Here is a 57,671-nt window from a genome sequence, read left to right on the forward strand (position 1 = left end):
TTGTTCAATCAACGATTGAATCGTTGTTTATTGGAATTAACGTTGACATATTGTCATTCAGTTTTCAATGTTCATTTTATCGCGTTACGATAATTAATAGTATCATTAATTTATTGTTAAGTCAACAGCGAATTTTAAGTTAATTTTAAGAATTTGTTTGTGTTCTTAACTCAACATTTAATATTCTATAATAATCTTTACATATTAACAAGTGTCAAATTTACACTCTGTTAATAATGTGTTTTATAGATGCCGTCTCGTTTAAGCGACTTTTTTATAATACCAAGTATCTGTAGTTTCGTCAACATTTATCAACCCGATTTTTGATTTAAAATTACTCATATCATGTTGCTTTATCTCAAAGTTGTACATAACGTTAATGAAATGTAAATATGGGAAGAAACTTAGATTCATATTTTCATCTAAAATTAGTGAACTCGTCTCCCCTCCACTAATGCTGTAGTGATACTCAGTTACCAAAATGTGCTATGTAAAAAGGCTTACCTCCAAAAGAAGGCAAGCCTTTTATGTTTCTTCAATACATATGTCTATCTTAAATGATTAGTTGTTTTGTTTTTTCTCTTGGCATTCTTTACATATACCGTATACTTCCATACGGTGATGCGTAACATTAAATTCTGTTACATGCTGTGCGAGTTGTTCTACTTCATCTAATTGTGGGTAATGAAAATCAACTATTTTACCACACTCTTCACAGATGACATGATAGTGATTATGAGTGCTATAATCAAAGCGGCTAGATGAATCACCATATGTGAGTTCTTTGATGATACCTATGTCTTTGAACACACGTAAATTATTATATATCGTCGCCACACTGATATTTGGAAAATCAGGAGATAGTGCTTGATATATTTCATCAGCTGTGGGATGTGTATCTGTTGTAATCATAAATTTTAATATCGCTTGGCGTTGTGGCGTTATTCTAATACCTGCATTTCTCAAAGATGCGATAGAGTGTTCTAATTGATGTTCGACTGTTTCCATCTCTGCGCTCAATTTCCATCACTGTCTTTCTATTTGATAATAATTATTACTTAATATAAATATAACTTCTACAGGTATTTTCTGTCAAACATAACTTGATTTTCTGCTAATATCCTTGCTTCGGATTAACTTCATTCTCAATTAATTCATTCTTATTGAGAAAATGAGATAAATTGCGCTTAAACATATCAGTAGCTTCCTGGTTATTTTCTTTTCCATTGCCTGTAATATGCGCAGTAATCACTACGTTATCTAATTCATACAATGGACTATCTTCTGTCAAAGGCTCATTTTCAAAAACATCTAAGTAAGCCTGTCTGATTACTTTATTTTTCAATACTTCAACTAAGACATTTTCTTCGACGACCGTACCTCTACCTACATTAATGAATAATGCATCGTCTTTCATCACCTCAAAATGCTTTCTTTGAAGTAAATGAATCGTGTCTTCTGTTTCTGGTAAAGTGTTGATTACAATATCTGCTTGAGGTAAAACATCAGTGAGCGTATCCAGTTTATACGACTCGTCTATTTCTTCCGCTTCGTGACCACTCGTGTTAATGCCCAATACTTTAACACCAAATGCATGTAATAGATAGGCTGTTCGACGCGCAATTTCACCTGTACCTAAAATGAGCGCTGTTTTACCCATTACTCGCGTCCCAGTCATAGTAGAATCGTATACTTTATTTAACTGATTGATATGAGACGTTTTCATATTCTTATAATCGTCTAAAATGTACGCAATATTGAATTCTGCCATTTGTTTCGCATGGATACCTTTTCCATTCGTTAATCGGATATTGTGATTATTTATATAGTTTAAAGGAAGATTATTAACTCCAGTTGCAAACCATGCAATCCATTTTAATTGCGGACAAGACGCTAAAAAGGCTTCATCCAAATGTCCATCATAGCCAAAGAGGATATCTACCGATGCTTTATCCGCCTCATCAATTGAATCGACGCCGGAAGTAAATTTAAATTTTACATCGGGAAAAGCTGATATTAAATCTTGTTGTTGACTTTTTAAAGGTTTCAAACTGATTGCTTTCATACCCATCACCCCAAAATATCTTTTAATTGTGCCATTTGTTCTTTTACTTTCATTTTTTCACTCACATCGATAATTTGACCATTTTCATCAATAACAAACGTTGTTCTTACAATACCATAATTGGTTTTACCGAAATTTTTCTTTTGTTGATAGACACCAGTTTCTTTTGAAAGTTGATAATCTTCATCAACGAGTAGGTCAAAGTTCAAATCGAGTTTTTGTTTAAAGTTTTGGTGTTTACGTTGGGAATCACCACTAATACCGTATACGGCGACATCTAACTCATTGAATTGTTCGATATTATCCCTAAAATCACAAGCTTCTGTCGTACAAGTTGGTGTATTATCTCTAGGATAGAAATACAAAATCGCTTTTCTACCTTTTAGAGTTTCATTAGTAATGGTTTCGCCATCTTGATTGATTAATGAAAACGCTGGAAATTGCACTCCTTTTTGTAACATATCCTCACCTGTTTCTTCTTATTAATGTTTATTTTATGATACGATAATAGGCGAAGATAATAAATTAAAAGAGGTTGATAACTATGAATTTTAGTGAAAGTGAAAGACTTCAACAATATTCAGATGAATACATTCTAGGCGGCGTCAACTCACCGTCTCGTTCATATAAAGCTGTCGGTGGCGGTGCGCCCGTCGTCATGCGCGAAGGTAAAGGCGCTTATCTATACGATGTAGATGGAAATAAATACATTGATTATCTACAAGCTTACGGTCCAGTCATCACAGGTCAAGCACATCCACACATCACAAAAGCAATCCAAGAACAAGCTGCGAAAGGTGTATTATATGGTACACCGACAGAACTTGAAATTGATTTTGCTAAAAAATTACGTGAAGCCATTCCTTCACTCGAAAAAATCCGCTTCGTTAACTCAGGTACAGAAGCTGTCATGACAACCATCCGTGTTGCACGTGCATACACAAAACGCAACAAAATCATTAAATTTGCAGGTCAATATCACGGACATTCTGACTTAGTATTAGTTGCAGCTGGTAGTGGTCCTTCACAACTTGGCTCTCCAGACTCAGCAGGTGTGCCGCAAAGCGTCGCGCAAGAAGTGATTACTGTTCCTTATAATGATATCGACGCTTATAAAGAAGCGATTGACTATTGGGGTGACGATATTGCTTGTGTACTCGTCGAACCGATTGTAGGTAACTTCGGAATGGTTGAACCTAAACCTGGTTTCCTTGAAGCTATCAATGAAATTACACACGATAACGGAAGCCTCGTAATCTACGACGAAGTCATCACCGCGTTTAGATTCCATTACGGTGCCGCACAAGATTTATATCAAGTGTATCCTGACCTTACTGCATTCGGAAAAATTGTCGGCGGTGGTCTTCCAATTGGTGGTTACGGCGGTAAACAAGACATCATGGAACAAGTTGCACCACTTGGACCTGCATATCAAGCAGGCACAATGGCTGGTAACCCACTCTCTATGAAAGCGGGTATCGCCCTACTAGAAGTCCTTGAACAAGATGGTGTTTATGAAAAATTAGATCAACTCGGTAAACGATTAGAAGATGGTTTAAACGAACTCATTGATAAACACAATATCACAGCGACAATTAATCGCGTCTATGGTGCGATGACCCTATATTTTACAGATGAAAAAGTCACTAACTACGAACAAGCTGAAAACTCAGACGGCGATGCATTTGCACAATTCTTCAAACTCATGTTAAATCAAGGCATAAACCTAGCACCGTCTAAATTCGAAGCTTGGTTCTTAACAACTGAACATACAGAAGAAGATATTGATGAAACATTAAGAGCTGCGGATTACGCATTTAGTCAAATGAAATAAAGTTGATTTTTATACTCAATCGTTGTATAACAATAATGATATATAAATTAATAATATATGAGGAGCTATTGCTTTGAAGTTAGGCGCTAGAATACTGAAAACAGGTATCGCAATTATTCTTGCACTCTTTATTGCTTCTTTTTTACCTGATTCTGCTGGACTTAAGGCGATTGCAGGTGTCAGTGCGGTCGTAGCGATGCAACCGAGTGTGTATCGCTCTATCAAGACCGTTTCCGACCAAGCAATCGGTAACGTTATCGGCTTACTATTAGCAGTCGGTATGGTGACAGTTTTTGGTAACCATCTCGTCATTATGGGCGTCACAGTCATCTTGCTCATCGCAATCTTGTTTAGATTCAATCTTGCACATGTTGCGACGTTAGCCAGTGTGACAGCGCTCATTGTTATGGGACAAAATACCGGTAACTTCTATACGGCTGCTTTCTTTCGATTTGTGCTTGTTATGATTGGTGTCTTTAGTTCTTCTATCGTGAACTTTTTATTTTTACCACCCAAATTTGAATCTAAGTTATACAACAATTCACTGAATATCTGTTCAGATATCTTTGTGTGGTTTAAATTAGTACTAAATGACGCTTCAGAATATCAAAATATCAAAGAAGATAGAGGCTATATTAATGAGCGTATCAAAAAATTAGAGCAAATCTTAGGGTATTATGAAGAAGAACAACCACTATTAAAACGTAATGTATTTGCGCAAAATCGTAAAAAAGTGTTACTTAAAGAAGTTGTCTTAAGTACACGAAAAGCTTATGAAGTACTCAAACGGATGAATCGTTATCAAAATGATCTCCATAGTATAAACAATCATTTACTACTACAGATTAAACTTGAAATCGATAGCTTAACCAGCTTTCATGAACAGATTTTCCTTAGTTTATCTCGTAAAGCTAAATTCGATACACGACAATTGGAAAATCAAATTGAATATCCTCAAAAGAAAGACCTCATCGATGCTTTCTTTGCTGATATACAACGAGATCCTTACCAAACTGAGTATTCATACGCAAACATCATACAGATCATTGCTGCAATAGAAGAATATCGTTACACGTTAGAACATCTTGAACGTATTGAAATGAGTTTCTTCTCATATCACAATAAAGATGACGATATTGATATTCTTAAAGAAGACTTAGATCTTTAATCAATGATCATAAATGATGTCTGTATCATCTTTACTATTTGAAAAAGCGTAACCAAAAAGAAAAGCAGGTATGACACAACCATTTGAACGTTGTGTCGTACCTGCTTTTTTGTGTAATTTACAATCATAACTTACAAGTTTTGAATATTGAATAAATGTGCATATTGACCATTACGATCTAATAACTCTTGATGCGTACCAGTTTCCACGATTTGTCCGTTTTCCATCACTACAATTTTATCTGCGTGTGTGATTGTAGAAAGTCGGTGTGCAACGATTAATGTCGTACGATCTTCACTCAAGACGTTGAGTGCGTCCTGGATAATCGCTTCACTTTCAAGATCTAATGCACTTGTCGCTTCATCCAAAATAATAATCGGTGGATTATTAAGGAAAATACGTGCAATCGAAATACGTTGTTTTTGTCCACCTGACAATTTCACACCGTTTTCCCCTACTTCCGTTTCAAAGCCGTGTGGCAATTCTTGAATGAAATCGTAAGCATTAGCCATTTTTGCAGCTTGTACAATTTCTTCATCTGTAGCATCAGGCTTACCGAGTAAAATATTTTCGCGAATCGTATCGGAGAATAAGATATTATCTTGTTGCACTAAACCGATTTGACTACGTAAACTACCTGTTAAGAAATCTTTGATTGGATGTTGGTCTATTGTGATAGAACCTTTCGTCGTATCGTAAAAACGTGGAATCAAGTTAATGAGTGTTGATTTTCCGCCACCACTCATGCCGACAAAGGCAACTGTCTCACCTTGATGGACATCTAAGTTAATGTCTCGTAAGATCATATTCTCATCTTCATTATATTTGAAATAAACATGATCTAGACTGATATCACCTTGTTGAATCGCAATCGGTTGAGCGCCTTTTTTATTTTTAATGTCGTAATCTTCATCAAACAATTGGAACACACGGTCCATAGATGCGAAACTTTGTGTAAGTGTAGTAAATGAAGACACTAAGCGACGTAATGGACTAAATAATTGTTCTAGGTAACCAACAAAGGCTGCAAGTGTACCTACAGTGATAGAACCATTAATCGCAAGGAACCCACCAATACCAATGACAATCAGCGGTCCGATATCAGTGACTGTATTCACGGCCGCAAATGCATAAGCATTCCATCTCGTATGTTTGAAGGCACGATCCAAGAAATGTTGGTTATGTGCATCAAAGTTTTCCGCTTCATTTTCTTCAATCGCAAAGCTTTTAACGACAGACATACCTTGAACACGTTCTGTTAAGAATCCTTGAACTTCTGCTAAAGCTTGTGAACGTTTACGTGTTAATTTTCGCAAACGGCCAAAGAAGAAATAAACTGTAATGATATAGAATGGGAAGATAAACATCGCTGCCAACGTCAGTTTCACATCTAGGAAGAACATGATTGTAAGCGCGAGCACAATCGTTACGCAGTCCAGCCAGATGTTCATCAATCCGGTTAAAATGAAATCCTTCGTTTGTTCTACATCATTGATCACACGAGAAATGACTTGACCTGCTTGATTATTCGCATAAAATCGAGCACTTAATGCTTGTAAGTGGTTGTATAGATGTCGTCTTATATCGTAAAGGATCTTATTACTTGTCCACTGTGCTAAATATTGTCTGATGAACTCAATTGGTGGTCTAATAACAACGAAAATGAAGATCGCAATCCCTAATGCAATCGCGAGTCTGATCATTTTTTGTTGTGTGTCGATTTCACCATTATTAATCACGTCGTCAATAACGTATTTAATTAATAATGGGATTAACATTGGGATACCAAATTTGATAATACCTACGATAATCGTAATTATAATTCGCCATTTATAAGGTTTTACAAACCTTAAATATCGTCTAATCATAAATGACATTACCCCTCTTCGTGTTAGCAAATGAAACAGCCTAGCCTCGTGAATCATCACGAACTAGGCTGCAGTGAGCACGAGTTTCTGTTTATTTTTGCTGTGCTTACTCATTATATTGTGAGCATGAAACTGTTACTGTTCGACTCATATCATACCCAATATTTCCCATTAACACATGAGATATGCTCAATAACTTCTCACTTTTTTATAGCGTTCACGCCATACTTTGATAAAATCAGGTGCAAAAGGCCCTTTTTTCTGTTCTATCCACTGTTGTAATGTATCGACATTACGTCGTAAGATTAAGTCGATATCTTTAGGATAATTCATTTGTTTCATATGTTGTTCGTATTCATCTTCATCCAATAAATGATACTTGCCGTTTGGATATACTTTAATATCTAAATCATAGTCTATATATTTAAGTGCTTCTTCATCACATGCAAACGGTGAAGATAAATTACAATAGTAATAAATGCCATCATCTCTAAACATACAAATGACATTAAACCAATACTCTGAATGAAAATAGACGATTGCGGGTTCTCTTGTAATCCAAGTTCGACCATCACTCTCAGTTACTAATGTGTGGTCGTTGCCGCCTATAATCACATGATCCGTACCTTTTAATATTGTTGTTTCAGACCATACACGATGAATGTTCCCATCGTGTTTATAACTTTGTATTTTTATTGTCTGGCCTTCTTTAGGTATGGATTCTTTTACCATGCTCCACACCACCTTATCTTTTTAATTACCATCCAAATTATAACATACCTCAATATGATTTCCCGAATGAATCACTTGAACGAATGAATTGATAAATCTTAGACATGCTTACAGGTAAGTTATAATTTTCTTTATCATCGAGATCCATCCATGCCATATGTTCTGGGAGTTCTATTTGCGTACTATCAATAACGGGTGAAGTTTCGAACACCTCTATGTTCCACGTTAAATGTGTGAATTGATGTTTTAACTGGTAACTCGGTGCCTCACTGATATGTATCGGCTGGTGTAATAGTGTATCAAATGGGAGTTCCGCTCCCTTTTCAAACATAGGAAATTCCCACATACCATGCAATAACTTCTGCTGACGTCGTTCGATGAGCAATTCACCTTTCTCATTTTGAATCAAATACACACACTGGTTCACTGTTTTTTTCTTCACTTTAGTCGTTTTTACAGGTAACTCTGCTACTGTTCCTTCCGCAAAGGCTTCACAATTTTCTTGAACCGGGCAGAATAAGCATAAAGGCGATTTTGGTGTGCAAACCAATGCGCCGAGTTCCATCATTGCCTGATTAAACGTCCCAGCTTCTTCCTGCACATATGGCTCAAGTTCTTGTTCAAATGCTTTTCTTGTAGATTGTAGCTTTGTATCTCGAGCATCATTATTCAGCCGTGACCACACACGAAAAACATTGCCATCCACTGTCGCAAGTGGCTGATTAAATGCGATACTCATGACGGCAGCTTGAGTATAGGGCCCAACGCCTTTAAGTGATTTAAATTGTTCTGGATCACTAGGGACTTTGTCATTATAGGTTTCGTGGACTTCTTGCACTGCTGTGTGAAAGTTACGCGCGCGGCTATAATAGCCTAATCCTTCCCAATATTTTAAAACTTCATCTTCATCCGCTTCACTTAAATCTTTAATCGTTGGAAACCGTTCAATGAAACGATGATAATAGTCAATAACTGTCTTAACTTGTGTTTGTTGTAACATGACTTCACTCAGCCATATATAATAAGGATTAGATGTTTCTCTCCAAGGCATTTCACGCTGATTTTCTTTAAACCAATTTACGAGATTTGGTTTAAAACTCGCTTCATTATACATCTGTCGTTTGGCTCCTCCTCATATCTAAAAATTTCCCATATCTCCGTTTGCTATGTTATATTTTAACTATTCATAAACATAAACATCCACACGAAATGAGTGAACGCTATGGATACAGCTACGCATATCGTTATGGGTATTGGTCTTACTGCGCTCGCGACACAAGACCCAGCAATGTCTGGTTCATTTGCAGCGACAGCGACCACGTTAATCGCAGGATCGTTAATTCCTGATAGTGATACGGTATTGAAATTGAAAGATAATGCCACTTACATTGCGAACCATCGTGGTATCACACATTCAATTCCTTTCACTATTCTCTGGCCATTACTCATAAGCTTAGTTATCTTTACTTTCTTTAATAACGTAGTTATTACACATGTATGGATGTGGGCTCAATTGGCAGTCTTTCTCCATGTCTTTGTTGATATCTTTAATTCCTATGGTACACAGGCTTTACGGCCAATTACAAATAAGTGGATTCAGCTCAGTGTCATCAACACATTTGATCCTATCATTTTTATCTTATTGTGTATTGGCATTTTGCTTTGGGTACTGGGCGTCCATCCATTTCTCGCATTCTTCCCTATCATAGGTATACTCATCATTTATTATATTTTAAGATTCCGCATGCAAGCGATTATCAAGCGTAAGGCTGTGAAATTAATTCAAGCTGAACAACACCCAGTCAAAGTTTTCGTAGCACCAACGATGAAATTTATGGAATGGCGTGTAGGTATACAAACTGAAAAATACGATTATGTGGGTCGTAGTTATGGTGGCAATATCGTCTTTAGTGATAAGGTAGAACGCCAACCCTTCCCTAGTGATGATCTCATGCAATATGTACAGAATGATAAAAATATCAGAACGTTTTTAAACTTTTCTTCTGTATACCGTTGGCAAAAAACAGATCTTGATGACGGTACAACAGAAATCAGACTCATTGATTTACGCTACTTGAAAAATGGTCACTATTCCTTCGTAGCGATTGCCCATCTCGATGATGAAAACAATATTGATCACTCATACATCGGCTGGGTCTTCAGTGAGGAAAAATTACAACGTAAATTATACGCGCAATAATACGCATAATAAAAGCACTATAGGAGGTTGAGACAAGTTAAAAGTCTCAGCCTTTTATAGTGCTTTTTCATTACTTATTAATAGCTTAATCGCCTTTGACTCGATCACCTATATGAATCAGTTTTTGTTTTGATCATTGTGGTTCTCTTCAGTCGTTTGTGTAGTTGACTCTGTATGTGTTTCGTCTGCCTCTTTTGCTGTCGCTTCAGTTTGTTCAGTTTCTTTTGTAGAAACTTCATCAAATTTCGGTTCTACTTCATATTTTTTATACACAACATAACGTGTGAGACCGTAATTGATCACAAAGCCAATCGCTAGGATGAAAATAAAGTAAAGATGGTAAGGAATATTCGTTAAGCTCACTACACCTAATACAACAGATTGTGCCATGCCATCTACAAGATAAAATACAGGATTAATCATGAGTAGATGTGTCACGAGTGAATCATAAGATGTTGGTATATACCAAATCGGCAACAAGATAAAAATGACCACTGATAGGATAAAATAAATGATATCCACTTTGTTGCTTACTAACGTAAACTGTCCTAATAATGTAGAACATAAGATGATAAAGATCGCTGACATGAGCACAAAGAATAATACTGCAAGCACTGAACTTTCTATGTTCAATGGTGTCGCCACGATATATATGATTTCCATAATGCCTAACAACACACTATAAATCACAGCAACGAGTACATTGTGCACGACAGGCGTTAAACTCAATTGACGATTATACCAATAATCTTCTTCGAATAATTTATAGCCGCGATAAATGGCGAACCATATGAACATAAATGCGGTAAACGCACTTAATCTATAATACCAACGCGCTTGATTCAGATCAGGCGTCCCTTTCACATGAAAGCCTACCATTAGCGCAATCAATAATACAGCACTGATTAAAACTGGTAATATAAACCATTTCCACTCATGTTTCACCCGATGTATTGCATGATGCCATAGATGTGGTAAATGTTTATAAAAATCTACGATACTATCTATCATTTTTCACACCTACAATTCAATATAAATCCATTTTTTATTTTTCATATCTGCCATCAGATAACCGCTATCCGTTTTGACCATCCATGAATTACTGTTAATATCGTATTTTTTCTTGAGTTCATCTTTTTTCGTCATAGGATAGACAAACCCAGCCAAGTTATTTTTATCATTAAATAGCATATCGATCGGTTGTTGCGTAATCGGTACTACAAATCTTTGATCTTTATCGTTTTCTGGAACGAGCGTATCTGTAACCTCATTGTGTGATTTGTGTAACTGACTGTTGAAGTAATCTACGAAGTTGATATAGTTGTTCTTCATATAAGGTGCCAAGGTTTGCATTTGATGCTTTTCATATAGTCCAGCTGGATCAAAGTAACGGACGTTATTTTTAGCGATTTTGTAATCTTTACCATCGACTTGAACACGATAGTTCTTCGCATTTTCACCTGTAATCGTATACAATGCATACTTTTTAGATGATAACGTTTGATTAGAACCGATGCGCTGTAATTTTTCTTTGTTCAATGCAATGCCGTAAGCCAATGTTTCTTCAAAAGGATTTTGTTGTTGATTTTGGATTTTATTTTGATCAATATTCTGAGCTATATTTAATCTACCTGCATTGTTAAAGATTAGAACCAACATAAGGATAGCCCCAAGTACAAAGACAAGCAACAGACCCCAAAAACGATATAATATCGCTGGTGGTTTTTGATGTTGATAACGTTCGACACGTTTGAAATTATTTGCGAGCTCAGGAATACGGTTTCTACTTTGTTTCCAGTCTAAATCGAAATTTGCTTCATCTTCTTCAGTTTGAATGGATAAGCGATCTTTCTCATGCTCTCTGAACATCGGAAGTACTTCTTTTAATTGACCTTCCATGCGCAACTGACCATGAGAAATCCAAGCAATGTAGTTAGATACTTGCTCAATCCGATCTACATCGTCATCAATGAAGACGAGCGTTTGATTACTTTCTATGTATTGTTTCGCAAAAGGAATCATCGCTTCGAATTGCGTGTCTGTAAGATGCTGAATAATGTGATTAAATATGATAATGCTTGCTTCAGATAATTGTGCTAACACAAACGATAACTGTGCATACTGTTCATCTGACAATCGTTGCACTGGTGTGTCAGTTTCATCTGATAACTGTGATTGTTCAATAACCGATTGAACGATTTCAGCCGGGTCATCACTACGTGGGAACAATGAGACCACATTATTGATATAGTCATATACAGTATCGCGTTGATAGACTTTATCATCGATATCAGCGAAGAAAATATCTCTTTTACGTACGACGCGTCCTTTATCTGGTTTAATTTCTTCAGCCAGCAATCGCCCGATCAGTGATTTAGAAGAGTCGGGTTCACCTATAACACCGAGTGATTCGCCTTGGTAGATATGAAGTTGAATATGATTGAGCTCGATATTGTCAGCGTCATATCCATAAGGTGCGTACCACTTTCTGGCATTGTTATTTCTATAATATTGCGTTACATTTAGTAACTTTAAAATGATTGAACTGCCCATTTTTATTTCATCCTTCTATATATTTAATAATGCGAGTGGTAACCCTTCTTCAGGTTCTGTACTGTTGATTCTAAAGCCCCACGCGAAAATACCTTTCAGTCTTTCTACTTTAAAATAATCATCAGTACCATCATTGAGCTTGTAAATCTTAACTATTTCTACTTTATCACGATCCACGAGGTAACTTTCAGCAATTAAAATTTTGCGTTGATAGACACCATATTCGTTGATGATGCCATTCATTTCTGCCTTGCGCATCTTTTCAGTACATTGCTGAATCTCTGTTCGTAATTCTTGTTCGTTCATTTCACTCAAACGTTTCTGTTCCATCATCAAGACCGCTTTCCTCCAATTTAATTTTAATTTTATCATATTTATATCTTTTTCTCATAAGCGTTTCTATTGTCTTTTGTATAACTTGTCTACCTTCATACTTCTTGTCATATTTTCGATACGACTTTTCAAGATCTTGTTGTAGCATCTCATCAAGCGTATCTTCGCTTTGAGAAAAGTTAAGTTCTGACATCACTTCGTTAATCGTACCCATCGTAAAGCCCTTTTGCATCAATGATTGACTGACTTTCGATTTGATTTGCATCGGAGTACCTTTTTTCTGCTTAATTATCTTTTGTGCAATATGCAAAATCTGTTCAAAAGGTTGTTCAGATTCATACAAGTTTACATAGCGTTCAATCACATCGTTCTCTATACCCGCTTGAAACAATTTTTGACGATATGTTTCCGGACCTTTATCTGACGTACGTAACATCGTATTTTTTAAACTTTCAGCGTAGTCATCATGATCAATTAACTTTTGCTCATGACAATATTCAAGTACACGCGCAATGGTGGGTTCATCGATATCTGCTTTTGAAAGATGTTGTGCGACTTCTTTATCTGTCCGTTTGCGATATGAAATATAATTGATCGCGCGATTGATACCTTGACGATATTGCTCATATTGCTGAATCTCTGCCATCTCTGCGGGTTCGACTTGTTGATCCTTTTTCAAGTTAAAATAAACCAGCGTATTGATATCTACACCCATCTCGAAAACGCCATCGAGGTATAGATTAAATCGTTCACTGTTATTTTTTTGTACTTCTATTTTAGTTATCTTTGGCATCTTTTTCACTCCACTTATCTAGCATAACTTATTATGGTGTTTAAGGGAATTATAGCGACAGCGTGCGTTGTACTATTCACCTCAAAATCAAAAAATTCTTTTCACTATCTTAAAATAATGAAAAGAATCCTCCCTTTAAGTCACTTTATGAAGCGCCAAGTTGTGATATCGCTTCTTCGTATTCTTCATTCGAAATAAAATCTTGCTGCTTCATTTTTTCTAAGTTGACTTTAACTCGATTAATATAACGATCAGACATGTCGTTTAAATCGTATACACTCGGTGCATTAATCTTACTTGCGAGCATCGCACTTTGTAGTACTGAGATTTGTGGTAAATGTTTATTATTTTTGTCTGTCGTCGTACCAAAATAGTAATTTGCAGCACTTTCTACAGTGTATTGATCGTCACCGAAATAAATATTATTGACGTAAAAGCTTAAAATCTGATCTTTGTCATATACATTTTCAACACGATAGGCTACAAACAATTCTTTCATTTTACGAATAAATGAGCGTTCATTGCCATAAAAATAATTCTTTACAACTTCTTGTGTAATGGTACTACCACCTTGTACACTCTGTTCACTTACTGTTGAAAATAATGCTCTCGATGTCCCCTTGATATCAAAACCATGATGATGATAAAACCGCTCGTCTTCTATGGCGATAAATGCGCCCTTCGTGTAATCATTCATATCAGATACGGGCACGTACGAATTTTTCTCTTCGATAGAATGTAACGCTTCAACATTTGCAGATTTTGATAAAAAGTACATCAAGCCCATGAAAACAGTTAATACAATGGCTAATATGATTAATATAGTGAGAAACCAACGTTTGCCTTTTTTCTTTTTTGGTGGTCTTCCCACAGGCTGATAATAGGTATTATAATAAGGCCCTACATCGTCATAGGCTACTGCTTTTCGCTTTGATTTAGAATAACGTTCACTTCGCTTCATTCATCTTTAGCTATTAAAACCAAGAAAAAATGAGCTGGAGGTTCGTGCCCCACATTTTTACTCGGGTGTTACCTTTTAATAGCGTGCTCCTTTCTTTCAAAATTCCTCACGAACACGGATGATCATTTGATCGCTACTGAACTCCCCGCGCAAACATGTCTCTCTATGTAAGCGTTCTGAGTGTCATTTTACAATTTTAAATGTTGTGCACTGCTTAAATGACGTTAAAGCTATGCGCTCGTCTTACTTTCACTTTATTATAAATAAGTTTAACAAGTCTTAACGTTATAATCTACTGCATTTGGCAAAAATCAGTCCTAAGGTGTATCTCCATACACAATTAAAGATATCTGTTTCAGTTTATTTGAAAAGTAGCATGTTGAATGAAGGTATGTCATTTATATGTAATTGCTGATGAGCTTGTTCATTATGTTAAAAAGAAAACTCCAAAAGGCAGTACGTAACGTGCTGTCACGCTGCCTTTTGGAGTTGATTGTTCATGCGTTCTTACAAGAACAATGAATTAGTTTAATTGATTTACGATTTCTCTATTGAAATCATCTAAGTCGTCAGGTGTACGACTTGTTACGATGTTTTTATCTACAACTACTGATTCGTCTACAACATTTGCACCAGCGTTTGATAAGTCTTTACGTACGTTTAATACTGCTGTTAAAGTACGGCCATTTAAGTCGTCAGTATCAACTAAGATTTGTGGACCGTGGCAGATTGCAAATGTAGGTACGTCGTTTGTAGTGAAGTATTTAGCAAATGTGCCATATCTTCCTTCAGCGTCGCCTCTTAAGTGGTCAGGTGAGAAACCACCAGGGATAAGGATTGCATCGTAATCTTCTGCTTTAGCATCGCCAATGCTAACATCTACAGTAACTTTAGTGCCGTGTTTACCTGAAACTTCAGCGTTAGCTTCATCACCAATAATTACTGTTTCGTGTCCAGCTTCTTCAATAGCTTCTTTTGGACTAGTTAATTCAACATCTTCAAATTCGTCAGCAACAATAATTGCAACTTTTTTAGCCATTTATAATCACCTTTCTTTTATGAATTATGGTTATATATAGCCAAGTATAGAAAGGTTTAAACATTAAATTTTTACATATTTGTTTTTCACTATTTTTTGGAAACGGTTTTAACTTTTTCTTCTAATTGATCTAACAACCCTATCCATTCATCGATGTCTTCAACTTTGACATCGTCTGGATTAACTTGATCAATATCAGTAATAAATTTTTCTAGTCGTTGTTTGATTTGGTCTATTGTTTTTTGTTCGTTCATCATGCACACTCCTTCTTCAATATTACGTTCATTTTAACATGATTTAAAAATCTGTTGTGCCAGTTTCTTATAAATTGTATTTATCGTAGAAAGACAATTTTAATAAAAGAAGCGTTTTCAATTGCTTTAAATTTAAAAATAGCCTTCAACTTATTTCCTGAAACTGTTATCCTAGTCAAGGTTGTATCTTTATTTCGAAATCAAACATTATTCAAGATATTAAAATGTGTGTGAACAGGATCTTAAAAGTTCCTATCAGAGCAGTTCACATGCTATATTTGACTTTATGAATCATTTTAGAAAGAAGGCGTTTGGTATGCCAACTCAATCGATACCGACAAAAAAGCCCATCAGCATCAACAATGATCCATGGGAAGCGTACAACGATGTTGAGCAATACGGTGATTTAACACTGAGTAATATTGAATTTACGACAACGAACTTATGTAATATGCGTTGTAGTCACTGTGCTGTCGGTTATACATTACAAACGAAAGATCCAGAATCTTTACCGATGGATTTGATTTATCGTCGCTTAGATGAAATCCCTACATTAAAAACGATTTCAATAACAGGTGGCGAACCGATGTTTTCCAAAAAATCGATTAAACATGTCGTGAAGCCATTACTTAAATATGCGTATCATCGTGGTATCTATGTGCAGATGAATTCAAACTTAACACTACCGCAAGATCGCTATTTAGATATTGCGGAGTACATCGATGTTATGCATATTTCACATAACTGGGGTACCATTGATGAGTTTACTTCAGTCGGTTTTGGCGCGATGGAAAAACAACCTCCACTTAAAGCGAAACTCAAACTATATGAACAAATGATCGATAACGCAAGCACTTTATCTGATCAAGGTATGTTTGTCTCTGCAGAAACAATGTTGAATCAAAGTACATTGCCCCACCTAGAAAAAATACATAATGAAGTCGTACATGATATGAAATGCCGCAGACATGAAATTCATCCGATGTATCCAGCCGATTTCGCAAGTTCACTCAACGTGTTACCACTTAAAGAGATGAAACAAGCCATTCATTACTTACTCGACATTCGTGACTCAGAAACGTGGATGTTGTTCGGTACGCTACCCATCTATCCTTGTATCAATGATCCACAAGATCAAGCGTTACTCAATCGCTTACGTCAAACCGAAAATGTCACAATGCGTAACGATCCAGATGGTCGGAACCGTCTCAATGTCAATATGTTTACGGGTAACGTGATTGTCACAGACTTTGGTGATGAAAATGGTACTATTTCTAATATCAAAACCGATCGTTTAACTGACGTGTTCGAACAATGGCTAGCAACCCCTCTTGCTCAAGCACTCAACTGTCACTGTTCTAAATTTAATTGTTTAGGGCCTAACGTGTTGGTAAAAAATATGTACTATCCCAATACAGATTTCAGAGAAAAAGAACGTGAGATGCATCTCATGTACAACATGGACTAATGTGGAAGCTAGTCATCATCTAAAATAGTAAAAAGCGCTTATTGAGATCAACATCCTCAATAAGCGCTTTCTTTGTTATTATTTGATATTTAATTGATTGGATAGAAATTCAACGGTTTCTTGGCTTTCTTTTCTGCGTTCTTTACGTCTTTTCACACGTTTTTCTGCAGTTTCGTGGAACCATTTTTCTGTATCCGATTCTGGGTAAACTTTTGGAACTTCAACTGTATTGCCATCATCATCGATTGCTACAAAAGTTAAAAAACTTAATGCAGCAAGTTGTCTTTCATTGTTTAGAGGATCCTCAATAATGATTTGAACACCAATTTCCATAGACGATGTTCCTACGTAGGTTACTTTTGCTTCAAAGACGATGATATCGCCCGTCTTAATCGGTTTCAAAAAGTCTACAGAGTCCATTGAAGCTGTAACCACTTTGGAATTGGCATGTTTCATAGCACTGATTGCTGATATTTCATCAATATTTGACATCAATACGCCTCCAAATAGCGTATGATGATGATTGGTGTCAGTCGGAAAAATTTGTTTCACTTTTTCACATCTAGACTCTGACATCGCTTTACTTCTACGAGTTCCCATCCTTTTTACCTCACTTCATAGATACTTAAGTTAAACTAATCTGCCCAATTACCATTTTCGAAAACAAGTTCTTGTTGACCATCTTGAGTAATGCCATAAATTGTAAGATCTGCACTACCGATCATGAAATCTTCATGAACTAATGAATCGTTTAAGCCGCTTGCTACTTTTTCTTCAGTCGTCATTTCTGTACCGCCTTCTATGTTAAATCCATAAGCAGAGCCTAACGCGATATGGCAAGACGCATTTTCATCGAATAACGTATTGTAGAAAATGGTATTTCGATTTGAAATGGGTGAATCATCTGGAACTAAAGCGACTTCACCTAAACGGCGAGAACCTTCATCCGTGTTTAATAAATCTTTTAACACGGCTTCACCTTTCTCTGCTTTAAAGTCCACGACTTCTCCATCTTTAAATGTTAATGTAAAGCCGTCAATGATGTTACCGTTATAACTTAATGGTAATGTGTTTGATACATAGCCATTTACTTGATTGCGATCAGGCGCCGTGAATACTTCTTCAGTCGGGATATTTGCAACAAAGGCTTGTCCTTCACTTGAGTAGCTTGTTGCATCTTCCCATAAATGACCTTTAGGTAAACCAATTGTGAGGTCTGTACCTTTAGAAACATAGTGTAATGCTTTGTAATTTTTCTCTTGTAACTGTTTAGCACGAACGCTCAAGTTTTTTACGTGTTTTTCCCAATTTTCTACAGGATCATTACCATCGACGCGTGCAATGTCCAACACTTCATCTATGAATCGGTTTAATGCTTCATCTGGACCTAAATCAGGATAAACACGTTGTGCCCATTCTTTTGAAGGGTACGCGGCAACACACCATGGGAATTCGTTGTTTTGCATCATGGTCATAAATGTTTTATGAGCTTTACTGTATTCAGTTTGGAATGCGTTTAACTTAGCTGAGTCAATACCGTTTAATAAATCAGGATCCTCAGATAATATCGCTAAGTTTGCTGCGTTGCGTTTCGCATAGTCTAATCTTTTATCTACGTCGTATGTATTGACTGCGCGATTGCGTAAAAAGTCTTCAGATTCATATTCGTATCTTAAACGTGCTAAACGATCATCGCTAAATTCAACAGCGACATCGGATGCACCTCGACGATAAGCCGCTTCTGCTACATAACGTGTAAGCTCAATCGCATTGACATTAGATCGAATAAACACTGGTTGCCCTTCTTGCACATTCATACCTACTTCAACAAGTAAACGTGCATATTGTTGTAATTTGTCTTGAAATTCACTCATACTAACACCCCTTAATCTCTTAATTGTCCTAGCTCATTGGCAATGGCTGTGACTTCACTCGGCGTAAAAGACTGCTTTGACATAACAAATTGATAGATCGTTTCGATATCTTCATGGTTTGCTTCTGTAAATTTATCAGGATCAATCAAACCTTGATTGACTACGTTCAATTGCGATCTGATTTCCGTTATCATCTCTTTATTCGTTAATGCCATTCGTTTCACTCCTTTGTCAGTTTATTCTATCAAACATTACCCTATTATAAAACTTTTGTTGAATTTATCCTTTAGAAATGTTGAAAAAACATATAAAATAGTCGTAATAAGAAAATTGGGAGGTTAAAAAATGGTAACAGTCGCTTTTGTCTGTCTAGGTAATATTTGTCGATCTCCAATGGCTGAAGCAATCATGAGACAGCGCTTGAAAGACCGCAACGTTCAAGGTGTCGTTGTTAAATCACGTGGTACTGGCAGATGGAACTTAGGCGAAACGCCTCACGAAGGGACGCAAGATATTTTAAAACAACACGATATTCCATTTGACGGCATCATCAGTGAGTTATTCCAGCCAGGTGATGACTTTGATTATATCATTGCCATGGATCAAAGCAACGTAGACAATATCCGTCGTATTAATCCTAATATTCAAGGACAATTGTTTAAATTGCTAGAATTTAGTAACATGGAAGAAAGTGATGTGCCAGACCCTTACTATACAAATAATTTTGAAGGTGTTTATAAAATGGTACAATCATCATGTGATAATTTAATTGACTACATCGTCAAAGATGCAAATTTAAGAGAGGGGTAATCAACATGCAAAACAAATTAGTTCCTGGTATTTTACTTGGTGCTGCAGTTGGTGGCTTAATCACATTAGCTGACAAATCTACACGCCAATCTTTAAAACAAACCTTTACAGATATTAAAGAAGGTAACCGTTCTAATAAACCTTCTAAATTTAATGATATTAAAGACGAAGTCCTCTACTGGAAAGATGCGATCGAAGAAATAAGACGCAACAATCCACAATTAGAACAATCTTTAAAAGATGCTAAAGCAACGTTCATCGATCGTAAAAACAATCGTTTAAATCATTAATCCTTCTTAAAGGGACACAGTTTAATCTAAAAACCGCTTGAAATGTGACTTGATTCAAGCGGCTTTTTTATGTCTATGTCCTGATATAGCAGCTAACTTTCAAGGTCATATATCCACTAAGTTAGCTTGCGCAGTAACGATACATCGGGAATTCAATCACTTTCTATGTATAAATAGGCTGCTGGATTGTTTTATTTTACGTAAAAAGCGGTATAAGACCATAAGTATGTTACGAGTTTACCGTAACGTGTTTACCTTGGTTAGATTTTACAGTATATTTAAAAATGTACTAACATTTTATCGGTATGTAAGGAGTTTTATGATGTCGAAAAACAAGCATTCAAATTCTAATTTTCTTAACGAAATGAAGGATAAGCAAGAAAACAACACAGATAAACATATTGAGAAAGATCGTACATACATTCAACCTACCAAGTTCCAATCAAAGGAACCTAAGAAGGATGATCAGGCATTTTTCGTATCTCGTATTAATAAACCCGCAAAATATACGAAAAATCCTAACTTCTTTTCTTACTTAATTTACCGTATCAGTAAAGATGACGCTTCAGGGATGGCGGCACAACTGTCTTACTACTTCATGTTGTCGCTCTTCCCAATGTTGATCTTCTTACTATCTATCGTGCCTATGTTAGGGGCAGATCCGCACGATATTAGTGATATGATTATTGAACACGTACCTCAAGAGTACAGCGAACAAGTCCAAGGTGTCATCGAAGAAATCTTTAACGCCTCCAGTGGTGGTACATTATCAATCGGTTTAATTGTGGCGTTATGGTCCGCTTCAAACGGGATGACAGCGATTATGAACGCCTTTAACGTTGCTTACGATGTTGAGGATAAACGTAATTTTGTCGTTTCCAAATTGTCTAGTGTGCTCTTCACACTTGCAATGGTAATTGTTTTACCGATTGCACTCATCTTACCTACATTTGGCGGTGTGATTGGTGACTTTATCTTTGGACCGCTCGGCTTAGGTGATGAAGTAAAATGGCTATTCAACCTCATTAGAGTTATCTTGCCATTCCTTATCGTATTCGTGTCCTTCATTGTGCTATACACATTAGCACCTAATGTAAAAATTAAAATTATGTCTGTATTACCTGGTGCTGCCTTTTCAACCGTATTATTCTTAGTCGGTGCATTCTTATTTAGTTTCTACATTTCTAACTTTGCAAACTACAATAAAACGTATGGTAGCCTAGCTGGTATCATCATCCTCATGTTATGGCTTTACATCACTGGTTTCATCCTCATCATCGGTGCTGAAATCAACGCTATTTTACATCAACGTAAAATTGTCAGAGGCCGTACACCTGAGGAACAAGAATTCCACGAATTAGAACAAGAAGAAGCAAACGCTGAAGAAGAAAATCACGATGAAAATGCCGATGAGGATAACAACGATACAGCATCTACAGTAAACGCGGACACATCATCGACTAACGCTTCATCGGATCAACAACATCAAAATTAATTGACGTCATAATAAAGATGTCACTTTCATGAGGAGTAAGAGCGAAATCTAATTGGATACAAAGATTTCACCGTCTTACTCCTTTTTATATGAAACAATATAGGAGTGAAACAGATGTCATTATTAGAAAATATCTTAGATTTTAATCGCACGTTTGTCGAAGAACATATGTATGAACAATACGAGACGAGTAAACGCCCGGATAAAAAAGCAGTGCTCTTCACTTGTATGGATACACGTTTACAAGAACTCGCGACAAAAGCACTCGGATTTAACAATGGTGATTTAAAAATCGTAAAAAATGCAGGGGCGACCATTACCCACCCTTATGGTTCAACGATGCGTAGTTTGCTCATCGCCATTTATGCTTTAGGCGCAGAAGAGATTATTATTATGGGACATCGGGATTGTGGTATGGGTCAACTGAATGTCGATGAAGTGTTAGAACGTATGTCACAAAGAGGTGTCGATGATCATACACTTTCAATCCTATCTCATTCAGGATTAGATATTCGTAAATTCTTACAAGGCTTCACTGATGTATATGAAAATGTAAAAAACAACGTTGATCAAGTGATTAATCATCCATTATTTGATCAATCCGTACCCGTTCATGGTCTTATTATCGATCCACGTACGGGTGAACTCGAACTCGTTCATGATGGATACAAATACGCAGCTTCTCAAAATTAAAACAATACAAAAAGAGTAGGTTTAAACATCTCATCCACTTAATCAGATGTTGCACCTACTCTTTTTTATATTATCATTATTTAATTAATCAAATTGTGTTGGAACGCATAGATGACGGCTTGTGTACGGTCTTGTACTTCGAGCTTACTTAAAATATTGCTCACGTGCGTTTTAACCGTCTTAATCGTAATATGAGAAGCACTCGCAATTTCTTGGTTAGAGTAACCTTTTGCAATCAACAGTAGTATTTCCATTTCACGTTCGGTCAGCATTTCATATAATTCCGCACGTTGCTTCATACGGTTACGCATTTTAACTAACACTTCAGGTTCAAATACCGCTTCACCTTGATCAGTTTTACGAATCGCATCCGCAATACCGCTCGCACTTGTCGTTTTCAAAATATAGCTATCTACGCCTGCATCTAACGCACGATAAACTTCATTATCTTCAATATAGCTTGTCAGCATGACGACTTTAATGTGCGGCAAGTCCTTTTTAATTTGTGTTGTCGCTTCTACCCCGTCCATGTCTTCCATCACAAGGTCCATCAATATCAAATCGGGGTTGAGGTCATGTGCTTTAGCTATCGCATCCTTGCCTGATTCACCTTCTCCCACGACTGCAATATCTGTTTGGGTAGATAAGTAGCTCGATATACCGATTCGAACCATCTCGTGATCGTCCACAAACAATACTTTAATTGGCATCCGTCTCATCCTCCTTATTCAATGGCGCTTTCACTTCTATTCTTGTACCCGAGTCAGGTAATGAAACGATATGAAATGTCGCACCAATTTCTAATGCACGTTCTCTCATATTTTTTAAGCCGTAACTTTGTTTTACTTTTTCATCTACATTAAAGCCTTTCCCATCATCTTGGATACGTAATAAAAAATAATCGACTTTATTAAACAATTCGACCGTCACTTTTGTACCCTCTGAATGGCGTAATGTATTCGAAATGGCTTCTTGTGTAATTCGGAACAGATGGTCTTCTATTCCTTTAGGTACTTCAAAATCTTCAATTTCGTGTGCGACCTTCATCGGCACTTTACGCTGTAAATCTGTAACTAAATCTTTAATACCTTCACCGAGAGATTTATCTTTTAATCCTAGCGGTCTCAAGTGTAATAATAGCGCACGCATTTCGAGTTGTGAATCTTGAACCATTTTTTCAAGAGTTGGAATTTGTTGATCCAAAGGCGGTTCAAGTTTCGTTTCTTTAATTGCAGAGAGCATCATACTCGCCGCGAAAAGCTGTTGACTCACTGAATCATGGAGCTCTCTCGCTAAACGTTGACGTTCATCTTCAATGATTTTTTTTACTTTAACATCATTCATGTTGTACGATTCATTGGTCATATTTTGTGTTTTCATGCGGAGCCGATGTAGCTCTTGGTTAAGTGGTACCAATGTTTGGTACAAAGCAATCGTTTCGTTATAAAGTTCGATATTTTGATCATTGATTCCAACTGTTTCCCCTTCGATTGCGTGTTCAATTTGCGTTTGCAACCAATGATTTTGTTCATTTATTTTATAAGCTAGGATCGAACCGACAATGATACACAACAAGATGATAATCAAATTAAGAAATAAGATGACAGGTATTCCTAAGATTTGTGTGTAAAACATGCCTTGAAAATAAATAATATTAACAAAGAAGCGATCAATGAACAAAAACGTGATCAACACACTATAGACCAGTATCAACATTGAGCCAATGGTTCTGATATAGTGGTTCATCTATAAACCACCTCAACATCCCCAATTAATGTTGAAACGTAAATATTGACGGCGTAATTATCTTTTTTTGTTTCTTCAAGCACTTGTATGTGATTATTTTCAACGCGATACGTCTTATCATTAATGAATACTTTGCCGAACAATGCTGCAAAATGTAAGTTTACGTTATAATTAAACGGAACGAAAATTTGTATTTTTCCGATGAGATGACGTACCACAATCGTATTATTTTCTTTGATATTTGCTGCTTTCGTCATATCAAGATGCACTTCACCGATTGCGTGTTGAATCTGTACATCTTCCCATTTATAAACGTAGACTGGTGTACGTTGCTCACCTAACCACTTCTGCTTGATGAATTGAGGTGAGGTCACAGGTTCTTCAGTCGCGTTGACTTTAAGTGGCTTAAACTTATAAAATAAATATCTCACAATCACTACGAGTAAGAATAAAAATAAGATAATAATCGTATACTTATTCGATAGCAAGGTGAAAGCAATGAGTAGCATACCAATCCAGAACGCTAATAATCCTCTAATCTTATGAAAATATAAGTATCCGATATAGGTAAGAATGCACCCTAGTAGTAAGACGAGTAAAAAGCCAATTTTCTCAAAAAAGATGTAATAAAAATTGGCAATAATCATGAGCGCAGTAAAAATAATCAACATTTCTGTTGATATATATTTGTGAGTCATTGTTCGCCACCTTTCTATTAAGCGACTAAATAGATTTGTTCCATTAAATCACACTCAGTTTCGGCAGTCGCTTTCTCTTTCGTTTGTTGTGATATCGTTGCATCAATACGTGCAACATCCGCTTCCATTTGATTGAGCTTCTGTTTAATATCATTAATTTCAAGATTTTCTACTTCTTGCGCAAAATTAATCTTCATCGTTTCAATGAATTCAACATATTTATTTTCTAATGTAACGGTGAGCCTGTCAATCATCTCGTTAACGTGCTGTTTTTTTAAATTCAAATAGTTTATGTATTTTTCAATACTACTTAATTTGATATCTAAGTATTGACGATAATCTTGAATGCTCATATTTAATAAGTTTTTAGTCATTTTATTTAAGTATTTCACTAAAAAGTTCATAGAACCACCTCATTGTTGATTGGTTCCATTATAAAATGGTTCCGAAGCCAACAGAATAGGCTCCGGAACGATTTTAGTTTCCTACTTTAGACTTAGGCACGTTTTATGAATGATATACTTAAGTCGTTCGCTATTCACATGTGTTGCTAGGCCCATATTATGAGTCGATTTTAGTTGTAAGCACTGGTCCATCTTTCGTTACGATGACCGTGTGTTCGATTTGAGCAACATAGCTTTTATCTTGGGTTTCAAATGCCCATTCGTTCTTACCTTCTGTGACAAATGTCGCATTAGATGAAATGAATGGTTCAACCGCAATGACAGTACCTTCTTTAAGTAACGTTTTGTCTTTCGCATCAAAATAGTTAAGTACGTGGCTTGGTGCTTCATGTAATGATTTACCTACACCATGACCCGTTAAGTTTTTAATCACTTTGACATCATTACGGCGAGCAGTCGCATGTACGGCTTTACCAATTTGGCTTAATTTAGTACCCGCTTTCACTTTTTTCATCGCTGCTTCAAATGCTTCATTAGCGACATCGCAAACTTTTTGTTTCATTGGTTCATCTGTTTCACCTACAACGAAAGAGACACCTGTATCTGCATAGTAGCCATTTTTCAATGCTGAAACGTCGATATTAACTAAGTCGCCTTCGCGGATTTTACGTTTCCCTGGGATACCGTGTGCCACTTCTTCATTGACACTAATACATGTTTGACCAGGGAAATTTTCATCATGAATCGGTGCTGATGTGGCGCCATGTTCTTCAAACATACGTTTTGCGATATCATCTAATTCTTTTGTCGTGATACCTGGTTCAGTTGCTTTACGCATTTCATCACGAATGAGTGCGCATATATATCCAATTTCTTTTAATGCTTGTAGTTCTTCTTCTGTTTTAACAATCATTTTATCCCGTTCCTTTTTAAGTTTGTAATACACTTACGTATTATATCAAAAATTGCGTCATCCTTTTATAGTAAAGGTTCATTCTAGCTCGCTAAATTTGTCTATACCCTTTCAATCAGCGCTTTAAATAAAATGATTTTGTGCTAAAATAAATAAACAAAACGAGCGCATATTTTTAACAGAAAAATCAATATATGCATATGAACTTTTAATCTTAGATCAGCACGCAGGAGCTATGAAAATGGATAATAAATGGTACAAAAATATCATAGGTGCACGGACATTAAAAACGGGGTTAGCCACCTTATTAACCGCATTCTTTTGCTTATCACTAAATTTAAACCCTATATTTGCGATCTTAACGGCTATCGTCACAATTGAACCTACCGCTAAAGCGTCTCTCAAAAAAGGATATCAACGCTTGCCTGCAACGATCATCGGTTCGCTACTCGCAGTGATCTTCACTTATATTTTCGGTGACGATTCACCGCTTTCATATGCCTTGAGTGCCACCTTTACGATATTGTTATGTACCAAACTCAATCTACAAGCAGGTACGACAGTAGCTACACTGACTGCTATGGCTATGATTCCAGGTATCCATGAAGCTTATGTGTTTAATTTCCTTTCTCGCTTACTCACAGCGATTATCGGTCTCGTGACTGCAGGTTTGGTCAATTTCATCGTTTTACCACCGAAATATTATGATCAAGTGAATAAGTTGACCCAACAAACCGAAGAAAATCTATATCAACTTTACAATATGCGTATGCAACAACTTATTTTCGGCCAATTTCGTTCAGAAAAAGCCAATAAACGGTTGGAATCCTTGCAACTATTAAATAATAAAGTCGATACACTGTTGTCCTATCAGAAAGATGAATTAAACTATCATAAATCACGTGATAATGAATGGATTCAATTACGTCAACTTTCGACACGCGCACATACGAATCGGTTACTTATCGCACATTTATCTAACATTATTTATCTACCGAGAGATACACAAATTCAGTTTACTTCAGAGGAAAAAGTAGCGATTTTGAAAATTTCTAATCGCATCAATGAAATCATTTCTACCGGACACTTCGAACGTGAACGACAAGCCGCTTCTGTACTCAAACGCTCGGTGAAAGGGTTAGATGAATTCGATGACAACCAGCTTAAAAGCCACGTCATTTATGAAATACTGTTGATTTACCGTATTCTAGATTCTCGTTATGCATAAGACACACATTTTCATAAACTTCTATACAAAAAAGCCAGCTTTACCTCAACTTTAGGTAAAACTGGCTTTCTATTTTATCATTTACTTACGCGGTCTACGATCACTTTTTTAGCCGCTTCTTCCTCTGTATTATCTAGCTCTAGGGGCTCAAATGGAATCCCTTTTCTTTCACAAGCTGCTTTCAATAGATAATCCGTTAATTCATGGTTTTTCGGTAAAATAGGTCCATGAAGATACGTACCTAATAAGTTTTTATAATGGATACCTTCTTTCGCATCATGGTCATTATTCCCGTACCCATGCGTCACATGACCTAACGTATCAAAGTTGTGATAGGTTCTACCGCCGTGATTTTCAAAACCAACAATCGTACCAAATGTATCACTTTCGATCACGATATCCCCTGTTAAACGATCGGTTTGAGATTCTGTATAAAAATCTAAAATACCAAGACCTTCTAATTCAGTGCCATCCGGTGTGATATATTTCGTACCTAAGAATTGATAACCACCACAAACGGTCAATCCTGGTAAGCCGTCTTCAATTGCTGCTTTTAACGGAACTTTGATTTTCTCTAATTCTTTTGTGGCAAGGCTTTGTTCTCTATCACTACCGCCACCGATAAAGAAGATATCGCAACCTTCAAAATCAACTCCGTCAGTTTCATTAATATCGACGACATTCAAATGAATGTTACGTTTTTTGGCACGTTGTTTTAACGCCATAATGTTACCTATATCACTATATAAGTTTAATTTATCTGGCATAAAATGGTAGACAGTTAATTCGTTCATGCGTCTTTAACCTCCTCAAAAGAGCGGTTCAATTGTTCTAACATCGGTGAAAGTGATGTGTAATTAGGGATGGCTACAGTATAGCCAGTATAATCCATCGTCTTCGCTGTCGCTTTATAGATATCCTTTTCGACAATAATCGGTACTTCGACCTCAGCGAGTTTAAGGCGTAACTGTAATTCTTCAGCACGTGTCCCTGTTACGATAATTGCAGAGATATCTTGACGAGAGAGTTTTTCAAAATCTGCATCATAAATCCATGATGTGTCTCGACCATCCGCTGCATTATCGTTTAAACTCATGACGTAGACTTTACTACCTTCGATTTGCTCACCGACTGATAAGCTCGCATTCATACCTGCTGGGTTCTTAGCTAGGTTAATCATCGCTTCTTTTGCACCTTTATTGAAATACTGCATACGTCCGTTATCTGCAGTATACGTTTCAAATCCTTTACGTATAGAGTCATCATTAAGACCCAGTTCACGTAACACGGTATAGGCCGCGATTGCATTATAAGCGTTAAAGTCCCCCGCAATCTTCATATCAAATACTGTTTCATCAACGTCTAATTGTAAGAATGGGGATAAATCAAATCGGTTCACTTCGTATTTGGGTTGTTCACGTTTGAAACCACATTGGCAGTGATAGTGACCAAGTTGATTGTAGTGTACGTAATCATATACTAATAATCTGCCGCAATTTGGACAATAACGGCTTTCATTCATCGTACTTTGCTCAAATTCGTGTGCACGTGCTTTCATACCATAGTAAACACGGTCTTCACTTGCGATTTTTAAGCGACTAACGAAAGGATCGTCAGCATTTAATAGGAGTTTGATCCCTTTATCTTTAATCGCTTCTGCAATATTATTCACCATGATATCTATCTCACCAAAACGATCCATTTGGTCTCTGAAGAAATTGGTAAAGACCATCATTGAAGGTGTCATTTCTTTTAATACACGTGGTATAGAGCCTTCATCAATTTCGATGACAGCAATTTTCGTATCTGGTTTATTCTGTAAAATAAATGCAGAAGTAATCCCTGCTGCCATGTTCGCTCCTTCATTGTTATGGATGATGGGGATTTGATTTGCTTTTAACGTATGCCCAATTAAATTAGATGTAGTGGTTTTCCCATTTGTACCACTAATAAAAACGATATCATCTACCGTCGACGCTAAATTTCTTAATATATTTTGATCCACTCTTCTAGCAACTTGACCAGGTAAATCTGTACCCTTTTTACCTACAGCTTTACTTGCTACGCGCGCCAATTTTGCTAGGTGGGTTGCAGTCCATTGTCTCACTCGTTACCCTCCTATTTAATTCACTCAATTATTATAGCATGTTCGGTCTGGAAGCAAAAACATTCTCAATTAGAAAATGTTATTTTCACCCTCAGATTATAATAATTATTATTTACTAATGAGAATAAACTATGCTATACTACAAGTAGCTTCAAAATTGGAGGGATAAAAATGTTAAACAATGAATTATTAAACGCTTTAAATGAACAAATGAACCAAGAATACTACGCAGCGCAAGCATATATGGCAATGGCTGCTTATTGCGACTATCACTCTTACAAAGGTTTCGCAAACTTTTATATCCAACAAGCAAAAGAAGAACGTTTCCACGGTAAAAAAATCTACAATTACATTGATGACCGTGGTTCTAAACCTGTATTTACAGCGCTTGACGCCCCAAAAACAGAATTTAATTCAATCTTAGAAACATTTGAAGACGGATTAGCACAAGAAGAAGACGTGACAAGCCGTTTCTACAATTTATCTGATATCGCAACTAGAGAAAAAGATTACCAAACCATCTCATTCTTAAACTGGTTCTTAGATGAACAAGTTGAAGAAGAATCAATGTTCCAAACTCATATTGATTACTTAAGACGTATTGGTGACGATTGCAACACACTTTACCTTTACGAAAAAGATCTTGGAACACGCGAATTTGAAGACTAATCTAGTTATAAAATGATATTAAAAATATACAAAAAGTAGGAGAGACATTATTACGATGTCCCTCCTACTTTTTTTGATAAAAATATAGAACGAGTCCCCGGGATCCATTTAATTGAATACTTTACTTATGACAGCTCCTCAAACTCACCTACGCCAATCGCTTAAACTTGACGTAGCCACAAATCTTATTTAAAGTCATTGCATAATCAATCTTCTTAGCTCAGAAAGGAAATGACAATAAATGACAAATGAAGAAGCTTTTGTTGCTTTGGACTTTGAAACAGCAAATGGTAAACGAACAAGTATATGTGCTGTAGGTATGGTGAAGGTCGTTAATCATCAAATTACTGAATCTTTTTATACCTTAGTGAATCCAAATGACTATTTTTCACAAAAAAATATTGAAGTCCATGGCATCCATCCAGAAGATGTTGAAGATGCGCCAGACTTCAATTATGTGTGGCCTTATATGTTAGATTTTATCGATGGTTTGCCTGTAGTGGCACATAATGCCGCTTTCGATATGAGTGTGCTTCATGCTAGTATTCAAGCACTCGGCCTCGAAACGCCACAGATGACTTATTTTTGCTCACTACAACTTTCACGTCGTACCGTTAATAACCATCGCTACGGCTTAAATCACATGATGGATTATTATGATTTAGACTTTCACGGCCACCACGATGCCTTAAATGATGCGAAAGCATGTGCCATGATTACGTACAGATTACTGAAACACTACGATAGCTTAGATGAAATGCTTTCTGTATATGGAAAACAATTAACTGATAAAGATTAATTCATTTTCTAAAAAAGCGTGAACCGCACTCACTCAAAATCACAAATAATCGTAAATCGTCATATTTTCATATGTGACTTGCTCTAAATTACCGACTGTCACACCGACAAGTCGAATGGGTACATCGGGTTCTTTCAAATCGGTATAAAGATCATAAGCAATGTTATAAATCGTCGTTTCATCCCTAACTGGATCTCTCAAACTACGCTGTTTAGAAATCGTTTCGTAACGATGTGTTTTGAGCTTCACAGTCACTGTCTTGCCTGATTTTTGTATATTCGCTAAACGCTCTGCTGTCTTATGACTGAGCTCCCAAATCTTCTGCAAAATGGCTTCATCATCATTCATATCTGTCGCAAAGGTACGCTCTGTACCGACTGATTTACGAATTCGAGTCGGTTTCACCTCGTTATGATCAATTCCTCGCGCTTTGTTATATAAGCCATGTCCTCTTTTCCCGAACAAATAAACAAGTTCGCGTTCGCTCTGATCATATAAATCTTGTCCTGTATAAATCCCATGCGCATGCATTTTTTCTTTCGAAGCCTTACCGACCCCAGGAAAATCTCCGATATCTAAATTCATCAATATCTCATGGACATTATTATAATCAATAATCGTGAGTGCATTCGGTTTATTCATCCCACTTGCTAATTTAGCTAAAAACTTATTATATGACACACCGGCTGAAGAAGTGAGTTGTGTCGCTTCGTTAATATCTCTACGTATATATTGTGCGATTTGTGAGGCTGGAAGATCAGGTCGAACAAGTTCTGTCACGTCTAAATAGGCCTCATCTAAAGATAACGGTTCTACCAGTTCCGTATAACTTCTGAATATGCTCATAATCTTATTAGATGCTTCTTTATAAGCACCAAAGTTCGTCGTAACATAATAGCCATCTGGACAAAGTTTGTGTGCTTGGACCATTGGCATCGCTGAGTGTACACCATAGGCGCGTGCTTCATAAGAGGCTGTAGATACGACACCGCGCCCACTTGCTTTACCACCCACGATGACAGGTTTCCCTCTCAGTTTAGGATTATCTCGCATTTCTACTTGTGCAAAGAAGTAATCCATATCGATGTGTATGATTCGTCGTTCCCCCACTTCGTCACCTCCTCATCACATACGTTGTGTCACATTGGTTTCAAAATAGTTGTACCACGCATGAGCTAGATTTGCTAATCATTTGTACGTGTCGTTGAATGAGGACATTTTGCTTAGTACGAATGATAGCCTATAATTTATGCATCAAGTTTCTTGCACTTGAATAAAAACGAAGTCCTCCGGGAATTTCTTCGACGTATTTCACTTTTGGACTCATAGATGACAAGACGAGACATAAGTCAAGTGCACAATAACCGATAAAGCTACTCATGATCAGTATCAATGATGAATAAGGAAAATAACTAAAAATAACACTCCATAAAATTAGAATAATTAATAAAGGAACAATCGTTATCAAAATGTACAAGCCTTTATGAAATAGATTTTCTGGCAGCAAAGCCCTTATCATACCAAAACGCAATTGTAAGCGAATGGTTTTATGGGGTGCCGTTACACGGTAAAAGAGATAAAGTAATAAAAAATGCAACAGGCATAGAGAAATAAACCCAATGCCACCTAACATTAAGTTCATAACTAAACCTTGTTCAATGATGTGTGTAAATGCGTATGCAATTCTGTAGCCAATCAACACAGCTACTAAAGTAATCACAATTTGTGCTAATATAAATCGTCTCTGTTGTTTATAATTTGAAAACATTTCACCTAAAAACATAATGTTATCTCCTAATGATGTATGTTTATAAATGGACAACGTTCAATTTTAAACCACTACTTTAAAGCAAAGCCACTTGTTCAGCGATGGTTCATGAGTCTTATCCATCTAATGGGTTAAATATCTCTGCGTATAAACTGCGCCACTGTTTCGACATGTGTCGTATGTGGGAACATGTCCACAGGTGTAATCTGAACTAAGTCATAATCCGGAGACAGTCGTAACGCATCTCGTTGTTGTGTGGAAGGGTTGCAAGAGATATAAATAATTTTTTGTGGTTTTAACGCTAATAAAGTATCTAAAAATGTTTCATCGCAACCTTTGCGCGGCGGATCCACCATGACCACATCGGGTTTAATCCCTTTTGATTGCCAGTCTAATATAACTTCTTCTGCTTTACCACAGACAAAAGTCGTATTTTGATATCCATTGATTGTCGCATTTTCTTTTGCATCTGTGATCGCTTCAGGTACAACTTCTACGCCGTATACGTGCTTCGCTTGTGGTGCCATATATAGACCTATCGTACCGATACCGCAATACGTATCAAGCACGGTTTCCTCTCCAGTTAACGCTGCATATTCAATCGCTTTTTGATAGAGCTTTTCAGTTTGTGATGAGTTAATTTGGTAAAATGACTGATCACTAATTTTAAATTTTACATCTGATAACGTATCTTCGATTTGATCTTTACCATATAACGTTACTGATTCATCACCCATAATGACGTTGGAGTGTGTCTGATTAATATTCTGCTTAATACTTGTGATATTAGGAAATGTATTAACAAGGCGATCAACTAAAGCCTGGCTCTGTTTGAGTTTACGACCGTTCGTCACAAAAATAACCATGAGTTCACCGGTATGATGCCCAGCTCTTATCACAACATGGCGCATCACGCCTTTTTTCTTGCGTTCATTATAAATACTGACTTGGAGTTCATTGAGCCAAGATCTGACTTTGTTCATTACTTCATTGTGAATATCGTCTTGAATCAAACATTCGTCCATATCGATAATGTCATGACTGCGTTGTCGATAAAAGCCCATCACTGTTTCCTGAGCCTTATTTTTACCTACTGGAATTTGAGATTTGTTTCTGTAATGCCAAGGTGTTTCCATGCCAATAGTGTCATGAATCGTCGTATTCTCGAAGCCTGCTTTTCTGTGGAATAAGTTAACCACTTGTTCTCGTTTCATATCCAACTGAGCACGGTAAGTCATATGTTGCAGTTGGCATCCCCCACATTTTTGATAATACACACAAGGCGGCGTAACCCGATCATCACTGGCTTCATGAATCTCTAACAACTTTCCAATCGCAAAATTTTTCTTCACTTTAATAATCTTATATTCTATTTGTTCATTGATTAATGCGTGAGGTATGAAAATAGGATAACGATCAATCTTTACTACGCCATGTCCTTCGTGCGTGAGATCGATCACTTCTCCTTCTCTCACTTCATTTTTTTGTACGACTGCCATTTCAATTCACTCCACATTAAAAAAGGTTAGGAATCGTTGTCGCGTCGCAATACCTAACCTTATAGTCTAAACTGTTTCACCTGTTATACTGTTATCTTATTGTAACCCATAGGCCAATTTCACTTCAAGATGATGATTTATGTTTACATTTTTATTCTATCGTTGAAACGCTTTGAGTGTACGATGATGAAAATCATTCCGTGTTACGCTTCATCGTCTTGATTATCTTCTTCCGCTTGATTTTCATGAATGAGCTCTTCATTATGTGTATCATTCGGAATGAAGATTTCGATGTGTTGTTTCAAATTCAAGAAATTAGCTGGTAACTTACCGCCGTATTCACCATCCACATTCAGTTGTAATTCGGAAAATGATGAGATGTTGATCGATTTAGCTTTTTTATATACCACTTTCGGGTGTTTAACGTGTTCGCCTCTAGAAGCAAGTGTCATGATATGGCCTAATTCAGCTAAATTGGCTTTTTCTACGATTAATAACGTAAAGTAACCATCGTTGAGTTTCGCATCCGGCACAAGCTTTTCAAATCCTGCCATTGAATTGGTAAGTCCTAAGAAGAATAGTAAGGCTTCTCCTTGGAATACTTCATCATCATATTCAATGCGCAAATCAATCGCGTTCATTTGAGGTAACATTTCAAACCCTTTGATGTAATAAGCAAATGGACCCACAATCGATTTCAGTTTGCTAGGTGTTTCGTAAGAGACTTCAGTGAGTTTCCCACCTGCTGCGAGATTGATAAAATATCGGCTGTTCATTTTACCAATATCTACACGTGCAGTGTATCCCTCTATAATCGTATCGATGGCTTTTAAAATGTCGGTTGGTAAATGCAGTGCTCTACCGAAATCATTCACCGTGCCCATTGGTATCACACCGAGTTTAGGACGATTCGGTCTCTCTGCTATCCCATTGACGACTTCATTTAACGTCCCATCGCCGCCTGCAGCAATCAAGATATCATAATTTTCTTTGAGTGCACGTTCTGCTTCGACAGTAGCGTCACCAGATTTTTCAGTTGCATAGGCACTGGCTTCAAAACCAGCTTTGTCTAATTTTATCAAGACATCAGGTAACATTTTTTTAAAGAGCTCTTTACCTGATGTTGGGTTGTAAATTATTCTTACTCTTTGTCTCATTAGCTATCCCTCAATTTTATATACTCATATCATATAGTAGCTGATTTAAGAGCGTTATAAAAGTATTTAGCATGCATTTTGGAGCAAAAAATATGAGCCATTTATTAAATTTTGCCGTCTCATTTTTCCCTCAGTTTATGAAATGAATTTAGCTTGAAGATAATCAAAAAGCCATCCAAAAAGTTAGAAATTGATTCGTCATCGCATCAGTCTTCTCTTGAAAAATGACTGCTGCTGGAACACGTTTACACCGCTTCATTGATTGCACCAATTAGAAATCATTAGCGCATAGCATTCGGTGTAAAAAACATGTTCAACCTTTTCTAACCTTATAGGATGGCTTTATAGTCAGTTTACTCTGTAATCATTTATGATATTTTCAATTAGCGATTATCTAATTGTTGTTTTAGTAATTTATTAACGATTTGTGGATTGGCTTGTCCTTTAGAAGCTTTCATAATTTGACCGACGAGATAACCCATCGCTCTGCCTTTACCATTTTTATAGTCTTCAACAGATTGTGGATTATTATCGAGTGCCTCGTTCACATATTGAAGTAATGTATCTTCGTCTGAGATTTGAACTAAGCCTTTATCTTCCATGATTTGTTTAGCGTCACCGCCATTTTCAGCAAGTTCTGGGAAGACTTTTTTAGCGATTTTACTGCTCATTGTACCGTCTTCAAGTAATTTAATCATACCTGCTAAGTTTTCAGGTGTTAATTTTGTATCTTGAAGTTCAACTTGATTTTTGTTCAAGTATTCGTTTACGCCGCCCATTAACCAGTTGGATGTTAATTTTACATCTGCACCGTTTGCGACTGCTTCTTCAAAGAAATCAGACATTTCTTTAGTTAAGGTAAGCACGTGTGCATCATAAGCTGGAAGGCCGTATTCATTAACGTATTTTTCTTTTCTTTCGTCTGGAAGTTCAGGAATAGTTTGACGTACACGTTCTTTCCATTCGTCATCGACATATAATGGAACTAAGTCAGGTTCTGGGAAGTAACGGTAGTCGTCTGATCCTTCTTTGACACGCATTAAAATGGTTTTACCTGTAGATTCATCGAAACGACGTGTTTCTTGTAAGATTTCTCCACCGTTTAACAATTCTTCTTCTTGGCGTTTTTGTTCGTACTCTAGACCTTTACGTACGTAGTTGAAAGAGTTTAAGTTTTTAAGCTCTGTTTTAACACCAAATTCTTCTTGGCCAACGGGACGTAATGAAATGTTGGCATCACAACGCAGTGATCCTTCTTCCATTTTACAGTCAGAAACGCCTGTATATTGAACGATAGAACGTAATTTTTCTAAGTAAGCGTATGCTTCTTGTGGTGAGCGGATGTCTGGTTCAGATACGATTTCAATTAATGGTGTCCCTTGTCTATTCAAGTCTACTAATGAATAGACATCTTTATGTGTTGATTTACCAGCGTCTTCTTCCATGTGAAGACGTGTGATACCAATACGTTTTGTTTCACCATCAACTTCTATATCGATATGGCCATGTTCACCGATTGGTTCATCAAATTGTGAAATTTGATATGCTTTCGGATTATCTGGATAGAAATAGTTTTTACGATCGAACTTAGATTCTGTCGCAATGTCCATATTTAAAGCCATTGCCGCTCTCATTGCCCAATCAACAGCACGTCTATTTACAACAGGTAATACACCTGGATAAGCTAAATCAATCACGTTGGTATTAGAATTTGCTTTTGCTCCGAAATGTGCTGGTGATGGAGAAAACATTTTTGAGTCGGTTTTTAACTCAACGTGGACTTCTAGTCCAATTACTGTTTCAAAATGCATTGTTTTTCCAACTCCTTATAAATTTTCATACTCATCATGAAGATTGTATTGTGTTTCGTATTGATATGCGACACGGTATAACGTTTTTTCATCGAATGGTTTACCGATGATTTGTAAACCGATTGGTCGTCCATTTGAAATACCACATGGTACTGAAATACCTGGTAAACCTGCTAAGTTTACTGGTGTTGTTAATAGGTCGTTTGTATACATTGTCAATGGATCATCTAATTCATCACCTAAGTTGAATGCTGTTGTAGGTGTTGTAGGGCCCACGATAACATCATATTTATCTAAGACGCCTTCAAATTCATTTTTGATAATTGTTCTAACTTTTTGAGCTTTTTTGTAGAATGCATCGTAATAGCCAGAGCTTAACGCGAAAGTACCTAAATAGATACGACGTTGTACCTCTGCACCGAACCCTTCACTTCTAGACATTTTGTAAAGTTCTTCTAATGTTTTAGCTTCTGGTGAATGGTAACCATAGCGAATACCATCGAAACGTGCAAGGTTTGCGGATGCTTCAGAAGATGCAATGACGTAATAAGAAGGAATACCATAACGTGTATAAGGTAATGACACTTCTTCTACTGTGGCACCTAAAGATTTCAACGTTTCTACTGCTTCTTTAACAGATGCTTTAACATCGTCATCTACCCCATCACCTAAGTATTCTTTAGGTAACGCAATTTTCATACCTTTGATATCTTTACCAATATCTTGAGTGAAGTCTGCTTCTTCAACTGGCGCACTTGTAGAATCATTTTCATCAACGCCACTAATTGCTTCTAATACAAGCGCATTATCTTTAACGTTTCTAGTCAATGGTCCAATTTGATCTAGAGAAGAGGCAAAGGCAACAAGACCAAAACGAGAAACACGTCCGTATGTTGGTTTTAAGCCGACAATACCACAGTATGCTGCAGGTTCACGGATAGAACCACCAGTATCAGAACCTAAACTAAATGGTACAAGGCCAGCTGCAACAGCTGCTGCAGAACCACCTGAAGAACCACCAGGCACTGCGAGATGATCGAATGGGTTCACCGTTTGTTTAAAGTAAGATGTTTCTGTTGAACCACCCATCGCAAATTCATCCATGTTTAATTTACCAATGAGTACCGCGTTTTCGACTTTCAATTTGTTCATTACAGTTGATTCATAAATCGGTACGAAACCTTCTAACATTTTACTTGCACAAGTTGTTTCGACACCTTCAGTAATGATGTTATCTTTAATACCCATTGGGATACCAAAGAGTTTACCTTCCATTTGGTCTTTTTCTTGTAATTCATCTAATTCTTGTGCTTTTTTGACTGCATTTTCTTTATCTAAAGCTAAGAAGGATTTGATCGTAGGATCAGTTTCTTCTATCGCATCATAAATATCATTAACCACTTGTGATGGTTTGATTTCTTTATTTTTAATTAAGTTAATTAAATTTTCTACTGACTCATAACGAATCGTCATCTTAAGCGTCCTCCTCATTCATGACAGCCGGTACTTTAAACTGACCATCTTCAGTTTCTTTTGCATTTTTTAACGCTTCTTCTTGAGGAATACCCTCTACAGCAACATCGTCACGCAATACATTTTGTAAATCTAAAACGTGATATGTAGGTTTTACATTACTTGTATCGGCTGTATCTATTTGATTCGCAAAATTTAAAATGCTTTCAAGTGTTTCTTGCATATTAGATACTTCCTCTTCAGGAATTTGTAAACGTGCTAAATCCGCAATATGCAATACTTCTTCACGTGTAACTTTAGTCATTAATTAAAAGCCTCCTTCTAACTCATTCATTACAAAATTGTATCAAACTTCCTGTTAAAAATCTAAGTATTTTCATATCATCGCTTAATGTAACAGCGCTTTTTTGTAAAAACGAAATCGAGTACTCATACTGTTCCCTATTCGAAGGCAAAATATGTTACTTATTTATCAAAAATTGTGCTATTTTCAAATATTCCAGCATAGACTTAAACATTAAATGCATAATACAATCATTTCATTCAAAATAGCGACTTTTCTTTGTAAACGTTGCCATTACTATATTGACAATATCTATGTTTGGAATATTTAAAGAAAATACTACATATTATGAATATTTATGTGTATAATCATTCAATAAAAACATTTTTACTCAAACAAAGGGGTTGTTATACATGTTAGATTTAGGAACGGCTTTAAGTAGTCAAGTCAATGCAAGTTGGTAAACGTATATTATGATTGCACTATACTTTATCATATTACTCGTTATTGGCTACTATGGCTACAAACAAGCTACGAGTAACCTCAGCGAATACATGTTAGGTGGTAGAAGTATTGGACCTTACATTACTGCCCTCTCTGCTGGGGCCTCTGATATGAGTGGTTGGATGATCATAGGGTTACCTGGTGAAGTTTACTCTACAGGTTTATCAGCGATTTGGATTACCATTGGCTTATCACTCGGTGCTTACATTAATTACTTCGTTGTCGCACCTCGTTTACGTGTGTACACGGAAGTCGCTGGTGATGCGATTACGTTACCTGATTTCTTTAGTAATCGTCTCAATGATAAAAGTAATTTATTAAAAATCATATCAGGTTTAATCATCGTCGTTTTCTTCACGCTTTATACTCATTCTGGATTCGTCTCTGGCGGGAAACTATTTGAAAGCGCATTTGGTTTAAACTATCATTATGGTTTAATCGTCGTTGCGGTCATCGTTATTTTCTATACATTCTTCGGTGGGTATCTTGCGGTTTCTATTACAGACTTTTTCCAAGGGGTCATCATGTTAATTGCGATGGTTATGGTACCTATTGTAGCTTTAATGCAATTAAATGGATGGGATACATTTAATCAAATTGCCGAAATGAAACCGACGAATTTAGATCTATTTAAAGGGACAACCTTCATCGGTATTATTTCGTTATTTGCGTGGGGACTAGGATACTTTGGTCAACCACATATCATCGTACGTTTCATGTCGATTAAATCACACAAACTATTACCAAAAGCACGTCGCGTTGGCATTAGCTGGATGATTGTTGGGTTAACTGGTGCTGTCGGTGTCGGTTTAACTGGGATCGCCTTTGTTGCAGACCGTGACATTAAATTAGAAGACCCAGAAACACTCTTTATCGTGATGAGCCAAGTGCTGTTCCACCCATTAGTTGGTGGATTCCTACTCGCTGCCATTTTAGCTGCCATTATGAGCACGATTTCATCACAGTTGCTCGTAACATCAAGTTCGCTCACAGAAGACTTCTATAAATTGATTCGTGGTGCTGAGCATGCGAAGGAACATGAAAAAGAATTTGTATTAGTGGGTCGTCTCTCTGTACTTGCTGTAGCAATCGTGGCCATTTCAATTGCGTGGTCACCAAACGATACGATTCTTAATCTTGTCGGTAATGCATGGGCAGGATTTGGTGCGGCGTTCAGTCCACTTGTGATTTATTCACTTTACTGGAAAGGGCTCACACGTACGGGTGCCATGAGCGGTATGATTGTCGGTGCACTTGTCGTTATCATCTGGATTACCGTCGTTAAACCGATGGCAGATATCAATGAAATCTTTGGTTTATATGAAATGATACCAGGATTCTTCTCTAGTGTGATCGTGACATACGTTGTAAGTAAATTAACTCAAAAACCAGGTCAATTTGTTGAAACAGATTTACAACGTGTCAAATCTATCGTCAGTGAATAAAATTGATAAAAGCCAACAATCTGTTGTAGTAACATGATTGTTGGCTTTTATTTGTTGATGATTAATTGATATTTCTATAAATATGAACTTGTGGTTCATCATCATTTTTACTTTTATTGATCAAGGCTTGAGATTGGTTACCATCCTTAATATGAATTTCGTATTCATCGATATGGTTGAAATATTTCTCAGCTTGTTCTGTGACATATTGTGTGATAGCAACTGTTTCAGCCTTACCGTAATAATCGATCGGAATATCTACTGATAACGTCTCTGGACTATTTTTATTGAATTTCACTGTACCGACAGCTTGTGTGAAATTGTTAAAGTATGACTGAAGATTATTGTTAAACTGTTTGAAATTTGAATTTAAATCTTCATCAATGTCAGCTGCTTCACTTGATGGCAACAATGCTGTGGTTTGATTAAAGTTTTTCCAATCATTGATACGGGTTTTACCTTCATCCACCGTTGTACCCATCATGAATTCACCTGGCATAATGTCATCTTCACCAGATTGTTTGTAGATAGCAAAATGAATTGGGATATTTTTCAATTCTTTATGTTCACGTAAACGAGATAAGATATCGTTAGCCATTTGTTTCCCTTGTTTTTTAATATCACTATCGTCTAGTGATTTACTAAAGGTCGCTCCATCTTTTTCTTTTTGATAGTAATATTGACTATTCATGGCTAAACCAATTGTCATACCGCTGATGTCTTTGCCTTTCTTATCTCCTTTATCATAAAAGTCTTGCTCTAGGATATTGGATAAGTAAGCGGGGCTGTTTTCAGCAATTTTTTCTGGGTCAGTTTCCCCTTTATGAGAAGGATTAAGACCAAGATTTTCTACTGCATTTTTATCTTTTTTCTCATCATCATCCATATCATCGATTTCAGACTTCGTATATTTCGGATTGAGGTAACTATTAATCGTATCTTTATCTAAGTACTGACCATCTTGATAGAGATAATCTTTAGGTGAAAAGACTTGTTTACTCAAGTCTAATAATCCACTTTCAAAATCATCACCATTGTAACTATTGGCCATATTTTCCTGTAGTAAGCCACGAGATTGGCTCTCTTTAAATGGCAAAATCGTACGATAATCGTCACCTTGAACTTGCTTATCTGTGACCGTTTGTTTCGCTGAATTGGATTCAGATTTTGTGGAAGATGCGTTATCTGATTTATCATCTTGCTTGTTATCGTCATCATTCCCACAAGCTGCTAGTATAAAAACGGTTGAGATGAATAGTAAAAATATTTTCTTCATGCACTATTTCTCCTCTAATCTTCAATTTCCTTCTGTTTATCTTGGAATTCTGCTTCTGACCAAACGGTTGTACCTAATTTTTCTGCTTTATCTAATTTTGATCCTGCATCTTTTCCAGCAATGACGATGTCTGTTTTTTTCGTGACGCTGTTCGTTACACTCGCACCTTGAAGTTCCAACCATTCAGTGGCTTCATTACGTGTCATTTCTTGTAATTTACCAGTGAGTACGATGGTTTTCCCTTCAAACTCTGGGTGTCCCGTTACTTCCGTTGTTTTAACACCTTTATAACTCATGTTAACATTTTTTTCTTTTAATTTATTTATTAACGCACGCACATCTTCATTTTCTAAGTAAGTGACGATAGATTGTGCTAATTTTTCACCGACGTCATAAATCTCTACTAATTCTTCCTCTGACACTTCTAATAAGCGATCCATCGTTTCATATTTTTCTGCAATGGTTTGGCTAGCTTTAGCACCTAAATGGCGAATACCTAAACCAAATAATAAGCGTTCTAACGAGTTTTCACGAGAAGCATCAATGGCAGAAAGTAAGTTCGCAACCTTTTTCTCACCCATGCGTTCAAGTGGTAACAGATCATCTTTTGTAAGGTAGTAGATGTCAGCCACATCTTTGATAACTTCATTTTCATATAATTGTTGGATGATTTTATCTCCTAAGCCATCAATGTTCATCGCTTGGCGAGAGACAAAGTGTATCAACCCTTCAATGAGCTGTGCAGGACATTTAGGATTAATGCAGCGTAAAGCGACTTCGCCTTCAATACGCACGAGTTCATGACCACAGCTTGGGCAATGGGTCGGCATGTGATAAACCTCCGCATCATCAGGTCTTCGTTCGATGATGCTTTTAACGACTTCTGGAATGATATCGCCTGCTTTTTTAACGATGACACTATCGCCAATACGAATATCGCGTTCCTGTATCAAATCTCCGTTATGTAATGAAGCTCTTGATATCGTTGTACCAGCCACGCGAACTGGATCTAAAATCGCAGTCGGTGTCACAACACCTGTGCGTCCGATACTGAGTTCGATATCTCTCAACGTCGTCACTACTTCTTCTGCCGGGAATTTATAAGCAATCGCCCAGCGCGGTGATTTCTGTGTAAATCCGAGCTCTTGTTGTTGCTCAAGGGAATTCACTTTAATCACGATACCATCGATATCATAGGGTAACGATTCCCTTTGTTCTGTCCATTTATCGATGTATTCAAGGACTTCATCTATATTGTTCGCGATTTGACGTTCTTGGTTTGTTTTATAACCTAATCGATCGAGTTCGTCTAATGCATCGCTTTGCGTAGAAGCTTCAAATTGAGTGAAGTCATTGACGCTGTATAAGAACACACTGAGTTTCCGCTGTGCAGCTAAACGTGTATCTTGTTGACGTAATGATCCTGCTGCTGCGTTACGAGGGTTCGCAAAGGGTTGTTCATCTTTTGCTTCTTTCTCTTCGTTTAATTTTAAGAAAGATTTTCTCGGCATGTATGCTTCGCCTCGCACTTCAAAAGTGAGCTGTGCATCGACTTTTAAAGGAATAGCATGAATCGTTCTGAGGTTTTCTGTAATATCTTCACCTGTTGTCCCATCTCCACGTGTTAACCCTTGGACGAATTGACCATCTTCATATTTTAACGATACGGCAAGCCCATCAATCTTCAATTCACACATGTATGTGACTTCACCAATATTATCGCGAATTCGTTGATCAAACTTACGTAACTCTTCTGCATTAAATGCATTGCCTAAACTGAGCATAGGTGTATCATGTTGCACTTTTTCAAACGTAGACTGTGCTTGACCACCGACACGTACTGTAGGTGAATCTGCTGTACGATATTCTGGATGTTCATCTTCAATATTGATCAATTCTCGTAATAACTGGTCATATTCGCTATCTGGTACGGTTGGATTATCCTTGACATAGTACTCATAACTGTATTGATTGAGCATGTTGTGTAATTCGTCAACACGTTTTTGAATCTCATTCATCGCACTCTATTCCCCCTTTTTCATAATCGGTGCGAATTGGGCTAACAAACGTTTAGGCCCTTCGGACTGAAAGATGATATCTAATTCTACAGAACCATTTTTTTCATTTACGTTACTCACCATACCTTCACCCCAAGCTTTATGAACGACCTTATCACCAACATGCCAATCGGTCTCGGCTGTCGCTTTCTTAGAGGCTGCCATTCGTTGACTGTGTGGACGTTTAGGTGGTTTCTTAGTTGCTTGACGTATTTGTGTTCCTGTTGAAGTTTTTGGTCGATTGTCGTCGAGTAATGTCTCTGGAATTTCTCTCAAGAAACGAGAAGCCATGTTAGCTTGAGAACGGCCATATAACATGCGAGATGTAGCATGTGTGAGATAAAGTTCTTCTTCAGCTCGAGTGATCGCAACATAACAAATGCGGCGTTCTTCTTCCATTTCATGATCATCGTCACTCTTAATGGCACGAATATGTGGGAATAATGATTCTTCCATACCCATGATGAAGACGATAGGATACTCTAACCCTTTCGCTGAGTGCATAGTCATCAATGTTACTCCATCTTCGACATTGGCTTCGTCGATATCGCTGACTAGTGATAAATCAGTTAAGAAATTAATAAGTGATTGTTCTTCTGGTGGCGTATTTTCTTCATATTCTTTCGGCACAGACATGAATTCGTCGATATTTTCTAGTCGGCTGCGTGCTTCAATCGATTGATCATGTTCTAGCATTTCTCTATACCCGGATTTTTGTAAAATTTCTTCTACAATCTCACTGATTTCAAGGAATTCTTGTTCTTTCATTAGATTCTGTATCACGTCATAAAAATTAATACATGCTTGAGTCGCTTTTTTAGATAATCCTATAAAATCAACTTCAGCTAAAGCATCAAACATGCTGATTTCATTATCTGAAGCATAGCGTTGGATTTTCTCTACTGTAGTTGGTCCAATACCCCGTTTAGGCACGTTAATCACACGTTGTAAGCTGATATCATCATTACTATTTGCGATAATGCGAAGATAACTGAGTAAATCTTTAATTTCTTTACGATCATAGAATTTTTGACCGCCAACCATCACATACGGAATGTTAGATTTCATAAATGTATCCTCTAACACACGAGATTGCGCGTTCGTACGATAAAGAATCGCCATATCGTTATACGGCTTACCGTTACGGTGGTGTTTCATAATCTCGCTGATAACATATTGTGCCTCATCACGTTCTGTGTCCGCTTCATAATAATGTATCTTTTCACCTTCGACATTAGACGTCCAAAGTCCCTTAGGTTTACGTTCATTATTGTTTTTAATGACTTCGTTTGCAGCGTTTAAAATATTTTTAGTAGAACGATAGTTTTGTTCGAGATAAATCGTTGTCGCATCTGGATAGTCCTCTTCAAAGTTAAGGATATTTTGAATATCTGCACCACGCCAACCATAAATTGATTGGTCAGAATCCCCTACGACACAAATATTTTTAAATTTATCCGCTAACTGTCTAACTAAAGTATATTGTGCTTTATTGGTATCTTGATACTCATCTACGTGAATATATTGGAATTTATTTTGATAGTATTCTAAAACTTCTGGTACACGTTCGAATAAATGAATCGTCGTCATGATTAAGTCATCAAAATCTAATGCTGAATTTCGGAATAATTGTTTTTGATAGCCACTATAAACTGTCGCAACCATTTGTGAATAGAAATCTTGTGCCTCATTTTGCGCATCTTTCGGTGTTTTTAATTCGTTTTTTAAATTACTGATTGCACTGATAAATGAACGTGGCTCATATTTTTTACTGTCTATATTTTCATTTTTTAATACATCTTTAATCACTGACTTCTGATCAGTTGGATCTAGAATCGTGAAATTACGTTCAATCCCGATACGATCTGCATCGCGTCGTAAGATACGTACGCACATAGAGTGGAATGTCGACATCCAAATCACTTGTGCTTCTTCACCAACTAAATTTTCGACACGTGCTTTCATTTCTCTTGCAGCCTTGTTCGTAAACGTAATGGCTAAGATATTGTAAGGAGATACGTCCTTTTCATCGAGTAAATAGGCAATACGATGGGTTAACACACGCGTCTTACCTGAACCGGCACCGGCCATAATCAATAATGGTCCTTCAGTCGTGCGTACTGCTTCACTTTGTTCAGCATTCATCTTATCAACTAACGGATTCATTCTGGTAACTCCTTTATCTTTACAGTTTTTAATGCTTGGTTAAGATCTTCATAGATGATATTACCAACTACAATGGTATGCGCATATGCTGCCATGGCTTGCGCTTCTTCAAAGTTGGTAATACCGCCACCATAGACTAATTGTGTATGACTTAATGTTTCAGCAGCGGCCTTCACTTTTTCAACATCGCCGTAAGTTCCACTATATTCAAGGTACATCACAGGCAGACGGTACATAGATTCAATCATTTGCGCATACGTTTCTACATCTTCTGCAGTGAGTCGCGTTTTTGCATGTGTGACTTGGCCTACTTTGCTGTTGGGGTTAAGTACCACATAACCTTCAAATACAACCTCATCAAAATCAATCAAGTGACCATATGTCTTCAATGCGTCGAACAGGATTCCATTATGGTACGTCACATCCGTGCTATTTAACACAGTAGGAATCAAATAAGCATCAAATCCAGGCACCACACTATCTACATGCGACAATTCCAATGCCAATGGTTTTGAATAACGTCTCACTCTAAACTTTAACTGACTAATATTTCTTTCTGTCACTTGATCTGTGCCTCCGATTATGATCGCATCTGTTTCGGACGTACAAACCGCCCGCAAAGCCGCTTCACTGATAGGCTTGGCAGGATCTAATTTAAAAATATGACGCCATCCACTTATGTCATACATCTTCTTAACTCCTTTTGATTACATACCTATCATTATAGCATTTTTAACATATGAGTTCTAAGGCTAATGACATCAAAAAATGGAACACTTACCATACAACTTAAAAAGGTTGGTTCAATAACTTGAGTAGAACATGATGAGGAAACTACCCCTCCAAATCATCAATCGTTCACTCAGCTGAACCAACCTTAATTTATATGAATATGGCGTTAATCTGTTGTCTCTATATTCATGCGTTCTAGAATCATCGTATAGGCATCGTTACCCCACTGCAATGAACGTTTCACTCTGGAAATTGTTGCAGTAGAAGCACCGGATTCCTCTTCGATCGTCGCATACGTGTACCCTTGTTTGATCATCTTCGCAACTTGTAAACGTTGTGACAATGATTGCAATTCGTTGACGGTACATAAATCATCAAAGAATTGATAACACTCTTCACGTGTTTCTAATGTCAGAATAGCTTCGAATAGCTCATTCAAAGCATCCCCTCGAATTTTTTCTATTTGCATTGAAAACAACCCCTGTTTAACTCAAATTATCTCGTTTTAACGTGCTAATACGTTAAAGTTTAGAGGTTTTGTACTAAAAATTCAACATATTTCACAATGCTTTTTAACGTTAGAAAGCAATATACAAGCTTTTTAATTATTAGAACAGGTAAAATGAACTCTATTTCTTTCACTATTGCTTATTTTTACCCAAGTTGATTAAATGAAAGCTTGATATTGAACAAACTTCTTAGGATTCTAAACCAGCTCTTTGGAAGATGGTATCGACTTGATTTAAGTGGTGTTCTGGATTGAAGCATTCATCAAGTTCTGATTCGGATAATAAATCAGTGATGTTTGAATCTTCCTCAATCAATGTTCTAAACGGTGTTTTGGTTTCCCAAGATTTCATCGCTTTCGGTTGAACTGTATCATAAGCTTCTTCACGTGCCATACCTTTATCGATCAATGCTAATAAGACACGTTGTGAGAAGATTAAGCCAAATGTCTTATTCATATTTTCTTTCATATTATCTTCGAAAACGGTAAGACGTTCGATGATATTTGAAAAACGATTTAACGCATAATTCAATGCAATCGTTACATCTGGTAACATGATACGTTCTGCAGAAGAATGTGAGATATCACGTTCATGCCAAAGCGGTACATTTTCATAAGCTGTTGTAATGTAGCCACGGATGACACGTGAAATACCTGTGATATTTTCAGAGCCGATTGGATTACGTTTATGTGGCATGGCAGAAGAGCCTTTTTGACCTTTCGCAAATGCTTCTTCTACTTCTCTTGTTTCTGTTTTTTGTGAGTTGCGGACTTCAACTGCAAATTTTTCTAAAGAAGTGGCAATTAAGGCAAGTGTTGCGATGTAGTATGCGTGGCGATCTCTTTGTAATGTTTGGGTTGAAACAGGTGCACAACCTAGACCTAATTCTTTACAAACATGTGCTTCGATTTCAGGTGGGATATTCGCGAATGTACCCACTGCACCACTCATTTTTCCAACTTCAATTTCTTCGCGGACGCGTTTGAAACGTGCTAGATTACGTTTCATTTCTGTATACCATAATGCCATTTTAATACCGAATGTTGTTGGCTCAGCATGTACACCATGTGTACGTCCCATCATGAGTGTGTATTTATATTTTTTTGCTTTTTCAGCAAGTACATCTAAGAAGTGATTTAAGTCTTTTTCAATGATTTCATTCGCTTGTTTAATTTGATAGCTTAACGCCATATCTACTACATCTGTAGACGTTAAACCATAATGAACCCATTTACGTTCTTCCCCGAGTGTTTCAGAAACTTGGCGTGTAAAAGCGACAACATCGTGGCGTGTTTCTTCTTCTATTTCTTTTGCACGTGCAACGTCTACTTTCGCATTGGCACGAATTTTTTCCACATCTTCAGCAGGAATGTCACCTAATTTACTCCATGCTTCACAAGCTAAGATTTCTACCTCTAGCCATGCTTCATAGCGGCTTTGGTCAGTCCAAATATTAGCCATTTCTTCTCTAGAATAACGATCAATCATAGTCTAATACTCCTATCTTTAGTCAGTTTCTTTCTTGAAAATATGTACATTAAAACAAAATTCAAAGTTATAGTTCGTCTTTAGACGTTTCATCCTTAGTTTATCAAAAATACAAACAAAAGTATAAAATTTTTTAACTTTTTATAAAAAAACGGGGATCGTCTCCCAAAATGATTGTCTATTTTCTTCCTATAAAAGAAGCGTTACACCAAATTTATTGTGACTGATGAAACCTCACATCGTAAAACAATCTATTGGAACACAAAATCCCCTGTACATTCTTTCGTTATTTAATTGTGACAAGATAGTTGTAGTTGAGTTATTCACTATCTAAGATGCGCTTACCCACAAATTCTATCTCTTGTCTTAATACTTCTACAGAACCATCTTTAAGTTCTTGATAGACTGGTTTTTCAAAACGTTTCACTGGCATATAGCCTGCTTCTCTCATACGTGCTAAACAATCTTGAATCGTTTCGTCCGCTTCGACTCTGAATTTTTGTTGTTTCTTCATAGCGTTTCCACTTCTTCTGTATCGTATTGTTTAAGTCTCTTACTTCTCACGCCACGTGCTAAGAATCCACCATGGATCGTACGTGGTTCGTAAGCGATGATAAATGCTTTTTCATCCATTTGCTTAATCGTTTCTATGAGTTTGCGTTCAAATCGGCGCGGCGTCAAGATTTCCATCACGAGACGGCTGCCGTCTCTTCCGTATGCACTATAGTGTGTCACACCATAACCTAAATCTCTGAGTTGACGTGGTAAATCTAACTCATATTCAGATGATGTAGCATTAACTACAGTATAACCTAAAGCGAGTTTTTCTTCTATTTTCATTCCGACGATAATACCTATTGAAAAGCCTAAAGCATATGCGAATATGTTTTGAATTTGATCCAGACTAGACATGACCATGCCTAATCCAACGACATAAACAAGTACCTCTAAAAAGCTAACAACAGCAGCAGTGTAGCGATAACCCTTTAACGTTAAAATCGTTCTCATCGTTAAAAAAGTGACATAAGCGACATTGATAACAAATATGGCTAACACCATTAGCCATGGATCTGAAGTAATTACTGACATCGTTTCTTCCCTTTCATCATTCATTAAATTCAAATCATTTTATCAAGTCATAAGCAGCTTGTCACTACAAAATTATTAGTTTTTATTAATTTTTATTCTTTGGCCATGTGTAGCGCGTATAGGCGAGTTCTCTTTTATGTGCGTTACGAACATAGTGTTTTTCTATCGTTTCTTTAGCTTCAGATGAAACGGTTTTGCCTTCTAGATAATCATCAATGTCATTATAAGTGACACCTAAAGCTTCTTCATCTGGTAACTGTGGTTTATCGTCTTCTAAATCTGCCGTAGGTGCTTTTTCATAAAGATGACGTGGTGCATCTAAATAGGCTAATAACTGACGTCCTTGGCGTTTGTTCAAACCAAATAACGGCGCGATATCCGCTGCACCATCACCATATTTCGTAAAGAAGCCTGTTAAGTTCTCAGCTGAGTGATCTGTTCCTAGCACAATTCCACTTTGGTTGGCTGCAATGGAAAATTGAACTTTCATACGTTCACGTGCCTTTTCGTTTCCTTTTTCAAAGTCTGACAAAGTAATCCCTGCTTCTTTTAATGAAGCAACACTTTGATCTACAGCCGGTTTAATATTCACCGTAATCGTTTCATCAGGTTGAATAAACTCTAAAGCATCTTCGACTTCATCAGCATCTTTTTGTTGACCATAAGGTAACTTAACTGCGATAAAGCGCACATCTCTATGTTCTTTGCGCAATGATTCAACAGCCATTTGCGCTAACTTACCGGCTAAGGTAGAATCTTGTCCACCTGAAATACCTAATACAATACTTTGAATAAAGTGGTGTGATTGTACATAAGATTTAATAAAATGCATAATATCATTAATTTCATTTTCACTGTCTATCGTAGGTTTCACTTTCATTTCTTCTACGACGATAGATTGTAGATCACTCATGCTCTTCCTCCATTTCTTTTACATGTTCTGCAACTTCAAAAATACGACGTTGTTTATTTTCCCAGCAAGCACTACTCAAATCTACTGGGTAATCTTGTGGGTTTAAATAACGTTTGTTTTCATCCCATAGGTATAAAAGATTATCTGAGAGATATTGACGTGCATCATCTTCTGAAGGTAAATCGTAAACAAGTTCTCCATCTTTAAAGATGTCATGGTGTAACGGTTTCGCTTCAAATGATTTGATGAATTTCATTTTGTACGTGTGTACCGGATGGAATAATTTGAGTGGGGATGCTTCATTTGGATCTTCATAATCTAAAGTGATATAGTCCCCTTCTGCTTTTTGTGTTTTTTTATTGATGATGCGGTAGACATCTTTTTTACCTGGTGTTGTAACTTTCTCAGCATTGTTAGAGAGTTTAATACGATCGATGTATTCACCGTTTTCATCTTCAATTGAAACGAGTTTATATACCGCACCAAGCGCTGGTTGATCATAACTTGTGATCAATTTCGTACCGACACCCCATGAATCTACACGAGCGCCTTGCGCTTTCAAGCTGGTAATCGTTTGTTCGTCGAGGTCATTTGATGCGATGATTTGTGTATCGGTAAACCCTGCTTCATCTAACATTTTGCGTGCTTGTTTAGAAAGATAGGCAATATCACCTGAATCAAGACGAATGCCGACAAAGTTGATAGAATCACCGAGCTCTTTTGCGACTTTAATTGCTGAAGGCACACCTGATTTCAACGTATGGAAAGTATCTACTAAGAAGACACAGTTTTTATGTCGTTCTGCATATTTTTTGAAGGAAACATATTCGTCGCCGTATGTTTGTACGAACGAATGCGCATGTGTACCAGAGATCGGTAATCCGAATAATTTACCTGCTCTCACGTTACTTGTAGAATTAAATCCACCAATGTATGCTGCACGTGCACCCCATAATGCTGCATCTGCCTCTTGTGCACGACGTGTACCAAATTCCATCAATGTATCATCTGGTGCAACTTGTCTGATACGACTTGCTTTCGTTGTAATGAGCACGTGGAAATTGACGATGTTTAATAACATCGTTTCGACGAGTTGTGTTTGGATTAATGGGGCTTCAACACGAAGTAAAGGCTCGTTACCAAAGCACAATTCACCTTCTGCCATTGATCGAATATTACCTGTGAATTTCAGTGATTTTAAGTAGTCCAAGAAATCATCTGGATAGCCGATAGATCTTAAATATTCGATATCATCTTCGGAAAAGTGAAAGTTTTTAATGTATTCAATCACACGTTTTAAACCATTGAATACCGCATATCCACTTTCAAATGGCATTTTTCTAAAATATAAATCAAATACTGCTTTTCGTTCATGAATGCCGTCATTCCAATAACTTTCTGCCATATTAATTTGATATAAATCATTATGTAAAACAAAACTATCATCTTTATATTTGTACATAGTTATCGCTCCAATCGCCCTTTTTATTCATTCTATCATAAACAAATCTGATTGCGAATGATAAAAATCCGCGCCATTCCTTCATTTTGAGGTTTTTTATGAGCTAACTGATAAAGATAATCGCCATTAGAAATCGTACTTTTTTGTTGAAAATGTGACAAATCATTATATTATTTATTACGTTTCACAATAAATTCATTAATATACGACATAAATCATTTATAATAGCTATGAGGTGGTCCTATGTTACAAGAAGCAAAATCTTTTATTCAAACGATGTATACTGAACTCGGTTATACTGAAGAAGACATACAAAAACGGCTCACTGAAGTCACTGAATCAATCGCACAAACTGGAACATATTGGCATACATCAGAAGAATTGACTTATGGCGCTAAGATGGCATGGCGGAATGCGAATCGCTGCATCGGTCGTGTGCATTGGAAGTCATTAAATGTCGTTGATGCACGAGATGTATCTACTGATGAAGCTTTCATTGATTCTATCGAACAACATATCGAGAAAGCGACGAACAACGGTAAAATCAGACCTTATATTACGATCTATCACCCAGAACAACCACCCCATATTTTCAACAATCAACTCATCCGTTATGCCGGTTATGATGATATCGGCGATCCAGCAGAAAGAGATATGACCCAACTCGCCATCCATCTAGGTTGGAAAGCGCCCCACACGTCATTTGATATCTTACCTTTAATCTATCAATTATCAGGACAATCCGTACGCATACACGAATATCCAGAAGGATTGATTAAAGAGGTTAACATCGAACATGACCGTTACCCTAAATTAAAAGATTTAGGTTTAAAATGGTATGCAGTACCGATTATTTCGAACATGGATTTAAAAATTGGTGGTATTACGTACCCTACTGCACCATTTAACGGCTGGTACATGGTGAATGAAATTGCTGTCAGAAACTTTACCGATACTTATCGTTATAACTTGTTGGAGCCTGTTGCAGAGGCCTTCGGATTTGATAATCTCAGAAATAATTCATTTAATAAAGACCGTGCGCTCGTGGAATTAAATGATGCTGTCTACCAATCCTTTAAAAAAGAACACGTCACAATGGTGGATCATTTAACCGCTTCTAAACAATTTGAACTATTCGAGCGTAATGAGCAATTACAAGGTAGAACTGTGACTGGAAAATGGTCTTGGCTTGTGCCTTCGTTATCACCAACCTTAGTTTCAAATTATCATCATGGATATAATAATGAAATGCGAGATCCTAACTTTTATTACAAGAAAAAGTCTCAGCACGGTTGCCCTTTCCATCAATAATCATTAATATTAACAGAAAGTTAAATCACGATGAGGTAAATCCCAATGAATTTATATTATTTAGGCCCGAAAGGCACATTTTCCTATCTCGCAGCACACCAACATTACTCCGAACAAACGGTTCATTTTAAACCGTGCACCAATCTTTACGAAGTCATTCAAGCTGTCAGTCAAGATCATACAGGTATTGCAGTCGTCCCTATTGAAAATGCCATTGAAGGTACTATCAATATTGTGGCTGATGCCTTAGCGGAACAAAATGTCTTTGCGGTAGGTGAGATTTATTTAGATATTCAATTTGCTTTATATGGTTTAAAAGACGTAACATTGGATCAAATACAGCGCGTTTATTCTATCGCACCAGCTATCAGTCAAACGCATCATTTTATTCACCAGCAGGGATACACTTATGCTTATGCAGAAAGTACCATTCAAAGCTTTGACTACATCGATGAGGTAACAGGCGCGATTGCCCCACTCGGTAGTGGTGAGAGTAACGGGTTCCACGCACTCGCAACAGATATTCAAGACTATCCACACAACGCAACTCGTTTTCTCGTTGTGACGAGTGAGTTGCAACAGGTTGAAGATGCAACCGACACGTTATTACTTATTGAACCTAAATATGATAAAGCAGGTGTGCTCGCAAGCATATTAAATACTTTCGCATTATTTAATATCAATCTCTCTTGGGTTGAATCACGACCGCTGAAAACCCAACTTGGTATGTATCGCTTTTTCGTCCAAGCTACGAGCCCTCAGAATCTTTATTTAAACAAAGCGCTGTCCATATTAGAAACGCTCGATTTTGATGTGAAATTAATCGGGTCGTTTACTCAATTAAAATAAACGAAGCCCTTATAAGTAGCACAGCATACATATGTGTATCACATGCACGTCTACTTATAAAGGCTCTTTTTTATTGAAAATATTATTTTTTAAGCTTAAGCGGTTGAGTAATATCAATACCTAAAACAATTGGCATGAAATAATAAACGACGACAACGATGATAATGACACTAATCATGTTGACCCAAAAACCTACTTTAGCCATTTCTTTAATTTCTAACTTACCTGTACCAAATACAATCGCATTCGGTGGCGTGCCGACGGGTAACATATACGCACAGTTTGCCGCCATCGCTGCAGGCACCATGAGTAACAATGGATGTACATTCACTGCGACTGACAGTGTTGCAAGAATTGGTAAAATCATCGTCGCCGTTGCAGTATTGGACGTAATTTCTGTTAAGAATAAGACGAACAATGTTATGACGATTACGATAAGTAACGGACTCACGCCATCGAGTAACGTCAGTTGTTCACCTAACCAATTGGCTAAACCACTTGAAGAGATTCCTTTTGCTAGTGCAAGGCCGCCTCCAAATAAGATGAGTACTCCCCATGGTAGTTCTTTAGCAACGTCCCAATCAATGATACGTTTGTGTTTCGATTTATCTTTAGCTGGAATTAAGAACAGTAATACTGAAATAAACATCGCTATCGTGCCATCCGCGACCTGTGACGTCACTTCCCATTGTTTCAATATAAACTCTCTACTAATCCATAACACACTTGCTAAGATAAAGATGGCCTGGACCACCTTCTCTTCATATTTCATATGGCCTAATTCATCTAGTTTACGTTGAATGAGCGCTTTTCCTCCAGGTAATTCCTTTAGCCCATGGTTAAAAGCAACGTAACGTAAATAGAGCCAGACGAATAGTAGTAATACGATAACAGTAGGTATACCGACTATCATCCATTTCGCAAAACTTAATTCTTGGCCGAATGCTGAATGAAATTGTCCTTTCAAGATGATTAATGGTGGCGTACCTATCAACGTGCCCAATCCACCAATCGTTCCCGCATAACCAATCGCAAGGACCAGTGATTTTTCAAATTTTGAAATATGTTGCTGCTCAATCTCCTGGCCTTTTAATGCATTAACTTCATTTACAATAGCGAGTCCTATCGGGATCATGATCATTACTGCTGCAGTATTAGAGACAAACATCGATAGAAAACCTGTCGCAATCATAAATCCAAGCATAATCTTACCTGTACTCGTCCCTAACGTCTTAATAATCGTGAGTGCAACACGCGTATGTAAATTCCAACGTTCCATCGCTATAGCTAAAATAAATCCACCTAAAAATAGAAAAATAATATCATTACCATATTGAGCCGATACCTCTTCAGGAGTCAGCACATGCCCTAACGGCATCAATATCAATGGTAATAAACTCGTCGCTGCAATCGGTATCGCTTCAGTAATCCACCACACGGCTATCCATAATGTCAGCGCAAGTACGAAAACGCCTTTCCATGCTAGCCCTTCAGGATGAAAAAACATTAACGTTAAGATGAATAACAATGGCCCTAAGATGAGCCCTATGAACTGTCCTAAACTATAAGACTTGCCCTGTTGTTTGTGTGAGAAAAACGTCAAATAGTTAGGAAACATCGGCTTGTTCTGATTTAACATCGCCATCCCCCACTCTCTCTGCACATTCATGGCTCAAAATGAATTCATTCAACCCCACAAATTGTACAGCTATAAAATAATCATTCTATGTAGTTTTAATATTTATATCCACACTATAGAATAATTATACAAATATTAAAACGCTTACACAACTGTCATTTTTCGCCTTTATGCCTTACTGGAGTTTGGCTGATGCGTATTAAGGTTTCTACTACGATCCGTTACACGTGCCATAGCGGATGAATCTAATCTTAAATCATTGATATCTTCTAGATGGATTCGCTGATTTTTATCATTAAATTCATTACAAGCTAGCAATATGTTTTCGTGCGGAACACCATTGTAACTCCGAATGTGAATCGCATCCTTTTTCATTTCACCGTTAAATACATTTTGGTAAATAAAACAATTGCAGCCTGCCTGTGTCCCCATATCATATTTCTGTTGATTCATCGCATTTTTGCCATCTTTCACAGCTAAATAACGCAGTCCACCTATGCATTGGTTAGAGGTATTATGATGAATAAATGTATCTTTATACTTTAATAACGTAAGTGCATAAAATTGAACACCTTCAAATATGTTATAGCGAATGTGTACATTTTCATAGTATTGATCATAACGGCTAGCATGAGAACCGATTGCACGATTCCAAGCACCCATACCTTTAGTCCCAGAATCACCAAAGTAACAACGCTCAATGATCACATTTTTAGTGATCGTACCATCTGTTGCACCAAATTTAGGAAATGCACCTGGGACTTGGATATCGAGTTGGATTGCCTCAGAAAATGTCCGTGTGTCTCCAGCATCGTTAAAGCCGATAAACCGACAGTGGCTCGCATAAAAACCATTTACACCACATACATCAATCCCATGACCACCTACGACATCTTTAATCGTGACATGACTTAACTGAATATCTGTCGCATGCCCCATGCATAATGCTGTATTATTGTAAGGATATTGTGCACCATTCATATCAAATGTACCTCCATATATATGAATGTGGCTGTTTCCTTCATAACCGTGATACAACTTGAAACGATGACCATTTTTTAATAAAGCATCTCTTCCTTTTCTTAGTAGTACGGCTTCATCGCTTAGCCACAATGTCGTTGATTGATAAGTGATTAATGCTTTAACTATGTGATAAACGCCTTTAGGTACATAAATCGTCGTACCCGGATGCTTTTTCGCATAATTTAGAGCACGCTGTAATGCGAACGTATCCCGAAATTTATTG

56 protein-coding genes (1 of these 56 running past the window's edge) are annotated in these 57,671 nt (G+C 37.0%); 14 read left to right on the top strand and 42 right to left on the bottom strand.

Going from position 1 to position 57,671, the window contains the following annotated elements; all coding sequences use genetic code 11:
* Window positions 1-561: 561 nt before the first annotated feature.
* The 3 genes from perR to bcp form a co-directional block, all read right to left on the bottom strand.
* Window positions 562-1,020, bottom strand: coding sequence for a peroxide-responsive transcriptional repressor PerR (gene perR, locus ACSBRB_RS08750; protein WP_059107823.1), 459 nt, complete (start codon window positions 1,018-1,020; stop codon window positions 562-564).
* A 94-nt stretch (window positions 1,021-1,114) separates the two neighbouring features.
* Window positions 1,115-2,065, bottom strand: a complete 951-nt coding sequence (locus ACSBRB_RS08755) for an NAD(P)-dependent oxidoreductase (RefSeq protein ID WP_435032460.1) — start codon at window positions 2,063-2,065, stop codon at window positions 1,115-1,117.
* 5 nt (window positions 2,066-2,070) lie between these two features.
* Entirely contained in the window at window positions 2,071-2,526 is a 456-nt protein-coding gene (gene bcp, locus ACSBRB_RS08760; RefSeq protein ID WP_435032461.1) for a thioredoxin-dependent thiol peroxidase, read from the bottom strand.
* Window positions 2,527-2,609: 83 nt separating this feature from the next.
* On the opposite strand from bcp, the gene ACSBRB_RS08765 reads away from it, so the two are divergent.
* On the top strand, window positions 2,610-3,899 hold the full coding sequence (locus tag ACSBRB_RS08765; protein ID WP_435032462.1) for a glutamate-1-semialdehyde 2,1-aminomutase: 1,290 nt from the start codon (window positions 2,610-2,612) through the stop codon (window positions 3,897-3,899).
* Between the two features lie 73 nt (window positions 3,900-3,972).
* Window positions 3,973-5,067, top strand: coding sequence for an FUSC family protein (locus ACSBRB_RS08770; RefSeq protein WP_435032463.1), 1,095 nt, complete (start codon window positions 3,973-3,975; stop codon window positions 5,065-5,067).
* 131 nt (window positions 5,068-5,198) lie between these two features.
* Here the strand turns inward: ACSBRB_RS08770 and ACSBRB_RS08775 are convergent, their stop codons facing one another.
* The 3 genes from ACSBRB_RS08775 to mutY all read right to left on the bottom strand — a co-directional run bounded on the left by ACSBRB_RS08775 (window position 5,199) and on the right by mutY (window position 8,781).
* Complete coding sequence (locus ACSBRB_RS08775) at window positions 5,199-6,935, bottom strand: ABC transporter ATP-binding protein (RefSeq protein ID WP_435032465.1); 1,737 nt, start codon at window positions 6,933-6,935, stop codon at window positions 5,199-5,201.
* A gap of 189 nt (window positions 6,936-7,124) precedes the next feature.
* Window positions 7,125-7,667 (bottom strand): nucleoside tri-diphosphate phosphatase, encoded by a 543-nt coding sequence (gene ntdP / locus ACSBRB_RS08780; RefSeq protein ID WP_059107817.1) that lies wholly within the window; start codon window positions 7,665-7,667, stop codon window positions 7,125-7,127.
* A gap of 49 nt (window positions 7,668-7,716) precedes the next feature.
* Window positions 7,717-8,781: an A/G-specific adenine glycosylase gene (gene mutY / locus ACSBRB_RS08785; RefSeq protein WP_435032467.1), complete on the bottom strand. Its 1,065-nt coding sequence runs from the start codon at window positions 8,779-8,781 to the stop codon at window positions 7,717-7,719.
* A gap of 108 nt (window positions 8,782-8,889) precedes the next feature.
* On the opposite strand from mutY, the gene ACSBRB_RS08790 reads away from it, so the two are divergent.
* Window positions 8,890-9,867 (top strand): metal-dependent hydrolase, encoded by a 978-nt coding sequence (locus tag ACSBRB_RS08790; protein ID WP_435032468.1) that lies wholly within the window; start codon window positions 8,890-8,892, stop codon window positions 9,865-9,867.
* A gap of 117 nt (window positions 9,868-9,984) precedes the next feature.
* Here ACSBRB_RS08790 and ACSBRB_RS08795 read toward each other — a convergent pair whose 3' ends face one another.
* From ACSBRB_RS08795 to ACSBRB_RS08825, 7 genes are all read right to left on the bottom strand, one after another.
* Window positions 9,985-10,878 carry a sugar ABC transporter permease gene (locus ACSBRB_RS08795; RefSeq protein ID WP_435032469.1) on the bottom strand — a complete coding sequence of 298 codons (894 nt, stop codon included), beginning with the start codon at window positions 10,876-10,878 and terminating at the stop codon, window positions 9,985-9,987.
* A 9-nt stretch (window positions 10,879-10,887) separates the two neighbouring features.
* The gene (locus tag ACSBRB_RS08800; RefSeq protein ID WP_435032470.1) at window positions 10,888-12,420 is read right to left on the bottom strand and encodes an ATP-binding cassette domain-containing protein; all 1,533 of its coding nucleotides are present in this window, start codon (window positions 12,418-12,420) and stop codon (window positions 10,888-10,890) included.
* 15 nt (window positions 12,421-12,435) lie between these two features.
* Window positions 12,436-12,750, bottom strand: a complete 315-nt coding sequence (locus ACSBRB_RS08805) for a YfhH family protein (protein WP_435032558.1) — start codon at window positions 12,748-12,750, stop codon at window positions 12,436-12,438.
* Complete coding sequence (gene recX, locus ACSBRB_RS08810; protein ID WP_435032471.1) at window positions 12,728-13,546, bottom strand: recombination regulator RecX; 819 nt, start codon at window positions 13,544-13,546, stop codon at window positions 12,728-12,730. Before recX ends, ACSBRB_RS08805 begins: the two co-directional genes overlap by 23 nt.
* A 145-nt stretch (window positions 13,547-13,691) precedes the next feature.
* A complete protein-coding gene (gene sgtB / locus ACSBRB_RS08815) occupies window positions 13,692-14,507 on the bottom strand; it encodes a monofunctional peptidoglycan glycosyltransferase SgtB (RefSeq protein WP_435032472.1) in 816 nt (271 codons plus the stop codon).
* Window positions 14,508-15,030: 523 nt separating this feature from the next.
* Entirely contained in the window at window positions 15,031-15,546 is a 516-nt protein-coding gene (locus ACSBRB_RS08820) for a type 1 glutamine amidotransferase domain-containing protein (protein WP_435032473.1), read from the bottom strand.
* Window positions 15,547-15,635: 89 nt separating this feature from the next.
* A complete protein-coding gene (locus ACSBRB_RS08825; protein WP_435032559.1) occupies window positions 15,636-15,800 on the bottom strand; it encodes an SE1561 family protein in 165 nt (54 codons plus the stop codon).
* Window positions 15,801-16,116: 316 nt separating this feature from the next.
* On the opposite strand from ACSBRB_RS08825, the gene yfkAB reads away from it, so the two are divergent.
* Window positions 16,117-17,268, top strand: a complete 1,152-nt coding sequence (gene yfkAB / locus ACSBRB_RS08830; protein WP_435032474.1) for a radical SAM/CxCxxxxC motif protein YfkAB — start codon at window positions 16,117-16,119, stop codon at window positions 17,266-17,268.
* 78 nt (window positions 17,269-17,346) lie between these two features.
* Here the strand turns inward: yfkAB and ACSBRB_RS08835 are convergent, their stop codons facing one another.
* From ACSBRB_RS08835 to ACSBRB_RS08845, 3 genes are read right to left on the bottom strand one after another with little or no spacing between them, the layout of a single operon-like run.
* The gene (locus ACSBRB_RS08835) at window positions 17,347-17,868 is read right to left on the bottom strand and encodes an acyl-CoA thioesterase (RefSeq protein ID WP_435032475.1); all 522 of its coding nucleotides are present in this window, start codon (window positions 17,866-17,868) and stop codon (window positions 17,347-17,349) included.
* A gap of 35 nt (window positions 17,869-17,903) precedes the next feature.
* Window positions 17,904-19,142, bottom strand: coding sequence for an aminopeptidase (locus tag ACSBRB_RS08840; protein ID WP_435032476.1), 1,239 nt, complete (start codon window positions 19,140-19,142; stop codon window positions 17,904-17,906).
* 11 nt (window positions 19,143-19,153) lie between these two features.
* The gene (locus tag ACSBRB_RS08845; protein ID WP_435032477.1) at window positions 19,154-19,357 is read right to left on the bottom strand and encodes a DUF1128 domain-containing protein; all 204 of its coding nucleotides are present in this window, start codon (window positions 19,355-19,357) and stop codon (window positions 19,154-19,156) included.
* Window positions 19,358-19,487: 130 nt separating this feature from the next.
* On the opposite strand from ACSBRB_RS08845, the gene ACSBRB_RS08850 reads away from it, so the two are divergent.
* The 4 genes from ACSBRB_RS08850 (at window position 19,488) to ACSBRB_RS08865 (ending at window position 22,430) form a co-directional block, all read left to right on the top strand.
* Complete coding sequence (locus ACSBRB_RS08850) at window positions 19,488-19,952, top strand: low molecular weight protein-tyrosine-phosphatase (RefSeq protein ID WP_435032478.1); 465 nt, start codon at window positions 19,488-19,490, stop codon at window positions 19,950-19,952.
* A 5-nt stretch (window positions 19,953-19,957) separates the two neighbouring features.
* Window positions 19,958-20,242, top strand: coding sequence for a YtxH domain-containing protein (locus tag ACSBRB_RS08855; protein ID WP_107392399.1), 285 nt, complete (start codon window positions 19,958-19,960; stop codon window positions 20,240-20,242).
* Between the two features lie 322 nt (window positions 20,243-20,564).
* A complete protein-coding gene (locus ACSBRB_RS08860; RefSeq protein ID WP_435032479.1) occupies window positions 20,565-21,737 on the top strand; it encodes a YihY/virulence factor BrkB family protein in 1,173 nt (390 codons plus the stop codon).
* 114 nt (window positions 21,738-21,851) lie between these two features.
* Window positions 21,852-22,430 carry a beta-class carbonic anhydrase gene (locus ACSBRB_RS08865; RefSeq protein WP_435032480.1) on the top strand — a complete coding sequence of 193 codons (579 nt, stop codon included), beginning with the start codon at window positions 21,852-21,854 and terminating at the stop codon, window positions 22,428-22,430.
* Between the two features lie 80 nt (window positions 22,431-22,510).
* On the opposite strand, the gene vraR is transcribed toward ACSBRB_RS08865, so the two are convergent.
* The 5 genes from vraR to map all read right to left on the bottom strand — a co-directional run bounded on the left by vraR (window position 22,511) and on the right by map (window position 26,191).
* Window positions 22,511-23,140 (bottom strand): response regulator transcription factor VraR, encoded by a 630-nt coding sequence (gene vraR, locus ACSBRB_RS08870; RefSeq protein ID WP_435032481.1) that lies wholly within the window; start codon window positions 23,138-23,140, stop codon window positions 22,511-22,513.
* Entirely contained in the window at window positions 23,130-24,176 is a 1,047-nt protein-coding gene (gene vraS, locus ACSBRB_RS08875; RefSeq protein WP_435032482.1) for a sensor histidine kinase VraS, read from the bottom strand. The genes vraR and vraS overlap by 11 nt, the downstream gene beginning before the upstream one ends.
* Window positions 24,173-24,874 (bottom strand): cell wall-active antibiotics response protein VraT, encoded by a 702-nt coding sequence (gene vraT, locus ACSBRB_RS08880; RefSeq protein ID WP_435032483.1) that lies wholly within the window; start codon window positions 24,872-24,874, stop codon window positions 24,173-24,175. The genes vraS and vraT overlap by 4 nt, the downstream gene beginning before the upstream one ends.
* Window positions 24,875-24,891: 17 nt before the next feature.
* Window positions 24,892-25,278 carry a hypothetical protein gene (locus ACSBRB_RS08885; RefSeq protein WP_435032484.1) on the bottom strand — a complete coding sequence of 129 codons (387 nt, stop codon included), beginning with the start codon at window positions 25,276-25,278 and terminating at the stop codon, window positions 24,892-24,894.
* Between the two features lie 157 nt (window positions 25,279-25,435).
* Window positions 25,436-26,191: a type I methionyl aminopeptidase gene (map, locus tag ACSBRB_RS08890; protein WP_107392394.1), complete on the bottom strand. Its 756-nt coding sequence runs from the start codon at window positions 26,189-26,191 to the stop codon at window positions 25,436-25,438.
* 241 nt (window positions 26,192-26,432) lie between these two features.
* Here map and ACSBRB_RS08895 point away from each other — a divergent pair, with 241 nt between their 5' ends.
* Window positions 26,433-27,419, top strand: coding sequence for an FUSC family protein (locus ACSBRB_RS08895; RefSeq protein WP_435032485.1), 987 nt, complete (start codon window positions 26,433-26,435; stop codon window positions 27,417-27,419).
* 77 nt (window positions 27,420-27,496) lie between these two features.
* Here the strand turns inward: ACSBRB_RS08895 and gatD are convergent, their stop codons facing one another.
* The gene (gene gatD, locus ACSBRB_RS08900; RefSeq protein WP_435032486.1) at window positions 27,497-28,213 is read right to left on the bottom strand and encodes a lipid II isoglutaminyl synthase subunit GatD; all 717 of its coding nucleotides are present in this window, start codon (window positions 28,211-28,213) and stop codon (window positions 27,497-27,499) included.
* A complete protein-coding gene (gene murT / locus ACSBRB_RS08905) occupies window positions 28,210-29,526 on the bottom strand; it encodes a lipid II isoglutaminyl synthase subunit MurT (protein ID WP_435032487.1) in 1,317 nt (438 codons plus the stop codon). The genes gatD and murT overlap by 4 nt, the downstream gene beginning before the upstream one ends.
* Window positions 29,527-29,697: 171 nt before the next feature.
* Between murT and ACSBRB_RS08910 the strand changes: the two genes are divergently transcribed.
* A complete protein-coding gene (locus ACSBRB_RS08910) occupies window positions 29,698-30,195 on the top strand; it encodes a ferritin (RefSeq protein WP_435032488.1) in 498 nt (165 codons plus the stop codon).
* Between the two features lie 241 nt (window positions 30,196-30,436).
* On the top strand, window positions 30,437-30,994 hold the full coding sequence (locus ACSBRB_RS08915) for a 3'-5' exonuclease (protein WP_435032489.1): 558 nt from the start codon (window positions 30,437-30,439) through the stop codon (window positions 30,992-30,994).
* 39 nt (window positions 30,995-31,033) lie between these two features.
* Here the strand turns inward: ACSBRB_RS08915 and dinB are convergent, their stop codons facing one another.
* The 7 genes from dinB to gatC all read right to left on the bottom strand — a co-directional run bounded on the left by dinB (window position 31,034) and on the right by gatC (window position 39,006).
* Entirely contained in the window at window positions 31,034-32,104 is a 1,071-nt protein-coding gene (gene dinB / locus ACSBRB_RS08920) for a DNA polymerase IV (protein ID WP_435032490.1), read from the bottom strand.
* A gap of 130 nt (window positions 32,105-32,234) precedes the next feature.
* Window positions 32,235-32,777 (bottom strand): metalloprotease family protein, encoded by a 543-nt coding sequence (locus ACSBRB_RS08925; RefSeq protein ID WP_435032491.1) that lies wholly within the window; start codon window positions 32,775-32,777, stop codon window positions 32,235-32,237.
* 116 nt (window positions 32,778-32,893) lie between these two features.
* Entirely contained in the window at window positions 32,894-34,261 is a 1,368-nt protein-coding gene (gene rlmD, locus ACSBRB_RS08930; protein ID WP_435032492.1) for a 23S rRNA (uracil(1939)-C(5))-methyltransferase RlmD, read from the bottom strand.
* Between the two features lie 203 nt (window positions 34,262-34,464).
* Entirely contained in the window at window positions 34,465-35,418 is a 954-nt protein-coding gene (locus ACSBRB_RS08935) for a diacylglycerol kinase (RefSeq protein WP_435032493.1), read from the bottom strand.
* 383 nt (window positions 35,419-35,801) lie between these two features.
* Window positions 35,802-37,229: an Asp-tRNA(Asn)/Glu-tRNA(Gln) amidotransferase subunit GatB gene (gene gatB / locus ACSBRB_RS08940; protein WP_435032494.1), complete on the bottom strand. Its 1,428-nt coding sequence runs from the start codon at window positions 37,227-37,229 to the stop codon at window positions 35,802-35,804.
* A gap of 15 nt (window positions 37,230-37,244) precedes the next feature.
* On the bottom strand, window positions 37,245-38,702 hold the full coding sequence (gene gatA / locus ACSBRB_RS08945; protein WP_435032495.1) for an Asp-tRNA(Asn)/Glu-tRNA(Gln) amidotransferase subunit GatA: 1,458 nt from the start codon (window positions 38,700-38,702) through the stop codon (window positions 37,245-37,247).
* Window position 38,703: 1 nt separating this feature from the next.
* Entirely contained in the window at window positions 38,704-39,006 is a 303-nt protein-coding gene (gene gatC, locus ACSBRB_RS08950; protein ID WP_059107784.1) for an Asp-tRNA(Asn)/Glu-tRNA(Gln) amidotransferase subunit GatC, read from the bottom strand.
* A gap of 452 nt (window positions 39,007-39,458) precedes the next feature.
* Here gatC and putP point away from each other — a divergent pair, with 452 nt between their 5' ends.
* Window positions 39,459-40,934 (top strand): sodium/proline symporter PutP, encoded by a 1,476-nt coding sequence (putP, locus tag ACSBRB_RS08955; RefSeq protein WP_435032496.1) that lies wholly within the window; start codon window positions 39,459-39,461, stop codon window positions 40,932-40,934.
* Window positions 40,935-40,995: 61 nt separating this feature from the next.
* Here the strand turns inward: putP and ACSBRB_RS08960 are convergent, their stop codons facing one another.
* The 10 genes from ACSBRB_RS08960 to ACSBRB_RS09005 form a co-directional block, all read right to left on the bottom strand.
* Window positions 40,996-42,210, bottom strand: a complete 1,215-nt coding sequence (locus ACSBRB_RS08960) for a CamS family sex pheromone protein (protein WP_435032497.1) — start codon at window positions 42,208-42,210, stop codon at window positions 40,996-40,998.
* Window positions 42,211-42,224: 14 nt separating this feature from the next.
* On the bottom strand, window positions 42,225-44,228 hold the full coding sequence (gene ligA, locus ACSBRB_RS08965) for an NAD-dependent DNA ligase LigA (RefSeq protein WP_435032498.1): 2,004 nt from the start codon (window positions 44,226-44,228) through the stop codon (window positions 42,225-42,227).
* A gap of 6 nt (window positions 44,229-44,234) precedes the next feature.
* The gene (gene pcrA / locus ACSBRB_RS08970; protein ID WP_435032499.1) at window positions 44,235-46,433 is read right to left on the bottom strand and encodes a DNA helicase PcrA; all 2,199 of its coding nucleotides are present in this window, start codon (window positions 46,431-46,433) and stop codon (window positions 44,235-44,237) included.
* Window positions 46,430-47,122, bottom strand: coding sequence for a heptaprenylglyceryl phosphate synthase (gene pcrB, locus ACSBRB_RS08975; protein WP_435032500.1), 693 nt, complete (start codon window positions 47,120-47,122; stop codon window positions 46,430-46,432). The genes pcrA and pcrB overlap by 4 nt, the downstream gene beginning before the upstream one ends.
* A gap of 209 nt (window positions 47,123-47,331) precedes the next feature.
* Complete coding sequence (locus ACSBRB_RS08980; protein ID WP_059107778.1) at window positions 47,332-47,634, bottom strand: YerC/YecD family TrpR-related protein; 303 nt, start codon at window positions 47,632-47,634, stop codon at window positions 47,332-47,334.
* Window positions 47,635-47,863: 229 nt separating this feature from the next.
* The gene (purB, locus tag ACSBRB_RS08985; RefSeq protein WP_435032501.1) at window positions 47,864-49,162 is read right to left on the bottom strand and encodes an adenylosuccinate lyase; all 1,299 of its coding nucleotides are present in this window, start codon (window positions 49,160-49,162) and stop codon (window positions 47,864-47,866) included.
* A gap of 319 nt (window positions 49,163-49,481) precedes the next feature.
* Entirely contained in the window at window positions 49,482-49,676 is a 195-nt protein-coding gene (locus ACSBRB_RS08990) for an NETI motif-containing protein (protein ID WP_435032502.1), read from the bottom strand.
* A complete protein-coding gene (locus tag ACSBRB_RS08995) occupies window positions 49,673-50,251 on the bottom strand; it encodes a DUF2179 domain-containing protein (RefSeq protein ID WP_435032504.1) in 579 nt (192 codons plus the stop codon). The genes ACSBRB_RS08990 and ACSBRB_RS08995 overlap by 4 nt, the downstream gene beginning before the upstream one ends.
* Before the next feature lie 85 nt (window positions 50,252-50,336).
* Entirely contained in the window at window positions 50,337-51,164 is an 828-nt protein-coding gene (gene nadE / locus ACSBRB_RS09000; protein WP_435032505.1) for an NAD(+) synthase, read from the bottom strand.
* Entirely contained in the window at window positions 51,157-52,626 is a 1,470-nt protein-coding gene (locus tag ACSBRB_RS09005) for a nicotinate phosphoribosyltransferase (RefSeq protein ID WP_435032506.1), read from the bottom strand. The genes nadE and ACSBRB_RS09005 overlap by 8 nt, the downstream gene beginning before the upstream one ends.
* A gap of 243 nt (window positions 52,627-52,869) precedes the next feature.
* Here ACSBRB_RS09005 and ACSBRB_RS09010 point away from each other — a divergent pair, with 243 nt between their 5' ends.
* The gene (locus ACSBRB_RS09010; protein ID WP_435032507.1) at window positions 52,870-53,937 is read left to right on the top strand and encodes a nitric oxide synthase oxygenase; all 1,068 of its coding nucleotides are present in this window, start codon (window positions 52,870-52,872) and stop codon (window positions 53,935-53,937) included.
* Between the two features lie 45 nt (window positions 53,938-53,982).
* A complete protein-coding gene (locus ACSBRB_RS09015; RefSeq protein WP_435032508.1) occupies window positions 53,983-54,786 on the top strand; it encodes a prephenate dehydratase in 804 nt (267 codons plus the stop codon).
* Between the two features lie 82 nt (window positions 54,787-54,868).
* On the opposite strand, the gene ACSBRB_RS09020 is transcribed toward ACSBRB_RS09015, so the two are convergent.
* Both ACSBRB_RS09020 and ACSBRB_RS09025 read right to left on the bottom strand, forming a co-directional pair.
* Window positions 54,869-56,431, bottom strand: coding sequence for an SLC13 family permease (locus ACSBRB_RS09020; protein ID WP_435032509.1), 1,563 nt, complete (start codon window positions 56,429-56,431; stop codon window positions 54,869-54,871).
* Window positions 56,432-56,593: 162 nt separating this feature from the next.
* Window positions 56,594-57,671 carry the 3' portion of a glycosyl hydrolase family 28-related protein gene (locus ACSBRB_RS09025; RefSeq protein ID WP_435032510.1) on the bottom strand. The gene runs 38 nt beyond the window's last position, so only the last 1,078 of its 1,116 coding nucleotides appear in the window; the start codon falls outside the window, past its right edge; the stop codon is at window positions 56,594-56,596.

It is taken from the genome of Staphylococcus auricularis, from assembly GCF_051172115.1.
GTDB lineage: Bacteria > Bacillota > Bacilli > Staphylococcales > Staphylococcaceae > Staphylococcus > Staphylococcus auricularis_A.

Coding starts and splice junctions, on each gene's coding strand:
- ACSBRB_RS08755 (WP_435032460.1), bottom strand. CDS start 2,065: ATGAAAGCAATCAGTTTGAAACCTTTAAAAAGTCAACAACAAGATTTA.
- bcp (WP_435032461.1), bottom strand. CDS start 2,526: ATGTTACAAAAAGGAGTGCAATTTCCAGCGTTTTCATTAATCAATCAA.
- ACSBRB_RS08765 (WP_435032462.1), top strand. CDS start 2,610: ATGAATTTTAGTGAAAGTGAAAGACTTCAACAATATTCAGATGAATAC.
- ACSBRB_RS08775 (WP_435032465.1), bottom strand. CDS start 6,935: ATGATTAGACGATATTTAAGGTTTGTAAAACCTTATAAATGGCGAATT.
- ntdP (WP_059107817.1), bottom strand. CDS start 7,667: ATGGTAAAAGAATCCATACCTAAAGAAGGCCAGACAATAAAAATACAA.
- mutY (WP_435032467.1), bottom strand. CDS start 8,781: ATGTATAATGAAGCGAGTTTTAAACCAAATCTCGTAAATTGGTTTAAA.
- ACSBRB_RS08790 (WP_435032468.1), top strand. CDS start 8,890: ATGGATACAGCTACGCATATCGTTATGGGTATTGGTCTTACTGCGCTC.
- ACSBRB_RS08795 (WP_435032469.1), bottom strand. CDS start 10,878: ATGATAGATAGTATCGTAGATTTTTATAAACATTTACCACATCTATGG.
- ACSBRB_RS08800 (WP_435032470.1), bottom strand. CDS start 12,420: ATGGGCAGTTCAATCATTTTAAAGTTACTAAATGTAACGCAATATTAT.
- ACSBRB_RS08805 (WP_435032558.1), bottom strand. CDS start 12,750: ATGGAACAGAAACGTTTGAGTGAAATGAACGAACAAGAATTACGAACA.
- recX (WP_435032471.1), bottom strand. CDS start 13,546: ATGCCAAAGATAACTAAAATAGAAGTACAAAAAAATAACAGTGAACGA.
- sgtB (WP_435032472.1), bottom strand. CDS start 14,507: ATGAAGCGAAGTGAACGTTATTCTAAATCAAAGCGAAAAGCAGTAGCC.
- ACSBRB_RS08820 (WP_435032473.1), bottom strand. CDS start 15,546: ATGGCTAAAAAAGTTGCAATTATTGTTGCTGACGAATTTGAAGATGTT.
- ACSBRB_RS08825 (WP_435032559.1), bottom strand. CDS start 15,800: ATGAACGAACAAAAAACAATAGACCAAATCAAACAACGACTAGAAAAA.
- yfkAB (WP_435032474.1), top strand. CDS start 16,117: ATGCCAACTCAATCGATACCGACAAAAAAGCCCATCAGCATCAACAAT.
- ACSBRB_RS08835 (WP_435032475.1), bottom strand. CDS start 17,868: ATGGGAACTCGTAGAAGTAAAGCGATGTCAGAGTCTAGATGTGAAAAA.
- ACSBRB_RS08840 (WP_435032476.1), bottom strand. CDS start 19,142: ATGAGTGAATTTCAAGACAAATTACAACAATATGCACGTTTACTTGTT.
- ACSBRB_RS08845 (WP_435032477.1), bottom strand. CDS start 19,357: ATGGCATTAACGAATAAAGAGATGATAACGGAAATCAGATCGCAATTG.
- ACSBRB_RS08850 (WP_435032478.1), top strand. CDS start 19,488: ATGGTAACAGTCGCTTTTGTCTGTCTAGGTAATATTTGTCGATCTCCA.
- ACSBRB_RS08855 (WP_107392399.1), top strand. CDS start 19,958: ATGCAAAACAAATTAGTTCCTGGTATTTTACTTGGTGCTGCAGTTGGT.
- ACSBRB_RS08860 (WP_435032479.1), top strand. CDS start 20,565: ATGTCGAAAAACAAGCATTCAAATTCTAATTTTCTTAACGAAATGAAG.
- ACSBRB_RS08865 (WP_435032480.1), top strand. CDS start 21,852: ATGTCATTATTAGAAAATATCTTAGATTTTAATCGCACGTTTGTCGAA.
- vraR (WP_435032481.1), bottom strand. CDS start 23,140: ATGCCAATTAAAGTATTGTTTGTGGACGATCACGAGATGGTTCGAATC.
- vraS (WP_435032482.1), bottom strand. CDS start 24,176: ATGAACCACTATATCAGAACCATTGGCTCAATGTTGATACTGGTCTAT.
- vraT (WP_435032483.1), bottom strand. CDS start 24,874: ATGACTCACAAATATATATCAACAGAAATGTTGATTATTTTTACTGCG.
- ACSBRB_RS08885 (WP_435032484.1), bottom strand. CDS start 25,278: ATGAACTTTTTAGTGAAATACTTAAATAAAATGACTAAAAACTTATTA.
- map (WP_107392394.1), bottom strand. CDS start 26,191: ATGATTGTTAAAACAGAAGAAGAACTACAAGCATTAAAAGAAATTGGA.
- ACSBRB_RS08895 (WP_435032485.1), top strand. CDS start 26,433: ATGGATAATAAATGGTACAAAAATATCATAGGTGCACGGACATTAAAA.
- gatD (WP_435032486.1), bottom strand. CDS start 28,213: ATGAACGAATTAACTGTCTACCATTTTATGCCAGATAAATTAAACTTA.
- ACSBRB_RS08910 (WP_435032488.1), top strand. CDS start 29,698: ATGTTAAACAATGAATTATTAAACGCTTTAAATGAACAAATGAACCAA.
- ACSBRB_RS08915 (WP_435032489.1), top strand. CDS start 30,437: ATGACAAATGAAGAAGCTTTTGTTGCTTTGGACTTTGAAACAGCAAAT.
- ACSBRB_RS08925 (WP_435032491.1), bottom strand. CDS start 32,777: ATGTTTTTAGGTGAAATGTTTTCAAATTATAAACAACAGAGACGATTT.
- rlmD (WP_435032492.1), bottom strand. CDS start 34,261: ATGGCAGTCGTACAAAAAAATGAAGTGAGAGAAGGAGAAGTGATCGAT.
- ACSBRB_RS08935 (WP_435032493.1), bottom strand. CDS start 35,418: ATGAGACAAAGAGTAAGAATAATTTACAACCCAACATCAGGTAAAGAG.
- gatB (WP_435032494.1), bottom strand. CDS start 37,229: ATGCATTTTGAAACAGTAATTGGACTAGAAGTCCACGTTGAGTTAAAA.
- gatA (WP_435032495.1), bottom strand. CDS start 38,702: ATGACGATTCGTTATGAGTCAGTAGAAAATTTAATTAACTTAATTAAA.
- gatC (WP_059107784.1), bottom strand. CDS start 39,006: ATGACTAAAGTTACACGTGAAGAAGTATTGCATATTGCGGATTTAGCA.
- putP (WP_435032496.1), top strand. CDS start 39,459: ATGATTGCACTATACTTTATCATATTACTCGTTATTGGCTACTATGGC.
- ACSBRB_RS08960 (WP_435032497.1), bottom strand. CDS start 42,210: ATGAAGAAAATATTTTTACTATTCATCTCAACCGTTTTTATACTAGCA.
- ligA (WP_435032498.1), bottom strand. CDS start 44,228: ATGAATGAGATTCAAAAACGTGTTGACGAATTACACAACATGCTCAAT.
- pcrA (WP_435032499.1), bottom strand. CDS start 46,433: ATGAATCCGTTAGTTGATAAGATGAATGCTGAACAAAGTGAAGCAGTA.
- pcrB (WP_435032500.1), bottom strand. CDS start 47,122: ATGTATGACATAAGTGGATGGCGTCATATTTTTAAATTAGATCCTGCC.
- ACSBRB_RS08980 (WP_059107778.1), bottom strand. CDS start 47,634: ATGCAAATAGAAAAAATTCGAGGGGATGCTTTGAATGAGCTATTCGAA.
- purB (WP_435032501.1), bottom strand. CDS start 49,162: ATGATTGATCGTTATTCTAGAGAAGAAATGGCTAATATTTGGACTGAC.
- ACSBRB_RS08990 (WP_435032502.1), bottom strand. CDS start 49,676: ATGAAGAAACAACAAAAATTCAGAGTCGAAGCGGACGAAACGATTCAA.
- ACSBRB_RS08995 (WP_435032504.1), bottom strand. CDS start 50,251: ATGTCAGTAATTACTTCAGATCCATGGCTAATGGTGTTAGCCATATTT.
- nadE (WP_435032505.1), bottom strand. CDS start 51,164: ATGAGTGATCTACAATCTATCGTCGTAGAAGAAATGAAAGTGAAACCT.
- ACSBRB_RS09005 (WP_435032506.1), bottom strand. CDS start 52,626: ATGTACAAATATAAAGATGATAGTTTTGTTTTACATAATGATTTATAT.
- ACSBRB_RS09010 (WP_435032507.1), top strand. CDS start 52,870: ATGTTACAAGAAGCAAAATCTTTTATTCAAACGATGTATACTGAACTC.
- ACSBRB_RS09015 (WP_435032508.1), top strand. CDS start 53,983: ATGAATTTATATTATTTAGGCCCGAAAGGCACATTTTCCTATCTCGCA.
- ACSBRB_RS09020 (WP_435032509.1), bottom strand. CDS start 56,431: ATGGCGATGTTAAATCAGAACAAGCCGATGTTTCCTAACTATTTGACG.